General features: G+C 62.4%; 54 protein-coding genes and 1 tRNA gene (1 of these 55 cut by a window edge). 15 read left to right on the forward strand and 40 right to left on the reverse strand.

Features of this window, described 5'->3' with window-relative positions; translation table 11 throughout:
* The first annotated feature begins 156 nt into the window (after positions 1-156).
* The 4 genes from EHW12_RS16210 to EHW12_RS16225 are packed head-to-tail and all read left to right on the forward strand — an operon-like array spanning position 157 to position 4,286.
* Positions 157-1,467 (forward strand): branched-chain amino acid ABC transporter permease, encoded by a 1,311-nt coding sequence (locus EHW12_RS16210; protein WP_223304673.1) that lies wholly within the window; start codon positions 157-159, stop codon positions 1,465-1,467.
* 5 nt (positions 1,468-1,472) lie between these two features.
* The gene (locus tag EHW12_RS16215) at positions 1,473-2,462 is read left to right on the forward strand and encodes a branched-chain amino acid ABC transporter permease (protein ID WP_003944088.1); all 990 of its coding nucleotides are present in this window, start codon (positions 1,473-1,475) and stop codon (positions 2,460-2,462) included.
* On the forward strand, positions 2,455-3,483 hold the full coding sequence (locus EHW12_RS16220; RefSeq protein ID WP_029255470.1) for an ABC transporter ATP-binding protein: 1,029 nt from the start codon (positions 2,455-2,457) through the stop codon (positions 3,481-3,483). The genes EHW12_RS16215 and EHW12_RS16220 overlap by 8 nt, the downstream gene beginning before the upstream one ends.
* Positions 3,480-4,286 carry an ABC transporter ATP-binding protein gene (locus tag EHW12_RS16225; protein WP_007728720.1) on the forward strand — a complete coding sequence of 269 codons (807 nt, stop codon included), beginning with the start codon at positions 3,480-3,482 and terminating at the stop codon, positions 4,284-4,286. Before EHW12_RS16220 ends, EHW12_RS16225 begins: the two co-directional genes overlap by 4 nt.
* A 71-nt stretch (positions 4,287-4,357) precedes the next feature.
* Here EHW12_RS16225 and EHW12_RS16230 read toward each other — a convergent pair whose 3' ends face one another.
* Entirely contained in the window at positions 4,358-5,689 is a 1,332-nt protein-coding gene (locus tag EHW12_RS16230; protein ID WP_003944031.1) for an ABC transporter substrate-binding protein, read from the reverse strand.
* A 208-nt stretch (positions 5,690-5,897) separates the two neighbouring features.
* Positions 5,898-6,515 (reverse strand): ANTAR domain-containing response regulator, encoded by a 618-nt coding sequence (locus EHW12_RS16235; RefSeq protein ID WP_003944029.1) that lies wholly within the window; start codon positions 6,513-6,515, stop codon positions 5,898-5,900.
* Positions 6,516-6,622: 107 nt separating this feature from the next.
* Between EHW12_RS16235 and EHW12_RS16240 the strand changes: the two genes are divergently transcribed.
* Positions 6,623-6,699 (forward strand) — tRNA-Leu (locus EHW12_RS16240).
* 75 nt (positions 6,700-6,774) lie between these two features.
* On the forward strand, positions 6,775-7,407 hold the full coding sequence (locus tag EHW12_RS16245) for a hypothetical protein (RefSeq protein WP_047272259.1): 633 nt from the start codon (positions 6,775-6,777) through the stop codon (positions 7,405-7,407).
* A gap of 111 nt (positions 7,408-7,518) precedes the next feature.
* Here EHW12_RS16245 and EHW12_RS16250 read toward each other — a convergent pair whose 3' ends face one another.
* Positions 7,519-8,490, reverse strand: coding sequence for a tetrahydrofolate dehydrogenase/cyclohydrolase catalytic domain-containing protein (locus EHW12_RS16250; RefSeq protein WP_125051154.1), 972 nt, complete (start codon positions 8,488-8,490; stop codon positions 7,519-7,521).
* 278 nt (positions 8,491-8,768) lie between these two features.
* Between EHW12_RS16250 and EHW12_RS16255 the strand changes: the two genes are divergently transcribed.
* The gene (locus tag EHW12_RS16255; protein ID WP_003944006.1) at positions 8,769-9,272 is read left to right on the forward strand and encodes an SRPBCC domain-containing protein; all 504 of its coding nucleotides are present in this window, start codon (positions 8,769-8,771) and stop codon (positions 9,270-9,272) included.
* A gap of 33 nt (positions 9,273-9,305) precedes the next feature.
* Here EHW12_RS16255 and EHW12_RS16260 read toward each other — a convergent pair whose 3' ends face one another.
* From EHW12_RS16260 to EHW12_RS16315, 12 genes are all read right to left on the reverse strand, one after another.
* Positions 9,306-10,187, reverse strand: a complete 882-nt coding sequence (locus tag EHW12_RS16260; protein ID WP_007728711.1) for an acyl-CoA thioesterase II — start codon at positions 10,185-10,187, stop codon at positions 9,306-9,308.
* Complete coding sequence (gene pyk, locus EHW12_RS16265) at positions 10,188-11,606, reverse strand: pyruvate kinase (RefSeq protein WP_003944038.1); 1,419 nt, start codon at positions 11,604-11,606, stop codon at positions 10,188-10,190.
* Positions 11,607-11,688: 82 nt separating this feature from the next.
* Positions 11,689-13,191: a glutamate synthase subunit beta gene (locus EHW12_RS16270; RefSeq protein WP_125051156.1), complete on the reverse strand. Its 1,503-nt coding sequence runs from the start codon at positions 13,189-13,191 to the stop codon at positions 11,689-11,691.
* Positions 13,184-17,662, reverse strand: coding sequence for a glutamate synthase large subunit (gltB, locus tag EHW12_RS16275; protein ID WP_125051158.1), 4,479 nt, complete (start codon positions 17,660-17,662; stop codon positions 13,184-13,186). The genes EHW12_RS16270 and gltB overlap by 8 nt, the downstream gene beginning before the upstream one ends.
* A 133-nt stretch (positions 17,663-17,795) precedes the next feature.
* Positions 17,796-18,623 (reverse strand): TM2 domain-containing protein, encoded by an 828-nt coding sequence (locus tag EHW12_RS16280; protein ID WP_125052612.1) that lies wholly within the window; start codon positions 18,621-18,623, stop codon positions 17,796-17,798.
* Between the two features lie 126 nt (positions 18,624-18,749).
* Positions 18,750-19,175, reverse strand: a complete 426-nt coding sequence (locus EHW12_RS16285; protein ID WP_125051160.1) for a TM2 domain-containing protein — start codon at positions 19,173-19,175, stop codon at positions 18,750-18,752.
* Entirely contained in the window at positions 19,172-20,245 is a 1,074-nt protein-coding gene (gene lgt, locus EHW12_RS16290) for a prolipoprotein diacylglyceryl transferase (RefSeq protein WP_003944040.1), read from the reverse strand. The genes EHW12_RS16285 and lgt overlap by 4 nt, the downstream gene beginning before the upstream one ends.
* On the reverse strand, positions 20,242-21,045 hold the full coding sequence (trpA, locus tag EHW12_RS16295) for a tryptophan synthase subunit alpha (RefSeq protein ID WP_003944010.1): 804 nt from the start codon (positions 21,043-21,045) through the stop codon (positions 20,242-20,244). The genes lgt and trpA overlap by 4 nt, the downstream gene beginning before the upstream one ends.
* Entirely contained in the window at positions 21,042-22,391 is a 1,350-nt protein-coding gene (gene trpB, locus EHW12_RS16300; RefSeq protein WP_070161397.1) for a tryptophan synthase subunit beta, read from the reverse strand. Before trpB ends, trpA begins: the two co-directional genes overlap by 4 nt.
* A 74-nt stretch (positions 22,392-22,465) precedes the next feature.
* Positions 22,466-23,275: an indole-3-glycerol phosphate synthase TrpC gene (trpC, locus tag EHW12_RS16305; protein WP_003944016.1), complete on the reverse strand. Its 810-nt coding sequence runs from the start codon at positions 23,273-23,275 to the stop codon at positions 22,466-22,468.
* Positions 23,276-23,400: 125 nt separating this feature from the next.
* Positions 23,401-24,105, reverse strand: a complete 705-nt coding sequence (locus tag EHW12_RS16310; protein ID WP_037131248.1) for a TIGR02234 family membrane protein — start codon at positions 24,103-24,105, stop codon at positions 23,401-23,403.
* Positions 24,102-25,688, reverse strand: coding sequence for an anthranilate synthase component I (locus EHW12_RS16315; RefSeq protein ID WP_007728697.1), 1,587 nt, complete (start codon positions 25,686-25,688; stop codon positions 24,102-24,104). Before EHW12_RS16315 ends, EHW12_RS16310 begins: the two co-directional genes overlap by 4 nt.
* A 57-nt stretch (positions 25,689-25,745) precedes the next feature.
* On the opposite strand from EHW12_RS16315, the gene EHW12_RS16320 reads away from it, so the two are divergent.
* Complete coding sequence (locus EHW12_RS16320) at positions 25,746-26,204, forward strand: peroxiredoxin (protein WP_030536758.1); 459 nt, start codon at positions 25,746-25,748, stop codon at positions 26,202-26,204.
* 58 nt (positions 26,205-26,262) lie between these two features.
* Here EHW12_RS16320 and EHW12_RS16325 read toward each other — a convergent pair whose 3' ends face one another.
* Positions 26,263-27,045, reverse strand: a complete 783-nt coding sequence (locus EHW12_RS16325) for a class III extradiol ring-cleavage dioxygenase (RefSeq protein ID WP_125051161.1) — start codon at positions 27,043-27,045, stop codon at positions 26,263-26,265.
* Positions 27,046-27,218: 173 nt separating this feature from the next.
* Here EHW12_RS16325 and EHW12_RS16330 point away from each other — a divergent pair, with 173 nt between their 5' ends.
* Positions 27,219-27,728: a MarR family transcriptional regulator gene (locus EHW12_RS16330; RefSeq protein WP_030536759.1), complete on the forward strand. Its 510-nt coding sequence runs from the start codon at positions 27,219-27,221 to the stop codon at positions 27,726-27,728.
* 28 nt (positions 27,729-27,756) lie between these two features.
* Here EHW12_RS16330 and EHW12_RS16335 read toward each other — a convergent pair whose 3' ends face one another.
* Positions 27,757-29,295 carry an FAD-binding protein gene (locus EHW12_RS16335; RefSeq protein ID WP_125051163.1) on the reverse strand — a complete coding sequence of 513 codons (1,539 nt, stop codon included), beginning with the start codon at positions 29,293-29,295 and terminating at the stop codon, positions 27,757-27,759.
* Between the two features lie 198 nt (positions 29,296-29,493).
* On the opposite strand from EHW12_RS16335, the gene EHW12_RS16340 reads away from it, so the two are divergent.
* Positions 29,494-30,084: a TetR family transcriptional regulator gene (locus EHW12_RS16340; RefSeq protein ID WP_003943994.1), complete on the forward strand. Its 591-nt coding sequence runs from the start codon at positions 29,494-29,496 to the stop codon at positions 30,082-30,084.
* Here EHW12_RS16340 and EHW12_RS16345 read toward each other — a convergent pair.
* The 20 genes from EHW12_RS16345 to EHW12_RS16440 form a co-directional block, all read right to left on the reverse strand.
* Positions 30,081-30,548 carry a hypothetical protein gene (locus tag EHW12_RS16345; RefSeq protein WP_125051165.1) on the reverse strand — a complete coding sequence of 156 codons (468 nt, stop codon included), beginning with the start codon at positions 30,546-30,548 and terminating at the stop codon, positions 30,081-30,083. The two genes, EHW12_RS16340 and EHW12_RS16345, sit on opposite strands and share 4 nt — an antisense overlap.
* On the reverse strand, positions 30,545-31,081 hold the full coding sequence (locus tag EHW12_RS16350) for a hypothetical protein (RefSeq protein WP_223304672.1): 537 nt from the start codon (positions 31,079-31,081) through the stop codon (positions 30,545-30,547). The genes EHW12_RS16345 and EHW12_RS16350 overlap by 4 nt, the downstream gene beginning before the upstream one ends.
* Complete coding sequence (locus EHW12_RS16355) at positions 31,048-32,367, reverse strand: MlaD family protein (RefSeq protein WP_125051167.1); 1,320 nt, start codon at positions 32,365-32,367, stop codon at positions 31,048-31,050. Before EHW12_RS16355 ends, EHW12_RS16350 begins: the two co-directional genes overlap by 34 nt.
* A 240-nt stretch (positions 32,368-32,607) precedes the next feature.
* Positions 32,608-33,567 (reverse strand): MCE family protein, encoded by a 960-nt coding sequence (locus tag EHW12_RS16360; protein WP_241198979.1) that lies wholly within the window; start codon positions 33,565-33,567, stop codon positions 32,608-32,610.
* Positions 33,564-34,826, reverse strand: coding sequence for an MCE family protein (locus EHW12_RS16365; RefSeq protein WP_083059970.1), 1,263 nt, complete (start codon positions 34,824-34,826; stop codon positions 33,564-33,566). Before EHW12_RS16365 ends, EHW12_RS16360 begins: the two co-directional genes overlap by 4 nt.
* Positions 34,826-35,839 (reverse strand): MCE family protein, encoded by a 1,014-nt coding sequence (locus EHW12_RS16370; RefSeq protein ID WP_125051169.1) that lies wholly within the window; start codon positions 35,837-35,839, stop codon positions 34,826-34,828. Before EHW12_RS16370 ends, EHW12_RS16365 begins: the two co-directional genes overlap by 1 nt.
* A 5-nt stretch (positions 35,840-35,844) precedes the next feature.
* Positions 35,845-36,867 carry an MlaD family protein gene (locus EHW12_RS16375; protein ID WP_007728666.1) on the reverse strand — a complete coding sequence of 341 codons (1,023 nt, stop codon included), beginning with the start codon at positions 36,865-36,867 and terminating at the stop codon, positions 35,845-35,847.
* The gene (locus EHW12_RS16380; protein WP_125051171.1) at positions 36,864-38,033 is read right to left on the reverse strand and encodes an MCE family protein; all 1,170 of its coding nucleotides are present in this window, start codon (positions 38,031-38,033) and stop codon (positions 36,864-36,866) included. Before EHW12_RS16380 ends, EHW12_RS16375 begins: the two co-directional genes overlap by 4 nt.
* A 9-nt stretch (positions 38,034-38,042) precedes the next feature.
* Complete coding sequence (locus EHW12_RS16385) at positions 38,043-38,915, reverse strand: ABC transporter permease (protein WP_003944051.1); 873 nt, start codon at positions 38,913-38,915, stop codon at positions 38,043-38,045.
* Positions 38,912-39,625, reverse strand: a complete 714-nt coding sequence (locus EHW12_RS16390; RefSeq protein WP_007728660.1) for an ABC transporter permease — start codon at positions 39,623-39,625, stop codon at positions 38,912-38,914. Before EHW12_RS16390 ends, EHW12_RS16385 begins: the two co-directional genes overlap by 4 nt.
* A gap of 61 nt (positions 39,626-39,686) precedes the next feature.
* Positions 39,687-40,940: a cytochrome P450 gene (locus EHW12_RS16395; protein WP_030536770.1), complete on the reverse strand. Its 1,254-nt coding sequence runs from the start codon at positions 40,938-40,940 to the stop codon at positions 39,687-39,689.
* 53 nt (positions 40,941-40,993) lie between these two features.
* Entirely contained in the window at positions 40,994-42,631 is a 1,638-nt protein-coding gene (locus EHW12_RS16400) for an acyl-CoA synthetase (RefSeq protein WP_125051173.1), read from the reverse strand.
* 26 nt (positions 42,632-42,657) lie between these two features.
* Positions 42,658-43,905, reverse strand: coding sequence for a hypothetical protein (locus EHW12_RS16405; protein ID WP_087503877.1), 1,248 nt, complete (start codon positions 43,903-43,905; stop codon positions 42,658-42,660).
* A 5-nt stretch (positions 43,906-43,910) separates the two neighbouring features.
* Positions 43,911-44,462, reverse strand: a complete 552-nt coding sequence (locus EHW12_RS16410; RefSeq protein ID WP_007728648.1) for a hypothetical protein — start codon at positions 44,460-44,462, stop codon at positions 43,911-43,913.
* A gap of 37 nt (positions 44,463-44,499) precedes the next feature.
* Positions 44,500-44,691 (reverse strand): ferredoxin, encoded by a 192-nt coding sequence (locus EHW12_RS16415; protein ID WP_020907945.1) that lies wholly within the window; start codon positions 44,689-44,691, stop codon positions 44,500-44,502.
* A 2-nt stretch (positions 44,692-44,693) separates the two neighbouring features.
* The gene (locus tag EHW12_RS16420) at positions 44,694-46,088 is read right to left on the reverse strand and encodes a cytochrome P450 (protein WP_007728646.1); all 1,395 of its coding nucleotides are present in this window, start codon (positions 46,086-46,088) and stop codon (positions 44,694-44,696) included.
* Complete coding sequence (locus EHW12_RS16425) at positions 46,085-46,891, reverse strand: SDR family oxidoreductase (RefSeq protein ID WP_003944110.1); 807 nt, start codon at positions 46,889-46,891, stop codon at positions 46,085-46,087. Before EHW12_RS16425 ends, EHW12_RS16420 begins: the two co-directional genes overlap by 4 nt.
* Positions 46,891-48,096 (reverse strand): cytochrome P450, encoded by a 1,206-nt coding sequence (locus EHW12_RS16430; protein WP_003944019.1) that lies wholly within the window; start codon positions 48,094-48,096, stop codon positions 46,891-46,893. The genes EHW12_RS16425 and EHW12_RS16430 overlap by 1 nt, the downstream gene beginning before the upstream one ends.
* Positions 48,093-48,659 (reverse strand): TetR/AcrR family transcriptional regulator, encoded by a 567-nt coding sequence (locus EHW12_RS16435; protein ID WP_024487471.1) that lies wholly within the window; start codon positions 48,657-48,659, stop codon positions 48,093-48,095. The genes EHW12_RS16430 and EHW12_RS16435 overlap by 4 nt, the downstream gene beginning before the upstream one ends.
* A gap of 136 nt (positions 48,660-48,795) precedes the next feature.
* Entirely contained in the window at positions 48,796-49,653 is an 858-nt protein-coding gene (locus EHW12_RS16440; RefSeq protein ID WP_047272231.1) for a mycofactocin-coupled SDR family oxidoreductase, read from the reverse strand.
* 217 nt (positions 49,654-49,870) lie between these two features.
* Here EHW12_RS16440 and EHW12_RS16445 point away from each other — a divergent pair, with 217 nt between their 5' ends.
* From EHW12_RS16445 to EHW12_RS16465, 5 genes are all read left to right on the forward strand, one after another.
* On the forward strand, positions 49,871-51,337 hold the full coding sequence (locus EHW12_RS16445) for an aldehyde dehydrogenase (protein WP_125051175.1): 1,467 nt from the start codon (positions 49,871-49,873) through the stop codon (positions 51,335-51,337).
* A gap of 60 nt (positions 51,338-51,397) precedes the next feature.
* Complete coding sequence (locus tag EHW12_RS16450) at positions 51,398-52,147, forward strand: SDR family oxidoreductase (RefSeq protein ID WP_007728639.1); 750 nt, start codon at positions 51,398-51,400, stop codon at positions 52,145-52,147.
* Entirely contained in the window at positions 52,144-53,079 is a 936-nt protein-coding gene (locus EHW12_RS16455) for an NAD(P)-dependent oxidoreductase (protein ID WP_125051177.1), read from the forward strand. Before EHW12_RS16450 ends, EHW12_RS16455 begins: the two co-directional genes overlap by 4 nt.
* Before the next feature lie 14 nt (positions 53,080-53,093).
* Positions 53,094-53,537 carry a carboxymuconolactone decarboxylase family protein gene (locus tag EHW12_RS16460; protein ID WP_042450544.1) on the forward strand — a complete coding sequence of 148 codons (444 nt, stop codon included), beginning with the start codon at positions 53,094-53,096 and terminating at the stop codon, positions 53,535-53,537.
* 87 nt (positions 53,538-53,624) lie between these two features.
* Positions 53,625-55,091 carry an FAD-dependent oxidoreductase gene (locus tag EHW12_RS16465; RefSeq protein WP_125051179.1) on the forward strand — a complete coding sequence of 489 codons (1,467 nt, stop codon included), beginning with the start codon at positions 53,625-53,627 and terminating at the stop codon, positions 55,089-55,091.
* Between the two features lie 10 nt (positions 55,092-55,101).
* On the opposite strand, the gene EHW12_RS16470 is transcribed toward EHW12_RS16465, so the two are convergent.
* The 3 genes from EHW12_RS16470 to EHW12_RS35265 all read right to left on the reverse strand — a co-directional run.
* Positions 55,102-55,923, reverse strand: coding sequence for a GNAT family N-acetyltransferase (locus tag EHW12_RS16470; protein WP_125051181.1), 822 nt, complete (start codon positions 55,921-55,923; stop codon positions 55,102-55,104).
* A gap of 102 nt (positions 55,924-56,025) precedes the next feature.
* Positions 56,026-57,048, reverse strand: coding sequence for an alpha/beta hydrolase family protein (locus EHW12_RS16475; protein ID WP_003944025.1), 1,023 nt, complete (start codon positions 57,046-57,048; stop codon positions 56,026-56,028).
* An 86-nt stretch (positions 57,049-57,134) separates the two neighbouring features.
* Positions 57,135-57,671, reverse strand: the 3' end of a protein-coding gene (locus EHW12_RS35265) for a non-ribosomal peptide synthetase (RefSeq protein ID WP_241198980.1). 7,725 nt of this gene lie beyond the right edge of the window; 537 of the gene's 8,262 nt are visible here — the last part of the coding sequence; the start codon falls outside the window, past its right edge; the stop codon is at positions 57,135-57,137.

Consider the following 57,671-nt stretch of genomic DNA (forward strand, 5'->3'; position numbering starts at 1 on the left):
GCGAACGGAGCCGTTAGAGTCCGGAAATCGCAGCAGCGAAACAATCCCTCTGCTGCGCGGCACTTTGTCCAGACGCGCTATTCCCGACCCGCTCGGAGGACGTACGTGGCCCCACCCGTAGTGAAACGGCAGACCCTCGCGACACTCAGCCGACTACTGGCCTTTGCATTACTGACGTTCTTCGCATTACTCAGCCTGGCCGGAACTGCTTCGGCTCAGGAACCGACCACTTCCCCTACACCGCCGACCCCGACAGCATCCGCGCCACCGACAGCACCGGTTCCCGACAACGCTGTCCCCGTCAGCGGCAATCTCAACAACGGCGGCACACGCCTCGAGGGCGTCACCGTGCGTGCACTCGATTCTTCCGGCACGGAAGTCGCCACCGGAGAATCGGCATCGAACGGCCGTTGGGAACTGGCCGTGGCACCGGGCACCTACACCTTCGAGATCGTTGCCGACACACTTCCCGACGGGGTCAGTGTGCAAGCCGCTGTCGAACGCGAGGTGGTGGCCGGCCGCGCGAACACCGTGATCTTCTCGTTCGGCGAGGTACGTACCGCCTCGAATGTCAGCTTCGGCGAGAAGCTGATCCGCACGACGGTCGACGGTCTGCGGTTCGGCCTCGTGATCGCGATCGCCGGTGTGGGTTTGAGCCTGATCTACGGCACCACTGGCCTGACCAACTTCGCTCACGGCGAGATGGTGACGTTGGGAGCCGTTGCTGCCTGGGTGATCAACACGTCCTTCGGCGTTCCGCTGATTCCCGCCACGATCCTCGCGATCTTCGTCGGCATCGGCATCGGCCTGCTGACCAACGGAATCGTCTGGAAACCACTGCGTAAGCGCAAGACCGGGTTGATCGCGCAATTGGTGGTCTCGATCGGTCTCGCGATTTCATTGCGCTACTTGATCCTGATCTTCTTCTCCGACCGCGCCGAACCGTTCGACGACTACCAGGGCCAGGTCGAGAAGAACTGGGGCCCGATCGCACTGACCGACGCCAACGCGATAGTCATGATCGTCAGTCTGGTCGTCCTGGTCGGCGTCGCACTGCTTCTGCAGAAGACTCGCATCGGAAAGGCCATGCGTGCCGTCTCCGACAATCGTGACCTCGCCGCTTCGTCCGGTATCAACGTCGAGCGCGTGATCATGTTCGTCTGGGGTCTCGGCGGCGGACTGGCCGCCCTCGGCGGTGTGCTGTTCGGTATCTCCGAGCTCGGCGGACGCGTCCAGTGGGAAATGGGCTTCAAACTGTTGCTGCTCATGTTCGCCGGAATCACCCTCGGTGGTCTGGGAACCGCGTACGGGGCGCTACTCGGCTGCGTCATCGTGGGACTTCTGGTCCAACTCTCGACGCTCATCATCAACCCAGACCTCAAATACATCGGCGGACTTCTCGTCTTGATCGTGATCCTCGTGGTTCGCCCCCAGGGCATCCTCGGATCCAGACAAAGGATCGGGTGACGAATATGGACATCATGGGAGCTTTCCAGGTTTCTTTCGCCCAGCTGATCGGGCCGTCGGCAATCTTCTACGCACTGTTGGCAATCGGGTTGAACCTGCACTTCGGCTACGCCGGACTGCTCAATTTCGGTCAGATCGGTTTTGCCCTTCTCGGCGGCTACGGCGTCGGCATCATGACCGTGACCTACGACCAGCCGCTCTGGCTCGGCATCCTCGTCGGACTCACCGCAGCCGGCCTCCTCGCGCTCGTGCTCGGTATCCCGACGCTGCGTCTGCGCGCCGACTATCTCGCCATCGTGACCATCGCCGCTTCGGAGATCCTGCGTCTGATCTTCCGCTCGACCGCGTCGGATTCGGTGACCGGTTCCACCAATGGCCTGTTCGGTTTCGCAGACCCGTTCACCGCACTGAGCCCCTTCGACTCGGCCAAGCAGTACTCATTTCTCGGCGTGAAGTTCTACGGAGACGACCTCTGGTCGATGGTCGTGGGGTGGACGCTGGTCTTGATCTTGTGCGGATTCGTCTACCTGTTGACGCACAGTCCGTGGGGGCGCGTCCTCAAGGCGGTTCGCGAAGATGAGGACGCAGCGCGATCGTTGGGCAAGAACGTGTTCGTGTACAAGATGCAGGCGCTGGTTCTCGGCGGCGTGATCGGTGGTCTGGCCGGGGTGTTCAACGCTTTGCAGACCAAGTCCATCAACCCGGACTTCTACTCGACCGCGCAGACGTTCTTCGCGTTCGGCGCACTGATTCTGGGCGGGGCGGCAACGGTATTCGGCCCGGTGGTCGGCGCAATGTTGTTCTGGTTCCTCCTCGCCATCCCTGATGCCTTGCTGCGTCAGGCGATCTCCGGCGAGAATCCGCTGCTCTCGCTGACCGAACAACAGGTCGGAGCCACCAGGTATGTCCTGCTCGGATTGATGATTGCTCTCCTGATGGTCTTCAGACCGCAGGGAATACTGGGTAACAAGCGGGAGGTGCAACTCAATGCTTGACGCCGATACCAGAGCACAGATCTTTGCCGACGTTCCTCACCTTCCCGGATCGGCGAAACCCGACCCGGTGTTGGTCGCTGACAACGTCTCGCGGACGTTCGGCGGTCTCAAGGCCGTCGACGTCGATCACCTCGAGATTCAACGAGGGTGCATCACGGGTCTGATCGGTCCAAACGGTGCCGGAAAAACGACGCTCTTCAACCTCCTTACCGGATTCGACCGGCCGGACACCGGTACGTGGTCGATGGACGGTCAATCGCTGGGCCGCATGTATCCCCACCAGGTAGCCAGGAAAGGAGTGGTACGGACGTTCCAGTTGACCAAGGCGCTCTCCAAACTCACCGTGCTGGACAACGTGCGTCTCGGTGCCACCGGCCAACGTGGTGAACGCATTTTTGCATCTCTCGTCCCGTGGATCTGGAAAGGCCAGGAACGCGAGATCACCGAACGCGCCAACGAACTCCTCGCACGATTCAAACTCGACACCAAGGCCGACGACCTCGCCGGTTCACTCTCCGGTGGGCAGCGCAAACTGCTCGAAATGGCTCGCGCACTCATGACTTCGCCCTCGGTGGTGATGCTGGACGAACCGATGGCGGGGGTCAATCCTGCTCTGACGCAAAGCCTGCTCGGACACATCAAGTCATTGCGCGACGACGGAATGACCGTCGTGTTCGTCGAGCACGACATGGACGTAATCCGAGACATCAGCGATTGGGTGGTGGTCATGGCGCAGGGCAGCGTCATCGCCGAATCCACCCCGGACGAACTCTCGTCCAACACAGCCGTCGTCGACGCATATCTGGGCAGCCACCATGACCAGGCCCTCGAGTTCGACGACAACGGAAATCCGGTGGGCGAGACGGCCGTTCTGGCCGCCGCCCTGGCTGAAGCCGAGGTCGAAACCCTCGAGTCGGGCGGGGACCTGTCGGAACCCGACGTCGACAACCTTCCGGCCGATCTCGCCGCGACGCTGGAATCGAGTCCCGAGGAACCGCGCGGAAGGCACGAGAAGCCATGAGCGAGAACCACGCACGTTCACTCACGCCTGCAGAGTTCGCCGCGACGGCCGAGGAGCATCAGCGACTGTCGGCAGGTGCCCTGCTCCGCGCCGACAGCCTCGTCGCGGGCTACATTCCCGGCGTCAACATCCTGCGTGAATGCAACTTCTTCCTGAAGGAAGGGGAAATCGTCGGGATCATCGGACCGAACGGCGCAGGCAAATCGACACTCCTGAAATCACTGTTCGGACTGATACCGGTACGCGAAGGGTCGGTCACCCTACGCGAGGACAACATCACGTCTGCGCCCGCTCACGTCCTCGTTCAGAAGGGAGTCGGGTACGTCCCTCAAACGCAGAACGTCTTTCAGACTCTGACCATCGAAGAAAACCTCGAAATGGGCATTTATCTGCGTCCCAAGGCATTCGCGGAACGATTCGCCTTCGTGAGTGAACTATTCCCTCTTCTGAGTGAACGACGAAAGGTGAAGGCCGGCGCACTCTCGGGTGGCGAACGCCAGATGGTCGCGATGGGCCGGGCCCTGATGATGGATCCGTCGGTGCTGCTGCTCGACGAACCGTCCGCGGGCCTGTCCCCCATGTTCCAGGACGAGGTGTTCATCCGCTGCAAGAAGATCAATGCTGCCGGTGTCTCGGTCATCATGGTCGAGCAGAACGCGCGCCGCTGCCTTCAGATCTGCGACCGCGGTTACGTACTCGATCAGGGTAAGAACGCGTACACCGACACCGGCGCCAATCTGATGAACGACCCCAAAGTGATCGAGCTGTACTTGGGAACGCTTGCCGGAAGCAAAGAGAAGTAGGACAGACACGAGAATGGGCCAGGGTCGCGAGACCCTGGCCCATTCTCGTTGGCTGCTTACCTGCCCACGACTTACTTGCCCACCACCACGAATCCTTCTGTGGTCAGGGTGTTCTCAGGGCCGAACTTGAGCTTTCCGTACGAACCGATGGACGGCTCCCCCGAATCGTTGAAGTCCAACTCACCGGTGATGCCGTCGTAGTCGATGTCGGTTCCCGCCTTCACCAACGGCAGGCACTCGACGTAGGACGTGCACTTGGTGCCGCCTTCGGTGACGCTGTTGATGTTGGCCGCGATGTCGGTACCGGCCGTCGACTTCGCCTGCTCGGCAGCGAGCGCTGAGATCACCACCGCGTCGTATGACTCTCCGGCGTAGTTGAAGTCGATCAGAGAGGGGTTCACAGCCTTCAGACGATCCTGGAAGGCAGCTCCGACGTCCGTCAGGGGCGTCGTTCCCTGCATGGTGTCGAGCAACGGCTTCGCCACGGATTCGCCGAGAGCGTTGCCCATGTTGCCGTCGACGCCGTACATCGCCATTCCGTCCGACGGGCCGATGCCCACTTCGTGCATGCGCGTGATGATCTTCGCCGACTCTTCGAAGCCCACCAGTGCCACTGCATCCGGATTGAAGTTCTTGACTTGATCGACTTCGGAGTTGAACGACTGCGCGTTCGGGTCGTAGATGATCTTCTCGATCTGATCGGAGGGGACACCCGAATCGATCAGATTCTTTTCGATGTTGTCCGCCAGACCCGTCCCGTACGGGTCGTTGAGGGCCATGATCGCTACGCGCTGACCACCGTCGTCCGAAATGAGCTGTGCGACGGCCTGAGCCTGCAGTACGTCCGTCGGAGCGGTGCGGAAGTACATGCCCTTGTCTGGGTAGCAGACGAATTGGTCCGAGGTGTTGGCAGGCGAGAACATCACGACGCCTGCGCTGGCGATCTTGTCGATCACCTTGAGCGAGACCGAAGACGACGCGGCGCCGACGATGACCTGAGTGCCTGCAGCCAATTCGCGGTCGACGGTGGTATTGGCGGTGTCCGTTGTGGTGTCACCCGAATCGCCGGGAATCAGCTGGACCGGTTGGCCGAGAACGCCTCCGGCTGCATTGACGTCGTTGACTCCCAGCTGGGTGCCCGCGACCATCGGCGGCCCGAGGAACGACAAGCTGCCTGTATCGGGAAGAAGCGTGCCGATGCGCAGCGCTTCCGTGGACGGGGTGGCGCCGGCCTTGGCCTGCTCCGGGGTGCAATCAGTCGTGACGGATGTCGTCGCGGCAGAAGCGCCGGACGTAGAGCCACTCGAAGACGAGTCATCCGACTTGTCCGAGCTACAGCCTGCAAGTGCCAGTGATGCCGCGCCGAGAACTGCAGCAGTACGCACAAGTGTTCGTCTAGCCATCCCACGCTCCTAAGATCAGCCGGTGCTCGCGCCACCCGAACTGGCGCTCGCTGTGGGATCAGACGCTAGACCTTGGAACCGTTTCGCGATCCTTCAAGAAAGCCCTGTGACCTGACTGTTATCTGAAGGTGCACAGTGTTTACACGACTGTAGCGCTGCGCGACGTTTCGACGGTCGACGCAGCAACCGGGTAACCCGGACACTTTGCTCAAGCGTCCGGTTCACCGCCCAGAGTTTCCAGTACGACCTGTGCGACCGCCTTCATCGTGGAGCGCCGATCCATCGCGGCGCGCTGAATCCACTTGAACGCCTCAGGTTCGGTGAGCGCTTGGCGAACCATCAGAACACTCTTGGCTCGCTCGATCAGCTTGCGTGCTTCGAGCCGGTCCGAAAGATCAGCGACCTCACGCTCGAGCGCCGTCACCTCGCGGAAACGACTGACCGCCAATTCGACAGCGGGAACGAGGTCACTGATCGAGAACGGCTTGACCAAGTAAGCCATGGCGCCGGCATCGCGTGCGCGCTCGACCAACTCGCGCTGACTGAACGCTGTGAGAATGACAACAGGAGCGATGCGTTTGGCGGCAATCTCCGAAGCGGCGTCGATGCCGTCTCTCCTGGGCATTTTCACGTCCATGATGACCAGATCAGGCTTGAGCGACTCGGCCAACTCCACCGCAACCTGCCCGTCACCGGCCTCACCGACGACGTCGTAGCCCTCTTCGCGGAGCATCTCGACCAGATCCATGCGGATCAACGCCTCGTCTTCAGCGACGACAACACGACGGGGTGCGAGCTGATTGCCTTGCGGCTGCGGCGAATTCATGGCCACCATCCTCCTCCATCGAACCGCCCCGACACGAGACGCGAACGATTAGAGGGTACCGGTGTTTGACATTGAAATCGCATCTTCTAATGTAGTCATCGCAACAAGCCCTCGTATCCCAATTGGCAGAGGAAACGGATTCAAAACCCGTCCAGTGTGAGTTCGAGTCTCACCGAGGGCACCACCTGCCGCAGCTGGCCGCACCGCAAGGTTTCGGCATTCGGCTGTACCCCAGATCGACCGCCGTTAGATTCGATCCATGAACGGTCGTCGCCTGATTGCTCTGCTCGGAGCCATATCTGTTTTCGCGCTGCTCCCCGGATGTCAGACTGACGACCAATCCGACACTGCCGGCGAATCCAACACTGCCGGCGAATCTTCCACCCAGACCGTCCTCGATGCTGCAACACAGACAGGCGCCCTTCAGGTCGGCACTCCCCCGATCGATGCCCCACCAACCGAGATCTCCATGCCTCCCCCGTTCCCGAACGACACGGAGGTCCCTTCACCGACTCCGCGCGTCGATGTGACCGAGATCGACGTGATCGATCACGATGGTTTCACCCGCATCACCTATCGCTTCGACGGAAGCGGATCTGTGTTCTGGAAAACCGAATACGTCAGTGAAGCAATCCGAGCGGGTGACAGCACAGTCGTGGACGTCGGAAGTCGATCGATACTTCAAGTCGACCTGATGGGAGTCCAATCGGATTCGTCGCTCAACTCCGTATCTCACGAGGGCGAAAACATCACGCGCATAGACAGTGCAGCCAGGAACAGTGCGATCCTGCAGTCGTTTGTCGGCACGGTCGACATCCGTCCGGCATACACCGTATCGACATCCGATTCACCGTCCCAGTTGACGATCGACATCCCCAAGGCAGACAGCTGACTGTCGAATACCCAATTGCGCGCTCAGCTCAGCCATTCCAGCGCAGCGGTGCTCGACGCGGTAATTCGGTTATCGCGGGGCGGATGAATACTCCGTCTCGAAACCGAGGTCTCACAATCGATCCGAGGCGATTGCGGGGTCCGGTTCAACACGACTGTCATGATTCTCACTGCATGCCCGAACTTCCGCTGCTCGAACTGCTGCTGCCAGTGTTTGTTCCAGCAGGACTGCCACCGTCATGGGGCCGACGCCACCCGGCACCGGTGTGATCGCACCGGCATGTGGGAGCGCAGCGGCGTACTCCACATCTCCGACGTTGCCCTCGTTGTACCCCGCATCGATCACCACTGCCCCAGGCTTGATCCACGTCCCTTTGATCAGTTCCGGAACACCGACGGCCGCGATGACGACGTCTGCCGAGGCGACGTGTGCGGCCAGGTCGACGGTGCGCGAATGGCAGTATGTCACCGTTGCGCCTCGACGCAGGAGGAGCATTCCCATAGGCAATCCGAGTATCGGGCTTCGGCCGACCACGACGGCATGCTTTCCGGAGAGTTCGACGCCTGTGGCGTCGAGGAGGCGCAGGATGCCACTCGGTGTACATGATTCGAATCCCCCACCGGTCAACGCCATTGCCGCGAACGCTGCCGAGGTAACGCCGTCAACGTCTTTGTCGGCCGAGATGGCATCGAACGCGGCCCGTTCGTCGATGTGGCCTGGCACCGGGTGTTGCAGCAGTATGCCGTCGATCGAAGGGTCCGCCGACAACGCTCTCAGCACGTCGACCAGTTCTTCGGTGGTTGTACTCACCGGGAGTTCGACCGTCCGCGACGTCATTCCGACGGCGACAGATCGTTTGGCCTTCATCTGTACATACGCCTTCGAGGCCGGGTCCGCTCCCACGATGACGGCGGCCAGGCAAGGAACGTGCCCCGCCTCATCACGAAACTGCCTGGTGCGCACTGACAGGTCCGCGAGCGCAGCATCGGCAATTGCGCGTCCGTCGATTATTCGAGCGGGCGCGGTCTGGGTCGACAGATTCTTGGTCGAGACGTTTTCGGTAGGCCGATTCTCGGTAGACATGGATCCCCCTTCACACAAGATGTGTGAAGCACCCAGGCGGTCGATGCCTCGCGATGTGCACTCCCCGGTGGTAATCCCCACCCGCGCCAGTCGTGCGTGGTCAGCGTACCGCGCGTTTGTCTCACTGCCACGAAACGCATCCAGAACGCCGCTCTCAAAACGAGACAAATCGACATAACCTATCAATAGGTAACGATCTGACCTGCAGTTATTCCATCCTAAGCAATTAGATGGCACGATGGGGGCAACCGCACGGGCACCAAGCATTGGAGGCACCGATGGACAACGGCAAGATAAACCTGACCTATGACGGTCGGGTGTCACTGAGCTTCCAACTGGCAATTCCGCACGCACCGGACAAGGTCTGGAAAGTGATAACGGAACGCGAGTACCTCGACGCCTGGTTCCCGGCGGACGTCGATTTCAACCTCACTCCCGGCGCGGATCTGCTGTTCAAGGTGACCCCGGAACAAGTCGAGCGATTCGGACTGCCAGCAGATCACGTGACGCGCGGGACGGTCATCAGCGTCCACCCGCACCGAATTCTCGAATTCCTCTGGGACGCAGATACTCTGCATTGGGAACTGGCACCGGACGGCACCGGCGGTTGCTGGCTGACCCTCACCCACACGATGGAAGACGAAGAGTCCGCGTACGCCCACGCTGCCGGCTGGCACGCGGGCTTGGAAGTTGTTGCGGCCCAACTCGATGGACGCGAAGTCGACTGGTCTCCGTGGGACCGCGCCGACGAACTCTCACCGCAATATCGCAAGTCTGCTTGATTCTGGGCCCGAGTTCAGTCTCGGGCCCGCATCTCATTCCCCTTTGCGCGGGAAATGCCTGATCAGTCCTTCTTGGACCACCGTCGCCAACAGCAGTCCTTCCACCGAGAAGTACCGTCCGGTTGCCAGACCGCGCGAACCTGCGGCGACCGGCGATTCGGTGGCGTACAGAACCCAGTCGGTGAACCGGAACGGGCGATGGAACCAGATCGAATGATTGACCGTCGCCGCGACGATACGATCATGACCCCAGGACAAACCATGAGTGGTCAGAATCGAATCGAGCACGGTGGTGTCGGACGAATATGCCAGCGTCGCAGCGTGAATGAGCGAATCGTCCGGCAGATCACCGTCGGGGCGCATCCATACCCGATTGTGGTTGAGTTTCTCGCCGGTGCCCTTGAGGATCCACGCCGGATCGTTGGCGTACCGCATGTCGATCGGCTTGAGCGCCGCACTGAAATGCGGCAGTTTTTCCTCGTACCCCACCAGATGATCGCCGATGGGAGGCAACGACTCCGGAAGTGGAACATCCGGGATCTCGACAGCATGGTCGAGCCCCTTGCCGGAGTCCTGGAACGCCGCGAGCATCACGAACAATTCGTTCTCACCCTGATAGGCAGTCACCTGACGGTTGGCGAACGCCCGCCCGTCGCGATGACGATCCACCCGATACTCGATGGGCGCCTTGACATCTCCGCCGCGAATGAAATGGGCATTCACCGCATGGATGGGGCGATCACCGTCGACGGTCCGCCCGGCGGCCATCAGTGCCTGAGACACCAACTGACCGCCGAACGTCCGCGAACCTACCTGTTTCGGGTGGTATCCACGGAACGCGTCTTCACCGATCTGCTCCAGATCCAACAGACCGAGGAGAGTACCGAGGTCGGTGGACGCGTTCGCGTGGGTCACTCAGTGGTCCTCTTCGCCGATACGGTGGACGTGAATGAGGTTGGTGGAACCGACAGTTCCCGGAGGGGATCCGGCAACGATGACCACGAGGTCGCCCTTGACGTACCGCCCGAGGGAGAGCAACGCACTGTCCACCTGACGCACCATCTCGTCGGTGGTGGCCACCGCATCGACCAGGAACGTCTCGGTTCCCCACGTCAGCGTCAGCTGACTGCGCACCGCGGGCAGCGGTGTGAAGGCGAGCAACGGCAGCGGCGTGTGCAGACGAGCCAGTCGACGCACCGTGTCACCGGACTGAGTGAACGCAACCAAGGCCTTGGCGTCGAGACGTTCGCCGATGTCGCGTGCTGCGTACGAGATGACTCCGCGCTTGGTGCGCGGGACATGGGTCAACGGTGGGACACGGGTTGATTCGTTCTCGACGGCCTCGACGATGCGGGCCATGGTGCGAACGGTTTCCATGACGTACTTGCCCACCGAAGTCTCGCCCGAGAGCATGACTGCGTCGGCGCCGTCGAGAACGGCGTTGGCGACATCGGATGCCTCTGCGCGAGTGGGACGTGAGTTCTCGATCATCGACTCGAGCATCTGCGTCGCGACGATGACCGGCTTCGCGTTCTCACGAGCAATCTGGATTGCGCGCTTCTGAACGAGCGGGACCTGCTCGAGCGGCAACTCGACACCGAGGTCACCGCGGGCGACCATGACGGCGTCGAACGCGAGCACGATGGCTTCGAGATTGTCGATGGCCTCGGGCTTCTCGAGCTTCGCGATGACGGGAACGCGGCGCCCGACTCGATCCATGATGGCGTGAACCAATTCGACGTCCGCCGGTGAGCGAACGAAGGAGAGTGCAATGAAGTCGACACCCAGCTTGAGAGCGAACTCGAGGTCGGCGATGTCCTTGCCCGACAGGGCTGGAACGGAGACGTTCATACCGGGCAGTGAGAGGCCCTTGTTGTTGCTGACCGGACCGCCTTCGGTGACCCGACAGACGACGTCGTTGCCGTCGATGGACGTGACGACCAGGCCGACCTTTCCGTCGTCGACCAGCAGTCGATCGCCGGCCTTGGCGTCGCGCGCCAATTCCTTGTACGTGGTCCCGACGCGATCGTGCGTTCCCTCGACGTCGTCGACGGTGATACGAACCTCTTCACCGTTGGCCCAGGTGGTCCGCTCGTCCTTGAATCGGCCGAGGCGAATCTTGGGCCCCTGAAGGTCGGCGAGAACACCGACGGCCTTTCCGGTGGCGTCCGACGCGGCGCGGACGCGAATGTAGTTTTCTTCGTGATCGGCATGCTCGCCGTGGCTGAAGTTGAGGCGCGCCACGTCCATGCCGCTCTCCACGAGCTCACGGATGCGGTCGCCAGAAGCTGTCGCAGGTCCAAGTGTGCATACAATTTTTGTCCGTCGGTTCACGGCTCGAGCCTAGTCGCTACCCCACCGCACTTCTATCCGGCATTTGCGACCTGCACTTTCTGTACTTACTCGATTCAGTTGGTCAGCTCACGAACAGCGGAAATGCCTTTGGAGGAACCGGAGCCGGAAGCGCCGACTCGCCTGTGAGAAACATGTCGACGGCACGTGCGGCCGACCGTCCCTCGGCAATCGCCCACACGACCAGCGACGCCCCGCGATGCGCGTCGCCGCAGACGAATACGCCGGGTGTCCGGGTCTGCCACCCGACATCACACTCGATTCTGCCGAGTGGATCGGTGCCGACATCAAGGTCGGTGAGCAGCGGGGCGGTTTCGACGCCGTCGAAACCCAGAGCGAGCAGGACCATCTCGCACACCAGATCCGTCGTGTCGCCGGTCTCCACCAGGGTCCGTTGTCCGTCCTTCGCTCGTGACACGGCTACCGGAACCATCCGGATTGCGCGGACCGCACCCCCACCGTCGTCGAGAAATTCCTGCGCCGCCCATCGGAATCGTTTGTCACTGCCCTCCTCGTCCGCCGGCGAGGTGCGCAGGACCCGCGGCCACAACGGCCATGGGTCGCGATCTCGATCGCGGCGTGCCGGAGGTGGGACGTGGTAATCCAATTCCGTCACCGAGAGCGCACCCTGGCGATGCACCGTGCCGAGGCAGTCGGCGGCCGTGTCGCCGCCACCGATGATCACGACGTTCTTACCTCGCGCCGAGATGCTCGACGCACCGTCACCCTCGCATTCGCGGTTGGCCGCACGCAGGTACGTCATCGCACGATGGATTCCGCGAAGACTACGACCCGGTACGTCGGTGTCTCTGGCACGATCAGCCCCGACCGCCAGGACTACCGCCTCGAATTCCGTCGAGAGGTCGTGCGCGCTCACGTTCACTCCGACGGCGCAGTCGGTGACGAACCTGGTCCCCTCGGCGGTCAGTTGGTCCAGCCGCCGGTTGATGAGGGCCTTGGGCAACTTGAATTCCGGAATTCCGTAGCGAAGCAGTCCCCCGATCCGATCGCTCCGCTCGAACACCGTGACACTGTGTCCGGCTCGTGTCAGTTGTTGAGCCGCGGCCAGTCCCGCCGGTCCCGAACCGACAACCGCAACACAGTTTCCGCTGTGAACTACCGGTGCCTGCGGCCCCAACCAACCCGACTCCCAGGCGTTGTCGACGATTGCCTGTTCGATGCGCTTGATGGTGACACCCCCCGACGTGTGCTCGCCGTCGAGTGCGAGAACGCACGCCGTTTCGCACGGTGCGGGGCACAGATGTCCGGTGAACTCGGGGAAATTGTTGGTGGAATGCAGATTCTCCGAGGCTTCGGACCACCGTCCACGCCGAACCAGGTCGTTCCATTCCGGAATGAGATTGCCGAGCGGACACCCCACATCGGCCGAATGGCAGTACGGCACAGCGCAGTCCATGCAACGCGAGGCCTGTGCAGATACGTCTCGATTTCGCACGACGGGATCCAGCGACTCGTTTACCGACGCCCAGTCGCCGACACGCACATCGGGCGGTCTGGTCGGTGCGTCGGATCGTTTCACGTTGAGGAACCCGCGTGGGTCAGGCATGAGCCGGCTCCACCAGTTGGTTCTCTTCCACGACCTTCTGATAATCGACAGGCAAGACTTTGGTGAATCTCGGACTCTGTCCGCCCCAGTCGTCGAGTAGTTTTGCCGCCACCGGCGAACCGGTAGCGGCCAAATGCGCGCCGAGAATGTCGACCAGCTGACGACAGTCTTCCGCCGAGGGCTGCTCCAGAACGACCATGTCGCGGTTGACCTTTTCTGCCTTCACGTCGAGTACGAAGGCAAGTCCGCCGGACATTCCCGCAGCAAGGTTCCTACCGGTTGGGCCGATGATGACGACGCGACCCCCGGTCATGTACTCGCACGCATGGTCGCCGACGCCTTCCACCACAGCGACCGCACCCGAGTTGCGCACCGCGAATCGTTCCCCGACACGCCCCCGGGCATAGAGCGCACCGCTCGTAGCGCCGTACAGCAGCGTATTGCCGGCAATCACCTGCTCCTCGGCCACGAAGGGTGCGTCCTCACTCGGCCGAAGCACAATTCGTCCACCCGAGAGCCCCTTTCCCACGTAATCGTTTGCATCGCCGACAACGACCAGCGAGATGCCCGGTGGCAGGAACGCACCGAGTGACTGGCCTGCCGTTCCACTGAGCACGACGTCGATGGTGCCTTGAGGTAGCCCGACGGCGCCGTAGCGTCTGGTCACCTCAGCGCCCAGCCTCGTTCCCACCGCTCGATCCGTATTGTGTACTGGCAGTTCGATATGCACGGGTCGAGCGTCCTCGAGCGAGTTCGCAGCCAACTCGATCAGGGTGCGTTCGAGTTCGCTCGAAACAGGTACATACGGTTGGTAGGCCGCGCCGGCCGGCGTGGCCGGAACGTCGAAGAGTGGTGAGAGATCCAACGTCCGACTCTTCCAATGCGCCACCGCCGGAGACATTTCCAATACGTCTGCGTGCCCCAGCGCATCGTCGATACTTCGAAACCCCAGTTCTGCCAACAAACGTCGTACCTCGGCGGCGATGAAGCGAAAGAAGTTCTCGACGTACTCGGGCCGGCCGGTGAATCGCTCACGCAGTTCGGGATTCTGCGTCGCTACTCCGACGGGGCAGGTGTCGAGATGACATACCCGCATCATGACGCACCCGGCCGCGATGAGTGGCGCCGTGGAAAACCCGTACTCCTGCGCCCCCAGCAACGCGGCGACGACGACGTCCCGCGCCGTGCGCAAACCCCCATCACACTGGACGACGATCCGATCGCGTAACCCGTTGAGCACCAGAGTCTGCTGAGTTTCGGCCAGCCCGATCTCCCAGGGCGTACCAGCGTGGTGGATGGACGAGAGTGCCGCCGCCCCCGTCCCGCCGTCGTGACCGGAGATCAGCACCACGTCGGCGTGCGCTTTGGCCACACCTGCCGCAACAGTCCCGATTCCGACTGCGCTGACCAACTTCACGTGTATCCGCGCACGATCGTTTGCGCATCTGAGGTCGTAGATCAATTGGGCGAGATCCTCGATCGAATAGATGTCGTGGTGCGGGGGCGGAGAAATGAGCCCGACTCCAGGTGTCGAGTACCGGGTTTCCGCGATCCACGGGTACACCTTGGACCCCGGAAGCTGCCCTCCTTCACCGGGCTTGGCGCCCTGGGCCATCTTGATCTGAATGTCGGTGGCATTGACCAGGTAATCGCTGGTCACCCCGAAGCGACCACTCGCGACCTGCTTGACTGCGCTTCGACGCTTGTTGTCACGCAACCGCTCCGGTGACTCTCCGCCCTCACCGGTGTTCGAACGTCCGCCGAGAGCATTCATCGCAACCGCCATCGTCTCGTGCGCCTCGGCAGAGAGGGAGCCGTAGCTCATCGCACCGGTGTTGAATCGAGCGAGAATCATCTCGACGGGTTCGACCTGATCGAGGGGAATCAGCTGACGAAACTCACGCCGAAATCGAAACAATCCCCGAAGTGTTCCGCCCTGCGCGCTCAGTCGATCGACTTCATCGCTGTAGCGACGAAACATCTCACTTCGCCCCGTCCGGGTCGCATGCTGAAGGAAGAACACGGACTCGGGTGTGAACACATGCAATTCACCACCGCGGCGATACCGGAACTCTCCACTGCTGCTCAACTGACGATGCTGCACGGTACGATACGTGGCCGCGTGACGCATCAGAACTTCTCGCGCGACTTCGGTGATACCGATCCCGCCGATCCGGCTCCGTGTGTTGCAGAAGTATTCGTCGACCAACTCTCGACCCAAGCCCACGGCCTCGAATACCTGTGCGCCCGTGTAGGAGTGAACCGTAGCGATTCCCATCTTCGACATCACTTTGCGCACGCCGGAATTTGCCGCTTTCAGATAGTTGTCCGATGCCTTTTCCGAATTTATCCCGGGAAGTTCGTCTTGCTCGCTGAGTGCTTCTACCGATTCGAGAGCAAGATACGGGTGGACAGCCGCCGCACCGTAGCCGATCAGCAGCGCGATGTGATGAACTTCGCGCGCGTCACCCGACTCGACGACGAGGGAAACCTTGGTCCGCAGGCCATGACGAACCAGATCGTGGTGCACGGCTGATACTGCGAGCAATGACGGAATGGGAGCCTGCTCAGGGCCTGATCCACGGTCGGAGATCACCAGAATCTCGATACCGGCTGCGGCGGCTGTTCGGGCGGACTCACGAAGCCTCTCGACGCCTTCGGCGAGACTGCCTCTCGGATCGAAACCTCCCCGTAGGACAGCGCTTCTCGGAGTTCTTGCGCCGCATAGTTCGGCGACCTTCGCCATCTTCACCGGTCCGATCACCGGTTTATCGAGAACAATCCTTCGGCACGACAGCGCCGACGCTTCGAACAAGTTCTGCTCAGCGCCGAGGGTGACACCAAGCGTTGTGACGACTTCCTCGCGAATCGCGTCCAAAGGCGGGTTGGTCACCTGAGCAAAGAGCTGAATAAAGTAGTCGTACAACAGCTTCGGCCGATCCGAAAGAACGGCGAGAGGCGTGTCGACACCCATCGATCCCAACGGCTCCGATCCTGAGCTTGCCATCGGGACAAGAATGTCCCGCAGGTCCTCGGCGTGGTATCCGAAGAGCAACTGCCGTTGCAACAGCGGAGCCGGATCGCCTCGGGCAGGCGCAGTCTCGGGGATTTCCTCGAGGTCGACCAATCCCCCGTCGACCCAGTCCCGGTAGGGGGCTGTGCTCGCGAGTTCGGACTTGATCTCCGCATCGGAAACGATCCGATGGCGAGCGGTGTCCACGAGAAACATGCGTCCCGGTTCGAGGCGCCCCTTCTCCAACACCTCGGACGTGGGAGCGTCGAACACACCGCTCTCACTGGCCAACACGATACGGTCGTTCTTCATCCGCCACCATCGCCCTGGGCGAAGACCGTTGCGATCCAACACGGCCCCGACAACAATGCCGTCGCTGAACGTCACGGACGCCGGACCGTCCCACGGTTCCATCAGACAACCGTGAAATTGGTAGAAGGCCTTTATCTCGTCGGGCATCGAAGAATCGTTCTCCCAGGCTCCGGGAATCATCATCGCGATGGCGTGTTGCACACTGCGGCCCCCGAGCGTCAAAAGCTCCAGTACTTCGTCGAACGACGAAGAGTCGGATCCTCCCGGGGTGCAGATCGGAAACAGGCGATCGATGTCCCCACCTAAAAGTGTGCTCCGCAGCATCGGCTCGCGAGCGCGCATCCAATTCCTGTTTCCCACAATCGTATTGATCTCGCCGTTGTGGGCGATGCAGCGATACGGCTGAGCGAGTGGCCACGACGGAAATGTGTTCGTGGAGTATCGACTGTGCACTACTGCCAACGCAGTTCGCATTCGGTCGTCGCGTAGGTCGGTGAAGTAACCGGGTAACTGCGTCGGCGTCAGCATGCCCTTGTACACGATGGTTCGGGCGGACAACGAGGGGAAATACACTGCAGTGTCGCCACAGTGAATCCGCTCGGCTTGTCTCCTGAGGGCAAAGACTCGTCGGTCCAAGGCAATTCCGCCCACACTACGATCTCGTGACTCGGCGCACGTCACAAAACACTGACTGATGTACGGAGCGCACTGCGCGGCAACGGTTCCGACGCAGTCTCGGTCGACCGGCACCTCTCGCCACCCGATAATCTGCAGTCCTTCTGCCGCTGCGTACCGGTGTATCCGAACTACCGCGCGCCGACGTGCTTCCTGATCCACCGGGAGAAAGCAGTTTCCGGCCGCGTAGGTGTTCTCACCCATCGCGTTGGGTGGTGGAAGCTCGAACTCGGTCACCGCGTCGAAGAACTCCGTCGGCAGCTGAATCAGAATGCCCGCGCCGTCTCCGCTGTTGGATTCGCGCCCAACTGCGCCGCGATGGGAGAGATTGCCCAGGACCGCGAGCGCATCGTCGACAACGGAATGCAGGTGGCGTCCAGAGGTGTCTGCTACCACGGCTACACCACACGAATCGGTTTCCTGATCGGGGTCGTACAGGCCTCGAGGTTCAGGTATTCGAGAAAACGGCACTCGGCGACCTCCACGCGGACATGCAGCCGACGAGCGCTAGTTTATCAGCCCATAACCGCAGGTCGCGAGAGCAAAACGGTGACCCCCTGACAACGAGGCATCAGGGGGTCACACTTGCCGACGGTCGTTTCGATCAGCTACGCAAAGGGCGGTTGTACTGATCGCGCACACTGCCGGTCAACATCATGATTCCGTCGATGAGCGGCCAGATGCCACCGATTCCACACGTCAACCAAGTGACCGCGATCTGTGCGACAGCCATGCCGGGCTGGTTGAGATAAAAACGTCCTGCACCGAATCCGCCGAGCAGAATGCCCAGCAATCCGGCAGTCGTCTTCGACTTGTCCGAGAACGGTTCACCCGTCAGCGGATCACGGCCATAAGGCGCGGATGCATCAACCAAACCGTAGCCGGGTTGGACGTACCCCTGAGCTTGTGGGTACCCCTGAGGCTGACCGTAACCCGGCTGTGAGTATCCCGGCTGGGGGTATCCCTGCGGCGGAGCCGCGTAGGGATTCGGAGTCTGATCTGCCGGTGCACCGTAGACGGGACCGTCCGTCGGGGTTTGGGTCGGCCTCGAGTAGTCCGGCGCCGGATAATCGGTCGCCGGATAGTTCTGAGCGGCGTAGCTTTCCTGCGACGTGTACGGCGCTGTGGGCTGATTCGGGGTGGAATCAGAATCGGCAGCGGGAAACGCTGTGGTCGATTCGGTTCCGGTCGGCGGCGGGTAGATGGGGTGGTTTCCCCACCCCGGACCGTTTCCGACTCCCGAATAAGTGTCCCAGCCTGGACCGGTGCCGGTGGTCTCCGTCGACGGCGTCTTTTCGGTGGGTGCCGAGGTTTCCGTCAACGACGCATCCGCCGTCGCGTCGTAGTCGAACGGCGACCCGAACTGCGGTGGAACCGGCGGCTGTGATCCAGACGAGTCCCCCGACTCGGAAGGTTCCGGATTCTTGTTCAAGTTAGGCAACGTACTTTCCTTCGATTCGACGACGGTACGTAATAGCTTTTGTTATCGGACTTCGAGAAGGTTCGACCTTCTCGAGGCCAGTCCCCCACACATGTTTCCTCGGTTCGCGCTCGCGACTCATCCTCGCAATGGCCGGCGAGCACCGTCCCGCGCATTGCCCGAAAGTATCACGATGCCGTCGATGAACGCCCAGATCCAGATTCCGATCGCAAATGGAATTCCGATGAGGAACGCCGACATGAACAGCGCGAAGAACATGCCGAGCAGTTGGCACAATCCGATGCCGACACTTCCGATATAGAGGCGCCCGACTCCACAGATTCCGAAGAAGCCCAGCAAGATCTGCAACAGTCCAGCCGTGGCCTTCGACTTGTCGGAATACGGTTCCCCGGTTACCGGGTGCCGACCGTACGGGGCGTAGGGATCTCCAAACCCGTACATCGATGGAGGCGGCAATGGCTGCTGATATCCGTACGGATTGGGCGCGCCGTAGACCGGTCCCTGATCCTCGGGGAATCCCCCCTGCGAATAGGGACCTGTCACGGCTTGTCTTTCTTCGACAGCTTCACCGCGTCCGACGACTCATCCGACGCTGCCGTGGAGTCGCTTGCCTCACTGGAAGCGGATTCAGCAGCATCGGATTCAGAATCTTCAGCGTCGGCGCCTTTCGCGTCGGCCTTCGCCGAATCAGTTTCGGTAACTGGCGCCGCGACTCCTGCTTCGCCGGCAGCTACCGCAGCGACGTAGTCCTTCGACTTCAAATCAGCCGGATCCTCACGCCCCTTCTTCGCCAGGAAGAAGTAGGCCAGTGCGGCGAAGAACACGATCCCCGAAGTGAATGTGTTGACTCGAATGCCGGCGATCTCGTAGGCGAAATCGTCGCGCATCAGTTCGACGACGAACCGGCCCAGGCAATAGCCCGCGACGTACAGAGCAAACAGGCGTCCGTGGCCGATCTTGAATCGGCGGTCGACGAGGACCAGCAGGATCACGATCAGGACGTTCCACACAGCTTCGTAGAGGAAAGTCGGGTGAACGACCCGAATGACTTCTCCGTTGGAGACACCTGCCAGTTGATCGAGCTGGCCGGAAGAGTTCACACGCTCGAAGATCTCGAGGCCCCACGGGACGGTGGTCTCGCGACCGTACAACTCCTGGTTGAAGTAGTTGCCGATACGACCGATGGCCTGCGCGAGCAAGATTCCGGGCGCAATCGCATCACCGAGCGCGGACACCGGAATGCCGCGTCGACGGCAGCCGATCCACGCACCGATGCCGCCGAGGAACACTGCTCCCCAGATTCCGAGGCCTCCCTGCCACACCTTGAGTGCGTCGAGTGGCTGACCGTTCTCGCCGAAATAAGCGGGCCAGTCGGTCAAAACGTGGTAGAGCCTGCCACCGATCAGACCGAAGGGAACGGCCCAGATCGCGATGTCGAGAACGGTCCCCTTCTCGCCGCCGCGGGCGACCCAACGACGATCTCCCCACACGATCGCGACGATGATGCCGAGGATGATGAAGAGCGCGTAGGCGCGAAGCGCCACCGGTCCGACGTACCAGACGCCTTGGGGCGGGCTGGGGATATAGGCCAGCAGGTCCACAGTTGAGGTCACGACGCCACGGTAGCCGAGCGGACGCCCTCGGCGAGTTCTTCGGTGAGCGAGCGAACCGCTCCCAGGCCGTTCTCGACCGCGGAGACCAGAGCCGAGCCGACGATGACGGCATCGGCGTATGCCGCGATTTCGGCAGCCTGTGCGCCGGAGCGAACTCCCAATCCGACGCCGACGGGAATGTCGGAATGCGCGCGGATCCGTGCGGTCAGTTCCGGAGCCATCGAAGACACAGCGTCGCGAGCGCCGGTGACACCCATTGTCGAGGCCGCGTAGATGAATCCACTACTCGCATCGAGTGTCATCGCGAGCCGTTCTTCCGTCGAGGACGGGGCGACAAGGAAGATCCGGTCGAGGTGGTGCTCCTCGGATGCTTCCATCCAGGCGCCGGCTTCTTCCGGAATGAGGTTGGGGGTGATGAGTCCGAGCCCGCCGGCGGAAGCGAGGTCTCGTGCGAACTTGTCGACGCCGTACTGCAGTACCGGGTTCCAGTAGGTCATCACGACGGCCTTGCCGCCGACCGAACTGATCTGCTCGATCACGGTGAAGATGTCGCGAAGGCGAACGCCGTTGGTGAGTGCGGTTTCGGCTGCACGCTGGATGGTCGGACCGTCCATGACCGGATCGGAATACGCGACACCGACTTCGATGATGTCGCAGCCACCGTCGACCATCGCCTTGAACACGTCGATCGATTCGGGAACGGTCGGATAACCGGCAGGCAGGTAACCGACGAGGGCGGCACGTTTGTCAGCCTTGCACGCGGCAAAGGTGGGTGCGAGGCGTGATGGTCGTTCGCTCACTTGTCCGAGCCTTCCGTGTTGTCGTTCTCGTCTGCTGCATCATCCGGAGCGGCTGCCTGACCTGAGGCGCCGTCGAAAAGACCGAACCAGCTTGCGGCGGTGTCCATGTCCTTGTCACCGCGACCGGAGAGATTGACGACGATGATCGCGCCCTCACCGAGTTCTTTGCCAAGTCGGAGTGCGCCGGCGACGGCGTGGGCCGATTCGATGGCCGGGATGATGCCCTCGCGGCGCGAGAGCAGCAGCAGCGCATCCATGGCTTCACTGTCGGTGACGGGTTCGTAGGTCGCACGCCCGATATCGCTCAGGTAAGCGTGCTCGGGTCCGACGCCCGGGTAGTCCAGACCAGCAGAGATCGAGTGCGATTCGATGGTCTGACCGTCTTCGTCCTGGAGCAGGTAGGAGTAGGCACCCTGAAATGCACCAGGGGTACCGCCGGCGAACGTTGCTGCATGCCTTCCGGTTTCGACACCGTCGCCGGCTGCTTCGTAGCCAACCAGCCGTACCGACAGATCGTCGATGAACGGGTGGAAGATTCCGATTGCGTTGGAGCCGCCTCCGACGCAGGCTGTGACTGCATCGGGCAGGCGGCCGGTCAGTGCCTGAACCTGGACGCGTGTTTCGAGGCCGACCACTCGCTGGAAGTCCCGAACGATGGTGGGGAACGGGTGCGGGCCTGCCGCGGTACCAAAGCAGTAATAGGTGTTGTCCGCGTGGGAAACCCAGTCGCGCAAGGCTTCGTTGATCGCGTCCTTGAGCGTGCGCGAACCGGTCTCGACCGAGACGACCTCCGCGCCGAGCAGGCGCATGCGTGCGACGTTCAGTGCTTGCCGTTCGGTGTCGACAGCACCCATGTAGATGACGCACTCGAGACCGAGCAGTGCACAGGCGGTGGCCGATGCCACACCGTGCTGGCCCGCTCCGGTCTCGGCGATGATGCGGGTCTTGCCCATACGCTTTGCCAGCAGAACCTGACCGAGAACGTTGTTGATCTTGTGAGAACCGGTGTGGTTCAGATCTTCACGCTTGAGAAGGATGCGCGCACCGCCGGCGAACTCGCTCATTCGCGTTGCCTCGAAAATCGGCGACGGACGCCCGGTGTAATCGCGCTGCAAGCGATCGAGTTCGTTCAAGAACGTGTCGTCCGCTCGAGCCTTTTCGTACTCCGCAGTGACTTCCTCGATAACCGCCATGAGGGCTTCCGGCACATGCCGTCCGCCGTAGACGCCGAAATGGCCTCCGGCATCGGGATCGTGGGAGCGCTCGGTGAGTCCCGCGCTGGCCGGCGGCAGATTGCCGCCCTTGAATATTGCACCGGAGCCTGGTTCCTGAGTACGTGAAGTCACCCCACCAGTCTGCCCCAACGGTGTCGCTGGTCACCGCCCGGGTGCATCAAAGCACGCCGGGCGGGTGCAGCGATTTATCGAGACGGTTTGGGGCAGGACGGGTGCGCACCTGCATTGACCAGATCTGCGACGGCCTTGCGAGGGTCGCCGCTGGTCACGAGGCCTTCACCGACGAGCACTGCGTCGGCGCCCGCCCCGGCGTACGCCAACAGATCGGCAGTTCCGCGAACACCGGACTCGGCAATCTTGATCGTCTCGGTCGGAAGACCGGGAGCGATGCGACCGAAGGTGTTCTTGTCCACCTCGAGAGTCTTGAGATTGCGGGCGTTCACACCGATCACCTTGGCGCCGGCTTCGAGCGCGCGGTTGGCTTCTTCCTCCGTGTGCACCTCGACGAGGGCAGTCATTCCCAGAGATTCGGTGCGATCGATCAACGAGGCGAGCGCCTGCTGCTCGAGTGCCGCCACGATCAGCAAGATGACGTCGGCGCCGTGAGCGCGAGCCTCGTGAATCTGGTACGGCCCCACGATGAAGTCCTTGCGCAGCACCGGAATGGTGACCGCTTTACGGACTGCGTCGAGGTCGGCCAACGAGCCGTGAAAACGGCGCTCTTCGGTGAGAACACTGATGATGCGTGCGCCACCGGCTTGGTAAGCCGCGGCAAGCTCTGCGGGATCGGCAATGTCGGCCAGCGCACCCTTTGACGGGCTCGCTCGCTTGACCTCGGCGATGACGCCGATGCTCGATTCCAGAAGTGCTGCTGCAGCATCGAGTGCAGGCGGTGCAGCGGCCGCAGCAGCCTTGACTGCAGCGAAGTCGAGTACGGCTTCGCGGGCGGCGACATCAGCGCGCACCCCGTCGAGAATCGAGTCGAGTACGGTCATCGTGGCCCGAATCCTTTCTGGGCAAGAGCCCGATGTGAGATACGTCATCAGGGTGGTCTCAGCCTAGTGGGACGAAATTTTGCTACTCCGTCGGGGTACCCACGCAGGTGAGGGTTCAGTCTTACTCAGTGGGACGACCCCGGTTTCGCGCCGTTGTCTCCCCCAACTCCGTCGTCCCCGTCAGTCGCTGTCGGGTCCTCTCCGGCGTCGAGCGCATCCCACAACATCCGTTGTGTCACAGGCTCGTCCGATGCAGGTTTGTCTCCCTGACCGAGCTTGGCTGCGGCCTCGCGGCGCGCGGCAGGGTTGTCGTATTTCGACGACAACCCGCCTCGCACTGGAGGTTTGCGCATCAGAAGTACTGCCGCGCCGAGCGCCGCCACCGCTCCGAGCAACGCAAGCAAGGCAGGCAGTACCGAAACAGTTGTCGAGAGATCTTCCGGGTGACCGGACAACTCGGCCAAGTCCACCGCTCGGTCCGCAGAGGCTCCGGACACCAACAACTGCACTGCCGGAACCGCTACCGCGACGGCGACGAGGGCAACCAACAGTCCGACTACCCGAAGTGCCCAACCTCGCACCGCAAACGACGCCGCGATCGCCGCCAGAAGCGCGAGCGCGAGCGGAGTCATCGCCGCCGCCCAGGTGCTGCCGTCGAGATCCGTCGTCCTCTCCAGCGTCTTGCCGTCGCTCGAGGTCAGATGAACCCACGTCATTCGTGAGCTGCCCCACAGAGCTGCTGCCGACAACGCCAGCAGAAGCGTTCTCGGCACGGCGGTGCCACGAGACGCGCTTGTAGGCTCCGCTGCACTCGACTCGTTCTCACTCACTGATCGTCACCTCCGATGGTGCGCAGGGTGTGCGCCGACGCAATCGCGCTCAGCACTGCCATCGCCTTGTTGCGGGCCTCGGTGTCCTCGTAGACCGGATCCGAGTCGGCGACGACGCCGGCGCCCGCCTGGACGTATCCGATCCCGTCCTTGATCAATGCCGTTCGGATCGCGATCGCGGTGTCGGCGTCGCCGGCGAAGTCGAGGTAGCCGACGATGCCGCCGTAGATACCGCGCCTGGTCGGTTCCAGTTCTTCGATCAGCTGCATCGCACGGACCTTGGGCGCCCCCGAGAGGGTTCCAGCGGGGAAGCATGCGGTGACGGCGTCGAGAGCGTGCTTTCCCTCGGCCAGATGTCCGGTGACCGTCGATACGAGATGCATCACGTGGCTGTACCGCTCGATGTGCCGGTAGTCGTGCACCTTCACAGTGCCCGGGCGACAGACACGACCCAGATCGTTTCGCCCCAGATCGACGAGCATGAGGTGCTCGGAGTTTTCCTTCTCGTCGGCGAGGAGATCTTTCTCGAGCAGGATGTCGTCCTCCTCTGTGGCACCGCGCCATCTGGTTCCAGCGATCGGGTGTGTTGTCGCGACGCCCTCGGCGACGGTTACCAGAGCCTCAGGGCTCGAACCGACGATCGAAAACGCCGTCTCTCCATCACCGTTCGGCACGTTGAGCAGATACATGTACGGGCTGGGGTTCGACGCTCGCAGCATCCGGTACACGTCGATCGGTGCTGCAGTGCAATCGATCTCGAATCGCTGCGAGAGAACTACCTGGAATGCCTCGCCCGCTTCGATGTCGCCGATCAACTTTTCGACATCGACACCGAAGCTCTCGGTGGTGCGCTGACGACGGTAGTTCGGAGTCGCTTTCGAAAATGTCGACACCGTCGATTTCGCCGGCGCCGCGAGAGCACGAGTCATCGCGTCCAACCTGGCGACTGCGTCGTCGTACGCCGTGTCGACGCGCTCGTCCGTGCCGTCCCAGTTGACGGCATTGGCGATGAGGGTGATCGCCCCTTCGTGGTGATCGACTGCGGCGATGTCGGCGGCAAGCAGCATGACCATTTCGGGGATCTGCAGGTCGTCGACCGCGGAGTCACCCAATCTCTCGAGGCGCCGCACCGCGTCGTAGCCGAGGAATCCGACCATTCCGCCGGTCAGCGGGGGCAGGTCGGGCAGCCGCTCCGAACGAAGCAGCTCGAGGGTGGCACCGAGCGCGTCGATCGGGTCGCCGCCGGCCGGAGCGCCGGCCGGAACGTTGCCGTACCAGGCCGCCTCTCCGTCCACGACGGTCAGTGCAGCCGGACTCCCGACGCCGATGAACGACCACCGCGACCACGAACGACCGTTCTCGGCCGACTCGAGCAAGAAGGTGCCGGGACGATTGCCGGCCAACTTCTCGTACGCCGAGAGCGGAGTTTCGGAGTCCGCCAACACTTTCCGAGTGACCGGAACGACCCGGTGCTCAGCTGCGAGGGCTCGGAACTGCTCCCGGGTCGTGGTGGAATCGGACGCGTCACCGACGATCGCGGTGTCGGACGACCGTGCGGACATGGAGGTGGGCTCGCCGTGCATGGCTCCATCATCCCAGGCTCCCCCATGTGGCCGTCGTGCGCGGGTAACCTCGGCCGAATGAAACCAGGCCAACTCGCTCCCGATTTCTCACTGCCCGACCAGGACGGGACTCCGCGCTCGCTGACGAGCCTGCTCGAGAACGGACCCTTGGTCCTCTTCTTCTACCCGGCAGCCTCGACGCCGGTGTGCACCGCCGAGGCGTGCCACTTCCGTGACCTCGGCAGCGAATTCGCCGCGGTGGGCGCTTCGCGAGCGGGCATCAGCACCGATACGGTCGAAGCTCAGTCCACCTTTGCCACCGCACAATCCTTCGACTACCCCCTACTCGCCGACACCGAGGGCAAGGTAGCCGAACAGTTCGGCGTCAAGCGCGGACTCCTGGGCAAGTTGGCTCCGGTCAAACGCTCGACCTTCGTGATCGACACCGACCGCACCGTCCTCAAAGTCATCTCGAGTGAACTACGCGCCAACACCCACGGCGACCAGGCGCTCGAGTTCCTTCGCAATCGAAGCTGACTCACCTGGGCGACCTGATTCTCTGCGCAACCTGACTTCTCTGCGCGATTTGAAATCTCTAGGCGACCTGAATCGAGCGCTTCGCAAGCCCCATCCAGAATCCGTCGATCACCTGGGTGGGCACCTGTTCCGGATCGGACGACGCACCGAGCGTGACGAACAACGGGGCGAAGTGCTCGATGGTCGGATGCGCGTACGGCATCCCGGGAGCTTGAGCGCGGAAGTCGATCAAGGAATCGACGTCACCGGCAGCGAACCTCTCCCCTGCCCACGCGTCGAATTCCGCCGACCATCCCGGGGCCTGCGCCTCCGGTGACGGATCGCGCAGGAACGGTAGCCCGTGCGTGGTGAATCCGGATCCCACGATCAGTACACCTTGCTCACGGAGTGGCCGTAGGCGCTGTCCGAGATGGAGCAAACGCTCGGGATCGAGGGTGGGCAGCGAAATTTGCAGTACCGGGATGTCTGCGTCCGGGTACATCACCGTGAGCGGCACGTAGGCACCGTGATCCAGGCCTCGATTCGGCTGCTGAACCACGCGTTCGTTGTCCGGCATCAACGCGGCAACCTGGGCGGCGAGTTCCGGAGCGCCGGGAGAGTTGTACTTCGCGCGGTAGAACCTCTCGGGAAAACCACCGAAGTCGTAGATGAGCGGGGTGCCCATGGTCGTCGATCCGATCGTCAGCGGTGCTGATTCCCAGTGCGCCGATACGACGAGGATTGCCGTCGGCCGCGGAAGATCGCCGGCCCACGCCCCCAACTGGTCAACCCACAACGCGCTGTCCACCAGCGGCGGAGCACCGTGGCTGAGATACAGCGCAGGCATGGTTGTGGTGGACATACGGACTCCTCGGGATAGACATTCGTCGTAAGTTGAAGGTTCAACCTAATATAGAACTCAACACTTGCGTCCCGCAACTATTCCCGCAGGATTCTTCTGGACATGCGTCTGAGACGCTGTACACAAGCACGCTCCGTGCACGAAGAATGCTCGACCCGAAGGAGAAGTCACCGATGAGTGAACCGACCGCGCAGCCCGACGCGCAGTCTCAGACGAAGTGGCTCACAGCCGAGCAGCAAGAAGCATGGCTGACACTGATCGCTCTCGTGACACGGTTGCCTGCCGCACTCGACACTCAACTACAACGCGATTCGGCACTCACACACTTCGAATACTTCGTACTCGCGGCACTCTCGGACGCCCCCGACCACAAGCTCCAGTTGTCGGTACTGGCCCAGCGCGCGAACGCGTCCCTGTCCCGCCTCTCGCACGTGATCACGAAGATGGAGAAGGCCGGCTGGGTGAAACGGGAAGTCATTCGTGGCAGCCGCGGCTCCAACGCAGTGCTCACCGACGAGGGAATGGCAAAGGTTGTCGCGGCCGCACCGCCGCACGTCGCCTCAGTTCAAGGTCTCCTCTTCGAGGGCCTCGACGATCGCCAGGTCGCCCAGCTTTCGTCGTTGGGTACAGCAATGCTCACCCAACTGGACAAGGGAATCGCCGCCGGACTCGGCAAGGCCTGACCACATCCCCGAGACGAGCGACTGATGATCAAGACGGCAGCTTCGCGAGGTCGAGTGCAGCCAAGTGACTGAACAGCATGCTCGCTCCGATCGGGTTTCCACCGCCGGGGTACGTAGTCCCGCTGGCCGCTGCCATCGTGTTCCCCGCCGCGTACAACCCGGCAATCGCCGTACCGTCGGCTTTGAGCACCCTCCCGGTCGCGTCGGTGCGTAGACCACCTTTGGTCCCGAGGTCGGAGATGCCGAACGCGGCAGCGTGAAACGGCCCTTGATCGATCGGTACGAGCGGCGAAGCCCCCTCGGAGAAGGCGCGGTCGTACGCAGTGTCTCCTCGACCGAAGTCCGTGTCGACGCCAGTCGCCGCAAACGCGTTGAATCGCTTCACGGTCTCCACCAGTTCCGCTGCGGGAACATCGATCTGGGCAGCGAGGTCTTCGAGTGTCTGTGCACTCTTCCACAACCCCGCATCCACATACTGCTCCGCCTGCGCCATGGGTACGTTGGGCGCCTTCACCGGCGGCACTGCGCCTTCTCTGTTGTCGTAGATCATCCAGTACGGCGTGGTTACTTTCCCTGTCCGCATGTGTTCGATGACGGCGCGACCCAAGCGGTCGTACGGCGCTGATTCGTTGACGAATCGGCGACCGTCGTCGTCCACGAAGATTCCGCCGGTGAACCACAGCGCAAACGCGGAGCGGCCATCCGGATGGGTCAGTCCCGGCGACCACCAGGCCTCTCCCATGAGGTCGGTGTCGGCGCCCGCGGCGATGGCCGCCTGGTGTGCCTTCCCGAGGTTGCCGGGGCAACCCATCGTGTCGAGAGCGGATCCGGGGACACCGAATTCGGCCCGCAAGGTCTCGTTCTGCTCGAATCCACCGGCGGCGAGGATCACTCCTCTGCGTGCCTGAATGGTTCGACGCCGACCATCTCGGTCGACGACGGCTCCGACCACCACTCCGTCCTCGACAACCAGTTCCTCGAGAGTGGTCTTCAGGTGCATGGTGGCGTTCGGGAGTTCCGCAAGAGCCAACAGGAATCGACCGATCAACGACTGGCCGCCGACGAGGTACTTCGGCAACTCCTCCCCCAGCCGTTCTGTCGCCAGCGGCGGACGAAGCGAATCACGAAGCGCACCCAGCTTGTTCGCGTTCATCGGCTTGGGAACAATGTGCCGTCCGCTCGCTCGAGCCTTGGGCTCTTCACCGAAGTAGTCGGGCCACGGCAGTATCTGGAACTCGAAGTTCGAGTCCTCCTCGAGGTAGTCGATCAACCCGGCGCCACCTCGAACGTAGGCTTCCTGAACGTCGGCGGGTGTACGATCACCCACCACTGATCGGTAGTACTCCAGCGCATCCTCGATGGTGTCGACGTCCCCGCCCCGACGAAGAACGGCGTTGCACGGGAACCACATTCCGCCGCCGCCCGAGTACGCCGTTGTTCCGCCGTACTTGTCGGTTGCTTCGATCGCAATGACGTCGAGGCCTTCGCGGGCTGCCGTGTACGCGCCGGTGAGTCCGCCGCCTGATCCCACAGCGAGTACGTCGCACGTCTCGTCCCACCTCGTCATCGTCAGCCTCTCTGATTCTGGGCACAGTTTCCGAACATGTTCTAGAAATCGTTCTAACACATGGACTTAGCGATCGCGGGGGTTCGAAATTCTGTCCCACCGAGCGGGAGCGAGACGTGACACCGAGCGGGGAGCGAGAACGAGCAGCGATAGCGCACACTTTGCTCGCACGGGCCTGATCCCGTAGTGTCTGGACACATGTCTGGTAAGACCAAGTTCGAGTCCACTCGTCGACGGCTCACACAGCAGCAAGCCGAAACCGTCGATCGATTGACCGCGGCAGCGATCACGGTCCTGCGCGACAAAGGGTTTGCCGATCTGACTGTGCGAATGGTGGCAGCGGAAGCCGGTGTCGCCGCAGCCACGGCATACACCTACTTTTCGTCCAAGAGTCACCTTGTGGCAGAACTGTTCTGGCGCCGACTCGACGCGGTACCTCACGAGCCCTCCCCCGAGGCGGAACGAGAAGCGCAGGTCTGCTCGGTCCTTCGAAGCGTCGCACTCCTCGTTTCCGACGAACCGGAGCTGGCCGCGGCCGTGACCACGGCGATGATGGGCAACGATCCCGACGTCGAACACCTTCGGGGACGTATCGGCAAGAACATCCGCGAGCGACTCATCGAGGCACTGGGTCCGTCGTACGATCCCGACGTACTCGAAGCACTCGAAATCTCCTGGTCCGGAGCGCTTGTCCGAGCCGGCATGGGATACGAGTCGTATTCGCAGATCGCAGATCGTCTCGAAGTCACTGCCAGGCTGATCATGGCGGGTCGCGACAACCTCCACTAGACCGGAGTCATGGCACTCACCAACCATGTTCCCTCGACTCGATCGAGTGTCACCTCGACTCGGCTCGACGTCGACGCTGGTGCCGGCCGCGCGATACTCGTCGTGATCTGATCGACGAACAGGAGCAATTCCGCTCGGTCTGCAGCAGCGGAGAGCACTCCCACGTCGACTACTCGCGCCTTCGTGCTGATTCCTTGCTCCTTCGACTGGGGTGCAACGGTTTTCGATCCGAATTCAGCGAAGCGGTCCTGAAATGTTCCACTTGCGCCCTCGGCAGCATGTGCAAGATCCTCGTCCACCGTGTCGCTGTTGTAGCTCAAGAGATTCTCGACGAGCATCGGCGCCACACCGATCACCTCGACACGTGCGGTTTCAGCGGCTGCCGAACGTTGGTGACTCCAGAGCAGAGTCCCGCCGGCTCCCACCAAGATCAGCGCTGCAAACGCCAAGACCACGCGCTTCACGGGACGAACTCCACACTCGACATCAGTACCCGACCGTCGACCTCCTCGACACCGACGCGAAGACGGTAGGTTCGCGCCGAAGATTCTCCCGCCGAATTGCCGACCTGAGCCGATGCCGCGATCAGCACCACCCCCGAGGTTCCGGATTCCGATGCCAAGGCTGCGGTGTCGACACGACCGTCGGAATCGACGGCAAAATCACGGATCGATGCGACGAACGCAGATTCACCGGACTTCAGTTCGTCTGCAAAAGTTCCCGTACTCAGCGACTTCAGCGCCGCGAGATCCTCGTCGAGCGTGGCAGAGTGAACGTCGATCAGAGCAAGGGTTCCTGCGACAGCACCGTCGACGAACCCTTGACGCTGGGACTCTCGCGCGCGGTCCGATCGAACTGCCAGAGCACCGAAGACGACAACGACGCTCAGAGCCACGAGTGCAATCCAGACCAGGGCAAGGAGTACACCGCGCTTCCCTCCGACCGGATCCAGCACCTCGCCCCTCAGCGATTCGTCGGCATCAGCAACTGTTGCCACGGCTCACCCTCCCCCGAATCGGAAGCAGCAGGAGCCAATTCCGTGTGTTGATAGTCGACTCCGTCTGGCCCCGTGTACAACTCGCCGGGCGCATTGGTTCCCGAGGGGACGTACGGATCTGGGCTCCGACAGATCTCCGGGCTCGGTGCTCGTTTACCCGGTACCTCCATACAGGGAATGTTCCGGGATCCACGAACTGCGAAGACCGAGTTCTGCGGAACTTTGCAGTACAAGTCGGCCGGGGTGTCCGGGACACTCATCTCGGTCGGGTCTCGTCGCTGATCGGCCGGAAGGTAGCCGGTCGAGCAGGCCGCAGGGTCCTGCGCTTGGAGGTGGAAGTTGACATTCGCGGCGCCGTCCACCTGCCCGCGTTGGACAACGGTTTCCTGTGCCGCGACCAGTGGCGGCAAGATGACGAGCACCTGCTCCAACCCGGCGTTGTACGTCAAAGCCACCTGAGCGGTGCTGGTGAAATTGGCAAGCAGCACAGGCAAAGTGGGTTTGAGGCCTTGAAACAGCAGGTCGGCTTCAGTCGCGAAGCCCGGTCCGGTCTCGAGGATCTTGCGCACGGACCCGTCGGCGACCTCCAACTGTCCACTGAGTTGAGCGACACTGGACGCCCACTGGCGAATCTGATCGCCCGTCACCACCTGTGTCTGAAGGAGCGGATCCAACTGCTGTACGAGCGTCGTGGCCGGGGTTGTGGCAGCAGACATCTGATCGACGAACGAGGTGGTCGAATCCAGCAGACGAGCCAGGTCCTCTCCCCTGCCACCGAATGCTGCCGCGGACTCGTCGATCACCGACCGCAACTTGTCCTGCGGTACCGATGCGAGCATCGCCTGCGCCTGATCGAGGACCGGTCCGATCTCGGTCGGGATCGTGACAGCGTCGGGGCCGATCACGTCTCCGTCGGCCAGAAAGGGTCCGTCCGCGGTTCTCGGTTGCATGTCGACGTATTGCTCGCCGATGGCCGACACACTTCGCACCGCTACTGCGAGCCCGCTGGAGGGAACGGGAACCGCACTCTCCAAAGATAATTCGGCGCGTACCACTCCCGGAGATAGACGCACCGATCTGACCTGACCGATGGTGTCGCCGCGATAGGTCACGTTCGCGTTCCGATACAGGCCACCGGCGTCCGGCAGTTCGACTGTCACCGAGTAGCGCCCGATTCCGAGCATGGTCGGAACTCTCAGGTACGAGATAGCCGCTGCGCTCATGCCTATCACCGCCAGGATCGCGAAGATCGTCAATTGCCTTCGCACCAGCTTCGTGAGAATCATCGTCCACCGTCCTGGGCGGTCCGCCCTGTGCTACTTGGGTCGGTCCGCCCGGTGTCACTTGGGGCGGCCCGCCCGGTGTCACTTGGGGCGGCCCGCCCGGTGTCACTTGGGCGGACCGCCCGGTACCCAGAGGCGCGGTCAAAGGATCGACCAGTATTCCGTTCTCCACCGGAGTTTGCGGCGCCCCGAACGGAGTGCCGAAACCGAGCCCCGACTGCAGACGATTACTCGTGAGGTCGATCAGCGCCCACAAATTGGTGTAATCACCGCGCATTCCGTCGTCGATGGTCGTCTGGGGAAGGGGAAGGTACTCAGATTGCCCAAATTGTTGATCAGGTCCGGTCCTGTTTCGACCACCTTCTGCAGCGTCGATTCCAAGGAGCTCAAATTGGCTTTCAGATCGTCGCGGGTCCGGTCGACCAGATCGGTCCCGACGTCCCCGAACCTGCCGACCGCATCGAGGGCGGTGGTCAGGTCGACGCGTTGGGCGCTCAGTTCCGCCAAGGCCGGATCAAGGGTCTCCAACGCCTCACCGAGAACGTCTCGCTGAGCCGTGATCTCGCCGGCGAAGACGTCGAGATTCTCCATGGTCGTGACCATCGCATCACGTTGGCGGTCGAGTGTTTCGGTCACGGTATCCATCTGACTCAGCAGGTCGCGAGCCGCGTCGGTCCGTCCGCCGAGCGCCGTGTTCAGCTCCGTGGTGATGCTGTGAATCTGAGCGAGCCCGCCGCCGTTGAGGACCAATGACAGTGCCGTCAACGCTTCCTCGGTGGTGGGATAGACACTGGCCGATGCAAGGGGAATCACGGATCCTTCCGACAACCGCCCTTCCGGCGCCACCTCGGTGGGCGGCGCGAGCGCGACGTGTTTGGATCCGAGCAGACTGGTTTGGCCGATCTTGGCAGTCGCGTTGGCGGGCAGCGACACCGAGCCGTCGAGCGCAACCGTCACCCGTGCGTGCCAGTTGTCGGTCTCGATCGCACTGATACTTCCGACTGTCACGTCGTTGACCATGACCGGAGAGTTGGGACTGATCGACGTGACGTCCGGCATCTCGATCACGACCGAGAAACTTCCCTCACCGCGGCCGGCCGCGCCCGGCAGCGACACCGAATTCAGCCCGCTCCATTGACAACCCGTCAGAACGAGCACGGCGCTCGCCGCCACACACACTGTTCCCCACCGGCGGCCAGTCATCGTGATCCTGTCGACGGCATGAGCAAGCCGGTCAGATCAGACGCCACCGGTACCGTCGGAAAGCCCAAGGCGCCAGTCGGTTCCAGATCAGGCTCGCTGTACACCAGTTGGTCCGGAAGAGCGCCGAGCGCCCGGGTCGGATTGATGCTCAGGTCCGGGTAGTTGGCCTTGATCGTGTTGAGCAACGGGCCGAGGTATTCGATGCACAAATCCGCGCCCTTCTTCGAGGTGTCGTTGGCCAGGCCGGCGATTCCGCCGCAGATCAAGTCGATCGGGTTGCCGACGTTCTGGAATGCGGGCACACCCACCATCGCTCCTTGGGCCGGCCGGTAGACGTTGTAGTAGTTCGACAACGCTGTCGGAGCCAGATGCAGTACCTTCTCGAGGCCTGCGCGCTTGTCGACCAGTACCTGGGACACGTCGGCCAACTTCGCGATCTGCTCCGTCAAGCCGGTTCGGTTCTGTTCGACGAACCGCTGTACGTCGACGACGGCGGCGTCCAGATCGGCGAGAGCCGGAGCCAATTGCGTCCGGCTCTCGGCGAGCACACTCGAGACATTTGCCAGTCGTCCTTGGAACTGAACGATCTGTTCGTCGCTTGCGGCGAGTGCGGTCGTGAAGGTCTGCAGGCCGCGGATGGTGCCGAACAGATCGGCTCCGCCTTCGTCGAGTGTGCTCATAGCCTCCGAGAGTTCGGTCACCGAGCGCCCCAGCGCTTCCCCGTTGCCGGCCAGTGCGGATCCGGCACCGTCGAGGAAGTTGGCGGCGGGACCGCGATCGTCCCCGACGGGACCCAAAGCATCGGCAGCCCGGCCCAGCTGTTCCTTGATCTGGTCCCACTCGACCGGGACGGCCGTTCTGTCGAGTGGGATCTCCGCACCGTCATTCAGTGCGTCGGCGCCGTCCGTCACCGCCGGCGTCAACTGCACGAAGCGGGCCGAGACCAGCGACTGGGCAACGATCACCGCTTTCGCGTCCTCGGCGACGGGAACCTCGCGCGCCAATTTCAGTTCGACGCGCATTCGATCTCCCTGTGGGGCGATCGCGGTGACGCGGCCGACGTCGACTCCCACGACACGAACGTCGTCACCGACATACAGACCGGTCGTCGAGGTGAAGTAGGCCGTCACGTTGTAGTAGCGCAGATGTTGCACCGCAAGGTATCCCGACACGACGACGATCGCCGCACCGATGACGCTTCCACCAACGGCGGCGATTCGACGCCAGTTCACCGGTTTGCGAACTCGTAAGGCACCCATCATCGAACCTCCGGAATCGGTAGCGGCGCAGGTGGTAGCCCGAACAACGCGTTGATCAACGGTTGGGTGTATTGCGCCGGCACCAGGTTCTGAACGTAGGCGTAGTAGAAGGGGCCGCTGGCCACGGTGTCACCGAGCGTGCCCACGTACGTACCGAGACCGTCGATTCCCTGAGAAAGGTTGTCCTTGTTGTTCTGCAGAATTCCGACAACCGTGTCGAGTTTGCCGAGGACCGGCTGCAATTGCGCCTCGTTGTCGTGGACGAGTCCGCTCAGCTGGGTCGACAACGCCGAGATGTTCGTGATCACTTCCCCCAGCGCCGCCTGTCGCCGATCCAGTTCTCCCAACAAGGCGTTGCCGTCGACGAGTAGCGCGTTGACCTGTGGTCCACGCTCGGCCAGCGTCCCGGCGACGTCGTTTGCATCGGACAGCAAGGTGCGCAACATGTCGTCGCGTCTATTGACGCTGTCGGAGATCCGTGCGACACCGTCCAGCGCCGGCCTCAGGTTCGGCGCACTGTCGGACATCACCTGCCCCACTGCGTCGAGCGATTCGGAGAGTTGGTCGAGATCGATGTCCTCGACCGTCGTGGTGAGGTCACCGAGCACGTCGGGCAGCGAGTACGCCGATCTTGTTCGCTCGACCGGGATCTCGCCGCCGACCGCGATCCTTCCCGGACCGTCCAGATCGAGCGATACCGCTCGCTTGCCGAGCAACGACATCGTGGTGACGGCCGCCGATGTGCTTTCTCCCAAACCGATCGAGCCTTCCAGTGTGAAATCCACGCGCGCGAGTCCGTGCTCGACCTCGATCCGATCCACCGTTCCGATCTTCACTCCGGCGGCGTTGACTTCGTCTCCCGGCGCGAGACCGCTGGCGTCGGCGAACACCGCGCTGTACCCGACACCCGATTTCAGGAACTGCAGATTCTGATACTGGAGCGATGCCAATACGACGGCGGCCCTGACGACCAATCCCACGACCCCCACGCGTACGGCCTGGCTCTGTGCCATCTCTCTCATCGTGGTGCGCACCTTCCGGTCGTCTGATCCACCAGGTCGACAGTGAGCGGCGTACCGTCGGCACCGTCGACCTTCAGTGCGATTCCGCACAGATAGAAGTTGAAGAACGACCCGTACGAGCCGACTCGGATCAGCTGCTTGTAGTTCGAGGGCATGGACGCGAGAATCCGATCGAGCTCACTCTGTTGCTCGATCAGCGGATTCAGGCTTGCGTCCAGCTTCGACAGGTTTCCCGCGATGTCCGGGCGAACTCCGGCGAGGAGATCGGCGAAGGTGCCTGATGCGGTGTTCACACTCTCGACGGCAGTCCCGATCATCTCCCGGTCCGCCGCGAGCCCGCTGACCAGCTGTTGTAGGTGATCGAGAGTGTCACTGAACTGACCACCGCGGCTGCGCAATTCGCTGAGCACACCGTCGAGGTTGCCGATCACTCGACCGATCAGTTGGTCGCGGTCTGCGAGAGTGTTCGTAATCGATCCGGTGTGCGCCAGCACCGATGCCACAGTTCCGGACTGGCCTTGAAACACCTCGAGCAAGGACATCGACAACGCGTTGACCTGCTCCGGGTCCAGGGCTTGAAACAGCGGCTTGAAACCACCGAGTAGCGCATCGAGGTCGAGTGCCGGTGCGGTGCGATCGACGGGGATGCTCTCGCCCTCCGGTTGCGGTTCCGCGATCCCCGGATCGTCGAGCAATTCGAGGTATCGATTACCCACCAGATCCTGATATCGAACAGCGGCTCTGGTCGATACGGTCACGGTGTCACCCGTATCCACACTGAAACTCACGTGGGCACGGTGATTCCCACCGAATTCGACGGAGCCGACAGAACCGACCGGCACACCGGCGATGCGCACCTTGTCGCCGGCTCTGAGCCCGGAGGCGTTGACGAACTCCGCCGAGTACGACCTCGCGTCGCCACCTCGCATCTGGCCGAACACGAGGATCAGCCCGGCGTTGACGAGGATCATCACCAGAACAAAAATTCCGAACTTGACGGTGTACCCACGAACTTTCATCGGATCTCCGTCCCGAACAGGTAGCTCATCAGATCCGGGACCGTGTTCATCGGTTGCCCACCATTCGGCTGACGCTCGGGCGCAAACGGATTCACCCCGGTGTCGGTCACCAGGTACGGAGCATTGACGTTCGGGTCGCGCAGTGGAAGGCCCATACACTGCGGGCCACCTGTTGCCGCGACCTTCGGGAGGTCGTCGGGATATCGGTACGGTTCGGTTCCGGCGATCAGACCGATCGACATCTTGATTCCTGGTTGTCCGTTGTAGGCGCCGTCGCCGATCTTCTTGCTCTCCTGCAGTCCGTGGAACATGCAGGGAATCACCGGGGAATATTCCTCGAGCAGTGCGGTGGTCGGCCGCAGTAACGACAGAACGGTGTCGATACCGTCGGCGTTTTCTCCCAGTACATCTTCTCCGGTGCGGGCGACCCCGATCACGTTGAGCAAGAGGAGATCAAGATTCTGCTGCTCGTCGAGAACAGTGGTTCCCGTCGTCGTGAGCGAGTCGAGTGTGTCCATCAAGTCGAGAACAGCGTCGCGGTAGGTCTGTGTGACGGCTGGTAAATCCGTCAACACATGATCGAGAGCCTCACGTGCAGTGTTGAATTCGAGCAAGGAGGAATCTGCTTGTTCGAGTGCGACCCCGAGCCGTTCGCCGCGTCCTTGCAGAGCAGTCGAGAGGGCACCCAATGTCGAATCGAGTTTGCCCGGGTCCACCGTCCGGAGCACGGCGGTGAGTTTCTCGAACACCGTGTTCAGCTCGACAGTAACCCGGGATGCGTCGATCGTCGCCCCGGCGGCAAGTCGCGCGCTGCTCGGCTGCTCCGGCGAGGACAGGCTGACGAACTTCGCGCCGAAGGCCGTGTTCGACGTGATCGCCACATCCACGTTTGACGGAATCGACTCGAGCGCTTCGGGATCGATCGACAACGACAGTTGTGCGGTGGCGTCGTCAGTCGGCGTGATGGACTCCACCGAGCCCACGGTCACCCCGGCCATCTTCACCCGCGCGCCCGGATCCATCACGAGCCCCGCGCGCTCCGCGATCACCGTGATCGGGACGCGAGCGACAAACACCTGGTTGAAAGACGCGACCGACAACGCGATGACCCCGACGATCGCCGCAGCCAAGCCCAGAGCAGCCAACTTGTAGCCGTATCTGTGCACGCAGTCCCCCTAACCGGACAGATTGAAGTTGCCGGAACCGCCGTAGAGCGCGAGTGAGACGAGCAGGGTCACCGCCACGACGCAGATCAGCGAGAGCCGAACCCCGCGGCCCACTGCAGTTCCCACGCCCGACGGTCCCCCGGACGCGTTGTATCCGTAGTACGTGTGGATCAGCATCACCAGTAGTGCCATCACGAGCACTTGAACGAAGGACCATGCGACATCGACCGGATCGAGGAACGTCGTGAAGTAGTGGTCGTAAAGACCGGAGGACTGACCGAACAGCACGACCGTGGTGAATCGTCCGGCCAGAAATGATCCCACGAGCGCCAGTGAGTACAGCGGCAAGATCGCGATCATCCCTGCGGTGACGCGGGTGCTGACGACGTACGGGACCGAACTGATCGCCATCGATTCGAGGGCATCGATTTCCTCACTGATGCGCATGGCACCGATCTGCGCGGTCGAACCTGCGCCGATCGTGGCCGACAGGCCGATTCCCGCGATGACCGGCGCAGCGATACGAACATTGATGAAGGCGGAGAAGAATCCGGTGAGCGCTTCGACTCCGATATTTCCCAGTGAGCTGAAACCTTGGATCGCAATGGTGCCGCCCGAGGCGAGAGTCAGAAATCCTACGACCGCAACCGTGCCGCCGATCACTGCCAAAGCTCCGGTGCCCATGCTGATCTCGGCTACCAGCCTCAACACTTCTTTCGGGTGTTTGCGAATTGCCCACGGGATGTGAGCGATGGCGCGCGCGAAGAAGACAGCTTGTCGCCCGACGTCGTCGATCGAGCGTGACGTTCGAGCCACCCGCGCCCGCGTGCGTCCGAACTTGCCGATTTGTGCCAGCGAATCCGACAGCGTCACCTCGATCACCCCGCCGTCAATCGGATGCCGACCGCGGTGACGATGGTGTTGACGACGAACAACGCCATGAATGCGTACACCACCGTTTCGTTGACGGCCTCCCCCACGCCTTTCGGCCCACCCCGTACCGACAGTCCGCGATAGCAGGCCACCAATCCCGCCAGCATCCCGAACAGTGCAGCTTTGACCATCGACAACGCCACCTCGGGCAGGCCGGTCAGCAACGTGATTCCCTCGACGAAGGCGCCAGGGTTCACGCCCTGGAGAAACACCGAGAAGGCGTAACCGCCGGCGATGCCGATGACGCAGACGAGTCCGTTGAGCAGCAAAGCCACCACGGTCGACGCGACCACCCGAGGAATCACCAGCCGAGTGATCGGATCGATCCCGAGCACCTCCATGGCGTCGATCTCTTCACGAATCGTTCTCGATCCCAGATCGGCGGCGATGGCTGTCGCGCCCGCACCTGCCACGATCAGCACCGTCACCACCGGACCGACCTGAGTCACGGCGCCGAGCGCGGCCCCGGCGCCGCTGAGGTCGGCGGCACCGATCTCGCGGAGAAGGATGTTGAGGGTGAAACTCACCAGGACCGTGAACGGCACGGCCACCAATACGGTCGGCACGATCGACACCCGGGCGATCATCCAACTCTGCTCGAGAAACTCCTGCACCTGAAAGCGGGTGCGGAACAAGCCCACTGCGACATCGGCGCCCATCCGGTAGAACTGGCCGAGTTCGCGCATCGGGCCCGCAAGTGCAACTCTTCCGCTGTACACGTCAATGCCCCGAAGGACATGACGTGGAGTTGCCGTAGTCGACCTTGAATTCCTTGATCCCGTTGAGCCAACCGGACGAGAGCCTGCTCGGATCGCCGAGCTTGCTGATGTCGGGCATGTGATCGGCGATCTTGCCGAAGATCAGATCGACCTCCATTCTGGCCAGGTTGGCGCCGACGCAGTAGTGCGGCCCGGTTCCTCCGAACGCGAGGTGCGGGTTCGGGTCTCGGGTGATGTCGAAGACGTCGGGGTTCCCGAAGACGGTTTCGTCGAAGTTCGCCGAGCCGTAGAGCAGTACGACACGCTGCCCCTTCGCAATCGCAGTGCCGGCAATCTGTGTGTCCACCACTGCTGTTCGTTGCATCGACGTCAGTGGCGAAGCCCAGCGGATGATCTCGTCCGCGGCGGTGCGCGGACGCTCGCGCTTGTACAGTTCCCACTGATCCGGATGCTCGAGAAATGCCATCATGCCGAGGGTCGTTGCGTTTCGCGTCGTTTCGTTGCCCGCGACAGCCAACATGATGACGAAGAAACCGAACTGTTCCGGGGTGAGTTTCTGCCCGTCGATGTCGGCATGCACCAAGCGCGAGATGATGTCGTCGAGCGGTTCCTCCCGCCTCGCCTCAGCCAGTTGATAGGCGTATCCCAATATCTGCGCCGACGCCATCCGAGACTCGCCGGCGAGTGACTCGTCGTCGTATCCCGTCATCTGATTCGACCATTCGTACAGCTGACGGCGCCCGTCCTGCGGTACACCGATCAGCTCCGAGATCGCCTGCATGGGTAACTCGCTGGCGACCTGGCTGACAAAATCACCGCTACCTTCCGCCACGGCAGCCGACGCTATGTCTTCTGCCCGCGCTTCCAACCCGGCCCGCATCGCTTCCACCGACCGCGGAGTGAACAAGCGTGCCACCAACTTGCGCAACTGTGTGTGCTCAGGGGCGTCCTTGTTGATGAGGACGTGTTTCGTCGCCTCCAACTCCTCCGCCGAGATGTTGTCTTCATGCCGCGGAATGCAGCCGTTGACGTTGCTCGAGAACTCCTCGCTGCGCAACGAGACGTCGCGGACGTCTGCGTGGCGGGAGACAACCCAACAACCACCGTCGTGAAATCCGCCGGTACCCGGTTCCTGGGCGTTCCACCAGACCGGAGCGCATCGTCGTAGTTCGGCGAACTCGGCAAGCGGGACGCGCTCGCCGTACAGATGTGGGTCGGTCACGTCGAACCCGTCGGGAAGGTCGATCTCAGGCATTGCAGATGCTCCTTTACGGATGGGTGCCGGGTGCCGGGTGTTGCGTGTGAGCGCTAGTCGATCCGGTGGACCGGGTCGCTGTTCTGTGAGAACTCCTTGGCCCAGCGGTAGTCCGGCTTGCCGCTCGGCGCTCGAACGACCTCGTCGGCGGTCCAGAAGGAACGCGGAATCTTGTAGCCGGCGAGGTGACTGCGGGCGTGCTTCTCGATGGATTCGAAATCCGGTTCCACACCGTCGCGGATGCGAAGCACTGCCGCCACCCGATTGCCCCACCGCTCGTCCGGAACACCGATCACTGTCGCGTCGTAGATGTCGGGATGGGCCTTCACCACTGCTTCGACTTCTTCCACGAAGACCTTCTCGCCGCCGGTGTTGACCACCATGTTTCCCCGTCCGAGGAGGGTGACCGAGCCGTCGTCCTCGATCCGCGCCCGGTCTCCGGTCACCACTGCCCGTGCGCCGTTCACCTCGCGGAATATCTCGGCCGACTTCACCGGGTCCTTGTAGTAGCCGAGTGGAACGTTTCCGAGTTTCGCCAGCCATCCTTCGGCGCCCGAGCCCGGCTCCAACACTCGGTTGTCGTCGTCGACGACGACCGTGAATCTGTTGGCACCCACTTTGGGTCCGCCACGCTGCTCGAGCCCTTTGGTTGCGAATCCGATTCCGCCGAAGCCTGTTTCGGACGATCCAACCGAATCGGAGATCATCAGATTCGGAAAGACGTCGAAGAACGCATCTTTGACCGATCCGGAGAAGAGCGCAGCGCCAGAGGCGAGCACAGCCAGGCTCGACGCATCCGGTTGCAATTCGTGATGGGCTTCGACCAGTGGACGGCCCATGGCGTCGCCGGTGATGACCATGACCTGCGGCCGATACTCGGCGACGACTTTCCAGACCTGTGCCGCATCGAACTTCGGTTCGAAGATGACGGTGTTTCCGGAGAACAGAGCGTTGAACGTCGGCATCAGTGCCGAGGTGTGGATCAGCGGTGGAAGCATGCACCACCGCATCGGTTCGGCTGCCGCGGCGCCACCGCGCGACTGCTGGTACTCGTCGGCGATCGGCTCACCCGAATAGAAGTCGTAACCGCCGGCCAATACGCGCCAGATGTCTTCCTGCCGCCAGACGACGCCTTTCGGTCGTCCGGTTGTTCCGCCGGTGTAGAGAACGTAGACGTCATCGCCGGAACGCTCGGGAAATGCATGTTCACCTGTGCGAAGCGAGGATTGGTTGCCGAGCGCATCCTCGTACGCCACTGCCCCCGGAATCGACGGTTCGTTCCCGAGAGCGAGTTCGTCCGCCGCCTCGATCACGTACTTGACCCGCGGCGTGGCCACCAAGGCCTCGGCGACCCGCTCAGCGAAACCACGATGGAAAACCAACGCCGTGAGATCCGCGTTCTCGTACAGATAAACCAATTCGTCGCTCGTGTAGCGGTAGTTCACCGTGATGGGAACGCCGCGGATCTTGAAGACCGCGAGGACAGCAACCATCGCCTCGATCGAGTTGTGCAGCTGAATACCGATGTGCGAACCGACACCCAACCCGACGGACTGGAAGTAATGCGCCAATCGGTTGGCCCGCTCGTCGAGCTCACGGTATGTCACCTCCTCGCCGGAAACGATCAGCGCGAGGCGATCGGGCATCACATCGACGGAATGCTCGAACAGGTCTGCAAACGTGTACGCCATAGGTTGAGTCCTTCGGGTTCGGCCGGTCAGACGACGAAGAGAGGCAAAGGGATTCCGCGATCTTCGAATACGAATGCCGCGCCGGTACTGACCTTCGTGATGGCGACTTCGACGCATTCCGGAGCGGGAGCTTCGGTGATGTCGACGGCCAGAAGAAGCCCCGCGGCATCTTCGGCCACCACTCTCACGGTGAAGTGCGGATTCACGCCGCGGACCAAAGCTTGGAGAGGATCGAGGTGCTCGCTGCCGAGCAAGGTCGGCCAACCGCCGTCGCGGTCGACAAGAGCTTCTCGCGAGATCCGCAGCTCCAGAGCACCGCCGTCCTGTCGAATCTCGCTCTCCACATACTGCTTCGGATTCAGCAAGGGATGCACGGACAGGACCAATGCCAACGATTCCAGCGTCGAAGGAAGCCCGAGCGCATCTCGAATACGCTGTGCCGCAACTCCCGCGATTCCGGTCAATTGCTTTCGCGTGATCTCGCGAGCCTTGTCTTCGTCGGCACGGCGGCGAACCGCTGCCAGAAAGCCCAACGCCAACAGATGATGCTGCACGCAGATCTCCTCTGCGATACGAACCAAGGCTGATCGCGAGAAGTCGGAAAACCTCAGGTCGGACAACAACGGACCCGAGTAGTCCGCCCTACCGTCCCCACCGTGATCGATCGGGCTCAGCTCGACCGTCACCGCGGCGGTGCGTCCGATCTGCTCGGTGTGCGCGGTCATCACGGGAGGCGTGTGCGACGGGTCGATGGACACGGTCCAGGCGCAGTGCGGATGTCGGTCCGCGGGCCTGCGCGGTGGTCGGTGAATCGGCCGGATCTGGGCGCGCGGGTTGGTCGCGATGGCCGTTGCATCGAAAGTCGGATCCTCGATGTCGTGACACATCGAGGTCACGAACTCATCGCCCAACGGCTCGACGTCCATGAGTGCTCCGCAATGATCGAGCCAGAATTCACCGTGCAGCGGATCGTCGACCCGGTATCGAAAGTCCATGAACTGTGGCGGAGCGCCGATGTCGAGTTGTAAACCTTTGAAGATCGTCACGACGTCGTCACCCTCGTATCCGAGAGCCTTCTGCATGCGGCGGGTGTACCAGGGGCTGGCCGACTCCCACTCCTCGACGGCCACCTGTGCCATACCCTCGCGTCCGAATTCGACGATCAGATGCGCCATGCCCGATCGGTCGATCAGCTGCCCGCACAGGAGCAACTCGGGCACCAGCACGGCAAGGTCGCGCTGCGAGAGTGCCTCGAAGGAATCGCGCACCGACATCGGACTCACCACAGCGAAACCGGCGCGGTGCCCACCGGATACCAGCCCGGCAGCGGGTCGCCCGAGATCGATCGCTGGATCCGCCCCTGCATCCCCTTCGAGAGAGCATTGTTGCCGATCATCTCCATGAACAATGCCGACACGTTCCCGAAGTCGAAGAAGTCACGCTGCCAGGACCATTGGAAATCCCCGCCGTAGCGGAACCAACTACCACCGATACCGTAGACGGAGTAGTTGCTACCGTCCTCGCGCTTGGCATCGGAAATCTGCTTCCACAAGCCGATCACGTTTCCGCTACGGTCGTCGATCACAAAGTCTTGATACGGATACTCCCAGCCTTCGAGGCCCTTCATCTCGAGACCGAGCGCGACTTCGCGAATCTCCTCGCGCCCCACCGCCATGAAATCCTGCTTGGGGCCGTAGTTCCACCCGTACGTGGCGTCCTCGGTATACATGTCCGCCAACGGTTTCCAATCGCCGGCGGCTTCGGCCTTTTTGTTCGCCTCGATCCAGCGTTGGACCATCTCGTCGAGCTCTGCGCGGTCGAAACCCGTCATCTGAACTTCCTCCCTCGAGCACATGAATTCGCTGCAATCAATCGACAATTCTCAGGGCGCCGGTCGGGCAGTACCTGACCGCCATCTCGGCTTCACCGCGGAGCGACTCGGGTGGGTCCGAGTCCAGAAGACTGACCTTCCCCCGCTTCGGGACGACAAAGATCTCCGGTGCCTCCAGCTCGCATGCCGCATGGCCTTGGCACAGGTCGAGGTCGACTTCGACGTGCATGATCACCCCTCACGCCCGGGACGTGTTCGGCGCCGGTACCTCACCGCGCACGGCTGCTGCAACTGGACGACCATCTTGCTGTGGTCGTTTCGGTAGGATTCCGACGGCTGCGCCATCTCGAACTCGAAGTCCCGCAGCAGGATCGAGAAGATCGCTTTGAGCTGCATCTGGGCGAACGCAGCGCCGACGCAGCGATGCCGGCCGGCTCCGAACGGAATCCACGTCCAGCGGTTGACGATGTCCTCTTGATTCGGGTCGATGTACCTCCCGGGATCGAAGGTGTCCGGCCGGGGAAAGTCCTCGGCGATTCGATTGGAGATCGCGGGTGTCGCGGCGACAAGATGGCCCTCTCGGATCTCGAAGCCGCCCACTTCGAAATCTCCACGTGCCACCCGCAACAGGATGATCAACGGCGGATGCAGTCGAAGGGTTTCCTTGACCACAGCCTCCAGAACCGGAATCTGGCGCAGGGCATGAAAACTGATATCGGCGCCGTCGGAGTACAGATTGTCGAGTTCGTCGACGACGTCCGTCATGGTGTCGGGATGCCGCAACATCTCGATCAACGACCACGCTGCCGTGCCGGAAGTCGTGTGGTGGCCGGCGAACATCATCGAGATGAAGATGCCGGTGATCTCGTCGGCACTGAACCGGAGGTCGCCGTTCTCGTCCTTGACCGAGACCAACACGTCCAACATGTCGCGGTCATCCTTGCCCTGCGGAGGATTCGCGATGCGCCCGTTCATGATGTCCTGTACCAGAGCGACCAACGCCAACCGGGCCTCGTCGCGGCGGCGGAAACTCTCGATCGGCGCGTACGGATCCACGAAAGCCAATGCATCCGTTCCCTGTTCGAGCTCGTGATACAGCTTGGCGAAGCTATCATCCAGTTCGTCGCGGAACTTCTTGCCGATCAGGCACGCCGACGAGGTGTAGATGGTCAGCTCGGCGAAGAAGTCGAGCAGATCGATCTCGCCTTCGTCTCCCCACTGCGCGACCATCGCCTCGACTTCGCGGCCGATCGTGGCGGCGTGCCCGCGCATCTGTTCGCCGCGCAGAGCCGAGTTGTGCAGCATCTCTTTACGCCGCTCCGGGCTGGCGTCGAAGACGACGCCTTCACCGAATATCGGCTTCATGAAGGGGTAAGCCGCTTGTTGGTCGAGATCCTCGTCGGTGGAGCGGAAGAAGAACTCGTTTGCCTCGGCTCCGGACAGCAAGATCACTGTGCGGTCGGCAAGTTGAAAGGCGCCGACGTCACCACATTCCTCACGCACCCGGCGCATGAGCGCTATCGGGTCGGTTCGCAGTTCCTCGAGATGCCCGTGCGGGAGATCCCCGCCGGACACCCGCGGCGGCTCTGGCAGTGTTCGCGACGTCTCTTGCACTCCGTGCGTCATGTCGTCTCCTGTGAGTTCGCAGTGGGAAGTTTGTCCAGTGGCGCCTCGGGCTGAACTTCGACGAGCACGATGTGTGCTCCTCGCGGCGCCGACACAACGGCGACGATGGCATTGGCGATGTCCGAGGCGCGCAGAAAGTAACCATGGCGGGCGAACCCCCACTTGCTCCACGATTCCCCGACCGGTCCGATGATCTCCGGCGTCGTGTCCATCCCCATGCCGGTCAGTGTCGGCCCGGGTCGCACGATCGACGCGCGAATGCCTGTTCCCTCGAGCTCCATTCGCATCTGACGCCCCATTGCCTCGAGCCCGGCCTTCGCTGCGTCGTACGCACCCATGAGTGGACGCTGGCGCTCGGCACAATCCGAGCCGATCAGTACGAAGTCACCGCGCTGTCGTTGCCTCATACCGGGGAGAACACGATGCGCCAATCGCTGCGCACCGACGAGGTGAACTTGGATCTGCCGTAGAAACGCCTCAGGATTCATCTCGTCCGCAGCCCCGAATTCGAGGTCTCCGGCACCGGAGACGACGATTTCCGCGGGGCCGTGGACTGCCTCTGCGGCCGAGACGAACCCGTCGACCGAATCACCGTCCGTGACGTCGAGGAAGTGGGCGAACGCTTCACCACCGTTGCTGCGGATCTTCTCGGCGATGGCTTCGCATTCGGCGACTCGACGCGCACCGAGTGCAACCGGATGCCCGAGTTCGGCCAGGGCATACGCGGTGGCTGTGCCGATTCCCGACGACGCACCACTGATCAGTGCCGGCCGGCGAACAGGATTGGGTTCGAAACGAGGCATCAGCGCACCTGCACTTTCACCGGCAGGGCCGCAAAGCCCCGGACATTTGTCGAATGAACACGCTCGATTCCGGACTCGACGACTTCGTAGTCGCTGACCCGACGCCCGAACTCCGCCAGGGCGATCTTGGCTTCGAGCTTGGCAAGGTGGGCACCGAGGCAGAAGTGCACGCCACCACCGAAACTCGCGAGTTTTCCCGACGAACTCCGGCCGATCTGGAAGCTGTCGGCATCGTCGAAGACGTCGGCGTCTCGGTTGGCCGATCCGATCAGGAGCAGGACCTTCTCCCCCGCTGGAATGGTGCGCCCGTGGTATTCGAGGTCGACAACCGAAGTCCGAGCCACGATCTGACTCGACGTGTCGTAGCGAAGAGTCTCTTCCACCCATTCCGAGGCTCGTTCGGGATCGTCGAGGACCGGTGCGATCTGCTCCCGGTGGTGCGAACCCCAGTACAGAGCGTTTCCGAGAAGCTTGGTCGTGGTCTCGTTTCCGGCCACGACCATCAGAAACATGAATCCGAGGATCTCCTGGTCCGAAAGCTTGTCTCCGTCGATCTCGGCGTCGAGCAAGGCCGAGGTCAGATCGTCCGTCCGCGATCGGCGACGCTGCGCGATCATCTCCTTGTAGTAGCCCATCAAACTGATCGAAGCCTCCACCGCAGGTTGCGGCACGTCGAGAACACCCGCCTCTCGATGCACCACCAGATCCGCCTTGCGCCGCAGTTCGGCTCGGTCGGGTTCGGGGACACCCATGAGTTCGGAGATGACGTCCATCGGCAGCTTTCCCGCCACCTCCGTAATCCAGTCGAACTCCCCCGCGCCCAGCGCGGGTATCAGATGTTGCTTCGTCAGTTCGAGTATCCGGCCGTCGAGCTCCGCAACACGCCGCGGTGTGAATCCGCGAGAAACCAACTGGCGCAACCGCATATGGCGGGGATCATCCATAGCGAGAAACGACATCACATAATGCGCGTGTGGACCGTATGCAGCGGGGTCGAGTGATACTCCGTTTGCGCTCGACAGACGCTTGTTGTCCTTGAATCCGTCGACCACGTCCGCATATCGCGACAATGCCCAAAATCCCACGTCCGGATTGTGATACAGGGGTGATTCTTCGCGCAGACGCTTGTACGTCGGATACGGATCGTCGTGAAAGTGGTAGTCGTACGGATTGAAGACCACCGGATCGATCAAAGCTTCTGTCATGATTTCTCCAGGATCAGTAGAGCTGAGGCCTCGAGGCGTCCAGCGATTTGCGCGTAGGTTCCGTAGCCGATCCCTGCCCGCAGAAGCGCCCCGGCATAAAGCATTTCGAGCGCTTCCAACACTTCGGGTTCGCCATTCGGATCCAACGCCGAGGCGAGTCGTTGATGGATCTCGAGCCCGATCCGGCCGCGAAGATGTTCCACTTCAGGGTCGGATCCGAGCAGTGCATTGGTCACGGCGGCCGATACCTCCGGTTCGTCCGCGAGAAGCAGCGCGATATTTCGAAGTACAGACAGCACGTGCGCGGTGCGATCCAACCCTGAGCCATCAGGCGCCGACGAGTTCTGAAGTCTTCGCCAGAAAACCTCTGCGACGAGATGCTCCTTGGACGCGAAATACGTGTAGGCGGTCGCAGTTCCTACACCCGCTTCGGCCGCAACCGAACGGACAGTCAGCCCGGAAAACTCTTGTTTGCGTAGAACTTTCACTGTTGCTTCGGCAAGCCTGGCCACAGTTTCCGCTTGTTTGCCCGTGAGGCGCCTGCGAGTGGATTCGTAGACAATCGATCCCCCGCCACTTGAATCGCCCCGTTTGCTGGACACGTGTCTGGACGTTACTACAGCGTCCTGTCCAGGGCAACGAAATGGGGAAACTTGGAAAATTCACCACGAACAGGCAGCAGCGACGCGAAAAGTTCTACTACAGACCGATCTTCATCCCGGCACCAGCGTCCACGCGCAGTTGCTGGCCGGTGACGAATCGCGACTCGTCCGAGGACAGGTACACGACTGCATGCGAGATGTCCGCGGGTTCGACCCACGGGATCGGCATCGCCTGCATGAACGGGAACGTCACAGCCGCATCCTCGGCGGTCGGATTCTCGAGGTCGGGACGGAACGTCCGGTACATCGGCATGCTCTGCAACATGTCGGTGTTCACATTGGTCGGATGAATCGCGTTGACGCGAATGGAACTCGGCCCGAGGGTCAGCGCCAACGAACTGGTGTAGGCCTGAATCAGCTTCTTGGCCAGGCCGTATCCGTCGCCACCCGGACCCTGGAGCGCCTGTTGCCCGTTGAATCCGGTCTGCGGCACCAGACCGGCAACAGAGCCGATCGCGATGATCGAACCCCCTTCGCCGAGGTATTCCATCGACGCGTGCACTGTATTGACGACACCGAGAAAGTTCACATCGAAGGCGTCGACGAAACCGGCGGTCGACACGTGTTTGCCCAGCGGACAGATACCGGCGTTCGCCACGACGACATGCAATCCGCCCAACTGCCCTACCGCCTCGGCAAGTGCTGTTTCGAGTCCGGCGCGATCACGGACGTCGACACGCGCCGTCACCACCTGCTGCCCGGCCTCCTTTACCAGGCGAGCGGTTTCCTCCAGATCGGCTGGACTGGCGAGCGGGTATTCGTTGCTGGCGATGTCTGCGCACAGATCGAAGGCGATGATGTGCGCGCCCTCCTGCGCGAGACGGACGGCGTGACTGCGCCCCTGACCTCGAGCAGCGCCGGTCACCAACACCACTTTTCCGTCAACTCTGTTCATTTCGACCTCTCTCCTGTGGATGTGAAGACGTGGTTGTGAATGTGCGGTGAACCGTAGCGGCGCCGCACCGGACACGAGGCGCTTTTCGTCGAAGCAGATCCGAGACCCTCTCGAGACCGCTGGGCTCTCGAAATCTCTTATGCCCCAAAAACCATTGCCTCAACCACAAGTGTGAACTAGAGTCCAGACACATGTCCAGAAAGAGAGGGTTTGCGCTATGACGCTTCGACCCGCAGACAGTTCTGCACTTCTCGTCGACGGGAAACTGGTTCCCGGATCCGGCGGGACCTTCGAAGTTTTCAACCCGGCGACCGAGGAACTGATCGGCCGTGCGGCCGAAGGCACCGCCGCGGACATGGACGCGGCCATCGCCGCTGCGCGCCGTGCGTTCGACGACACCGAATGGGCACGCGATCACGGGTTTCGCGCTCGCTGCCTGCGCCAACTGTGCGATGCACTCCAGTCCCACATCGAGGAGTTGCGTGAGATCACCGTCGCCGAGGTCGGCGCACCGGTCATGCTGACGAGCGGTCCGCAACTCGAAGGCCCGATCGAAGATCTTCGCTACTGGGCCGATCTGATCGAAACCTATTCGTGGGAACAAGATCTCGGGCACGCGTCACCCATGGGGATTCCGACCCATCGCCGACTGCTCAAGGAAGCCGTCGGCGTCGTCGGCGCAATCACACCGTGGAACTTTCCGCACCAGATCAATTTCGCCAAGCTCGGTCCCGCCCTCGCAGCCGGCAACACCATCGTTCTCAAACCCGCGCCGGACACGCCCTGGTGCGCCGCGCTGGTCGCCAAGGTGATTGCAGAAGAGACCGAGATCCCGGCCGGCGTAGTCAACGTCGTGACGTCGACGGATCACTCCCTAGGCGCGCAGCTGTGCAGCGATCCGCGCGTCGATCTCGTGTCCTTCACCGGTTCCACCGCCACCGGACGCACAGTGATGGCCACGGCCGCGCAAACTCTCAAGAAGGTCTTCCTCGAACTCGGGGGTAAGTCCGCATTCATCGTCCTCGACGATGCGGACATCAAAGGTGCATGCTCGGTTGCCGCGTTCTCCGTCTGCGTTCATGCCGGTCAGGGATGCGCGCTCAGTACCAGACTTCTGGTGCCGCGCGCTCGGTACGACGATGCTCTGGCCGTGGCATCTGCCGCGATGGCGGGTATCCGAGCCGGCGACCCCAGCGCGCGCGGAACGGTGTGTGGCCCGGTCATCTCGGCGCGCCAGCGCGCCAGGGTGGAGAGCTACCTCACCCTCGCGGTCGAAGAGGGCGGCACGATCGTGACGGGTGGGGGCCGTCCCGACGATCGCGAGAGGGGTTTCTTCGTCGAACCCACTCTCATTGCCGGGCTGGACAACTCGTCTCGCGTAGCGCAGGAGGAGATTTTCGGGCCCGTCCTCGTGATCCTTCCGTACGACAACGACGACGACGCTATCCGGATTGCCAACGATTCCCCCTACGGCCTGTCCGGGTCGGTGTGGGGCACCGATCCCGATCGCGTCGCGCACGTCGTTGCCGGTGTCAGAACCGGAACGCTGAGCGTCAACGGTGGCGTCTGGTATTCGGCCGACGCACCGTTCGGCGGCTACAAACAATCCGGGATCGGCCGCGAAATGGGCCTCGCGGGTTTCGAGGAATACCTCGAAACCAAGCTCGTCGCTTCACCTTCCTGACATTCCACACCCTCACCCCACACCCTCACCACAGAATGATCACCACGAAAGTAGGTCGACATGGGACGTTTCGACGGTCGCACCGCGATAGTCACCGGAGCAGCGCAGGGTATCGGAGAGGCGTATGCCCGCGCTCTGGCCGCGGAGGGGGCCAACGTGGTCGTGGCGGACCTCAATCGCGAACTCGGTGAAGCTGTCGCCAAGCAGATCACGGCAGACGGTGGAAGTGCCGTGTTCAAGGACGTCGACGTCGCCGACGGGGAGTCGACTGCGGCACTTGCCGACTTCACGATCGAGCAGTTCGGCAGCATCGAGCATCTGGTGAACAACGCTGCCATCTACGGCGGAATGAAGATCGATTCCCTGTTGACGGTGGACTGGGACTACTACCGAAAGTTCATGAGCGTCAACATGGACGGCGCATTGCACGTGTGCCGGGCGGTCGTACCTCATATGCGAGCGAAGGGCGGTTCGATCGTCAACCAGTCCTCCACAGCAGCCTGGCTGTACTCGAACTACTACGGACTCGCGAAAGCCGGTGTCAACAGCCTGACACAACAACTCGCGACCGAACTCGGCTGGTCGAACATCCGGATCAACGCCATCGCTCCCGGTCCCATCGACACGGAGGCGACTCGAACCGTCACCCCCGGCAACATCGTCAAGGACATGGTGAAGCGAATCCCGTTGCAGCGCATGGGAACGCCGGAGGATCTCGTCGGCATGTGCCTGTTCCTTCTCTCCGACGACGCAGGCTGGGTGACCGGGCAGATCTTCAACGTCGACGGAGGCCAGGTGTACCGGTCATGACGCAATCGGCGCCGAAAGCCAGCGCTTCGAAAACCAGACTGGGATACATCGGCCTAGGCAACATGGGCGCGCCGATGGCGCAGCGCCTCCTGGACTGGCCGGGCGGACTGGTGGTGTGTGATGCCCGCGCAGAAGCGCTCGAACCGTTCACCGCTGCGGGCGCGAGCGCAGCATCGACGCCCGCCGACGTTGCAGCGAAGGCGAGCATCATCTCCGTCACGGTGCTCGACGACGCGCAGGTACGCGAGGTTGTGTGCGGGCCGCACGGGATTCTGTCGACCGCACAGCCAGGCACTGTCGTCGCGATTCACTCCACTATCTCGGACACCACGGCGGTGGAACTCGCTGACAGCTGTCAACAGCGTGGTGTTCTGCTGGTCGACGCGCCGATCAGTGGCGGTGCCGGCGGCGCAGCGCAGGGCAGGCTGGCAGTGATGATCGGCGGCTCCGACGAGGCGTTCGGAGCCGTCCGCGAGCCCTTCGGATCCTGGGCCGAGCTGGTGGTTCACGCCGGTGACGTCGGCGCGGGAACGCGAATGAAGCTCGCACGCAACCTTCTTCACTTCGTCTCGTTCACCGCCACGACCGAGGCCGCGCGACTCGCCGAAGCAGCAGGACTCGATCTCCGCACGCTCGGAAAGGTCGTCAGGCACACCGATGCGATCACTGGTGGCGCGGGCGCGATCATGCTCCGCGACACCACCGCACCGGTCTCGGAGGACGACCCGTGGTTCTCGATACTGCGGCATGTTCGCAATCTCGGGGAGAAGGACTTGGCCTTGGCCATCAACCTCGGTGATCGGCTGAATCTCGACCTGCCGCTCGCGCACCTTGCGCTCGCCGGACTCGGTGCCGGTCTGGGCGTCGGGAATGACAGCGAAGTCAGGCCGGCCGAACCTTCAACGGCATCTACTACTCGGGAGCACGCATGACCGACACCACTCACATGACCGATGCCGGTGGAACCGACGAAAGCCGCATCTCCGAGGCCCGTGCTCGTGGCGTCGCGAAGATGAACGAGGTGTACGGCTGGGAGCTTCCCGCCGACGTTCCCGGCGACTTCTTCGCGGTCACCGCCGACCACCTCTTTGCCGACATCTGGACGCGACCGGGACTGTCGGTACGTGATCGACGACTACTCCTGATCGGTGCCATCACCGCCCAGGGGCAGAACGATGTGGCGAAGATCCAGATCAACGCTGCTCTCCACAACGAGGAGTTGACCGAGCAGCAGTTCGAAGAGGCCGCAATCTTCCTGTGCCACTACGTCGGCTGGCCGCTGGCCACCGGGCTCAACAATGCGCTGATCGCCGTGAAGGCCGACAGACGTAAAGCCGCGCGCGCCAAGGAGAAGGCCGCGGCCGATTCCGCGAAAACGGACACCGACTGACTTTCGGTCGAGATACTGCCATCAGGGCATCGATCACGCCCACCGATTCCCCCACCAACCAACCAGAAGAACGAAGGATCCGAATCCATGGCCGAGGCCAGCTCAATCCGTCCGCAGTCCTCCGCAAACATCGAGCAGTGGCACTTCGAGGCTGACGTCGTCGTCGCCGGCTACGGCATTGCCGGAGTGAGTGCTTCGATCGAGGCCGCGCGAGCGGGCGCCGACGTGTTGGTGCTCGAGCGCACGAGCGGCTGGGGCGGCGCTGCGGCGCTGGCAGGCGGATTCATCTATCTGGGCGGCGGGACCCCGTTGCAGCAGGCACTCGGGTTCGAGGACTCCCCCGCCAACATGAAATCGTTCATGATGGCCGCACTCGGTCCCGGCGCCGACGAGGAGAAGATCACTGACTACTGCGAAGGCAGCGTCGAGCACTACAACTGGCTCGTCGACAACGGTGTGCCGTTCAAGGAGAGTTTCTACGGCCAACCCGGCTGGGAAACACCCTTCGACGACGGACTCATGTATTCCGGCGGCGAGAACTCGGCACCGTTCAACACGATCGCGACACCGGCCCCTCGCGGGCACGTTCCACAGATGAGCGGCAAGCGCACCGGGGAGAAGGGCGGTGGTTTCATGTTGATGAAGCCACTGATCGAGACGGCCGAAAGCCTCGGCGTACGAGCAGAATACGACATGCGAGTCCAGCGCCTGGTCGTCGACGGAGATCGAGTGGTCGGCATCATCGCCAAGCAGTACGGCAAGGAAGTGGCAGTTCGAGCACGCACGGGTGTCGTTCTGGCGACGGGAAGCTTCGCCTACAACGAAGCGATGATCCAGTCGTACGCCCCACGGCTGATCGGGCGCCCCGGTGCGGCTATCGAAGAGCACGACGGAAAGTCCATCCAGATGGCGCAGGCTCTCGGGGCCGACCTCGCGCACATGGACGCCACCGAGGTCGCATTCTTCGGCGACCCCCAGTTGATGATCCGCGGCATTCTCGTCAACGGACGCGGCCAGCGCTACGTCAACGAGGACACGTACCCGGGAAGAATCGGCCAGGAGACGCTGCTGCGCAACGAGAATCAGGCCTACCTGATCATCAACGAAGCTTCCTACGAAGAGGGCTGCGCCGCCGACAGTTCCACACCGTTCTTCAGATTCCAGCCCAAGTGGGTGGCCGAGACCGTCGAGGAACTCGAATCCGACATGGGTCTGCCGGAAGGCACCCTCCAGTCGACCGTCGAGGTCTACAACCGCCACGCCGCCCGTGGTGAGGACCCGGTATTGGGAAAGAAGAAGGAGTGGGTCAAGCCGATCGGCTCACCCGTCGCTGCGCTCGATCTTCGCAATTTCACCGCCGGATTCACGCTCGGCGGTCTGCGCACGTCGATCAACTCGGAGGTCATGCACGTCTCCGGCGAACCGATCCCGGGTCTGTTTGCCGCTGGACGATGCACCGCCGGTGTCTGCGCTGGCGGGTATGCCTCCGGAACGTCCCTCGGAGACGGCAGTTTCTACGGGCGACGCGCCGGAGTCAGCGCTGCCAAGGGCTGAGCGTCTCTTCTCAGATGTCAGCGTCCTCGCTGCGACGTTCGAGGAACAACGTGTCACGCCACCGCCCACCCAGTTGAGCGATACGCGACCGAGTGCCGACGACTCGGAATCCGACGGCCTGATGCAAGGCGACGCTTGCCCGGTTCTCCGGGAAAATCGACGACTGCACTGTCCAGATCTCACTGGCGTCGGCGGCTTGCACCTGTCGGCGAAGCAGCAGCTTGCCCACGCCGCGCCCGCGAGCGCCGCTACCGATGTAGATGGAGTTCTCGGCGACCCCGCGGTAGCAGTCTCGCGAGGACACCGGGCTGAGGCTCGCCCAGCCTTCGACGCGGCCGTCGATCTCGGCCACCCATCGATGATCGGGTAACCATTGCGCGTCGAGCTTCTCGGCGGATGGCACCGAGGTGGTGAACGTCGCGGTTCCGGTGTCGATTCCTTCGCGGTAGATCGAGCGGACGGCATCCCAGTCGCCGGATTCCATGCGGCGCACCACCACGTCATCGGGAAGAACTCCCAGTGTGTCTTCGACCGGACCACGAGCAGCCACGACGGCGGCCGCTGCCATCAGATCGGAGTATGCCGTTCCGGCAACACTGACAACCGAAGTGCCTTCACGCACCGAAGCCTCGACAAAACCGACCTCGATCAAGGCCTCGAGGTGGGCACTCAACGCCGACGGCTCGAGTGATGCGGCGTGTGCAATCGTCTCGACGTCGATCGGACCGCCGGCAGCAAGTCGGAGCACTCGCAGCCGCGTCGGATCACCCAGGCACACAAACCTGCGCGCAAGTACGTCGGTGTCGAGGGGAGCGAGTGTTTCTGAACTCATGAGGCGACTATAACGCCGCTGACCTGCAGTTCGGTCGGCTAGGTTCGGCAAGAGTGTCCCGGAGTGAGAAACAACTCAGCCACCGACCCCAGGGTTCGCCGGCTAACGCGCACCGATCGACGCGGCAATCATCGACCACGAGTTGTGAAGATCGTCCTGCCAGTAACCCCAAGAGTGAGTGCCAGTTGCCCGGAAATCATAGGTGGCCGGGATGCCCAAGGAGTCGAGCCGCTCGGCCAAACGCTGGGTGCACTGGTTCGTCCCGGCCTCGATGACTCCACCCACGATCACCTGGTTCGCCAGAACGCCGAGGTCGCCGTTGACCATCGGTCCGCCCAGATTCTCGTGTGGGCCGGGCAGGCCCGATCCATTGCTGATGTAGAGGTCGACCCCCCGCAATCTCTCGGCGTTGACCACAGGATCGTTGGCTACCCAGCCCGGACCGCCGGGAGGACCCCACATGTTGTCCACGTTGCCGCCGCGGAATCCGACCACGAATCTCACGTAGTCCTGACCGGGTTGAGTACTCGTCTCGGCACACCCGCTGAAAGCACCGACGGCACGGTAAACGGATGGCGCCGCCTCGGCCAGGCTCAGAACCGAGGTACCTGCCATCGACAATCCGGCAACGGCATTCGTACCCGTAGTCCCGAGCGTGGCATCGACGATCGGTGGCAACTCCTGGGTGAGAAATGTGGTCCACTTGTTCAGTCCGAGAACAGGATCGGGCTTCTCCCAGTCGGTGTAGTAGCTGTAGGCACCGCCGATCGGGTTGACGACGTTGACGTTCTTGTCGCCGAAGAAGTCGACGACGTCTGTCCGTGTCTGCCACGTCGCCGTGTCCTCGCCTCCGCCGGCGCCATTGAGTAGATAGAGGGTCGGCCGGGGCGCACTCGTGTCTGCCGGCCGAATCACCTCGAGCGGAATCACCTTGTCCATCGCAGCCGAGTAGACGTACATAGTCAGCTGACGGGCGTTGATCTCCTCGACGTGATCGAGAGCTGAACCGCCTGAAGGGGATGTCGGGGCCGGGTCAGCCGAGGCCAACGCTGCTTCGCCGAACAGTCCCGTCCACGCGACGAGTGCGACGACAAGCATTGCCCGAGTACGTCCGATTCTTCTCATTGCCGCTCCTCGTGCTCGATTGCGGTGCCCGGCAACAGCTCGGTGGCGCTCGCTTCGCGGGCGTGCGGCTTGGTGGCTTGAAGTTGTCATGCCCGTTCGGGGTATCCGGAAAACATCGAGAGCACCCGGGCGAGCTCCGGTCCGATGACCGCCATGGCCGGAGGTTCGATCATCTCGTTGTGTTCGCAGCGCACGGGCACCTCCACGATCCGGCCCGTCACGAGTGGGCTCCATTCCTGCGGCGACCTGTCGCGCGGAATTGTGTCGTCTTCTCCGGATGCCAGGAAGATCAGCAGATCTCCTTCGTAGACCTGGGGAACGAACTGGTGCGTGATTCTCTGTGAAGTCTCGTACCCTCGGGCAATCCGTTCGAGGTCCCGACCGTCGACTCCCGTCTCGGGCCCGAGCCTCCGGGCCAACACGGCCGCCGCCTCGTCGAAGGTCAGATCTCGGTCGGTCTGGGGTTCGAGGCCGAGTCCTCGCAGTAGGTCTCGGACGTCGAGTTCGGCTGACGCAGGGGCATCGCCGTTGTCGGGGTAGCTGTCCATCATCGCCAGTGTGGCGACGTCGCGGCCGGACGATTGCAATTCGACGGCCATGGCGTGCGCGATGACTCCGCCGAG

The organism is Rhodococcus sp. NJ-530 (assembly GCF_003860625.1).
Lineage (GTDB): Bacteria > Actinomycetota > Actinomycetes > Mycobacteriales > Mycobacteriaceae > Rhodococcus_F > Rhodococcus_F qingshengii.

What these genes read in the sequence shown, in the direction of transcription:
- EHW12_RS16215 (WP_003944088.1), top strand. Translation starts at nt 1,473, where the DNA reads ATGGACATCATGGGAGCTTTCCAGGTTTCTTTCGCCCAGCTGATCGGG.
- EHW12_RS16220 (WP_029255470.1), top strand. Translation starts at nt 2,455, where the DNA reads ATGCTTGACGCCGATACCAGAGCACAGATCTTTGCCGACGTTCCTCAC.
- EHW12_RS16225 (WP_007728720.1), top strand. Translation starts at nt 3,480, where the DNA reads ATGAGCGAGAACCACGCACGTTCACTCACGCCTGCAGAGTTCGCCGCG.
- EHW12_RS16230 (WP_003944031.1), bottom strand. Translation starts at nt 5,689, where the DNA reads ATGGCTAGACGAACACTTGTGCGTACTGCTGCAGTTCTCGGCGCGGCA.
- EHW12_RS16235 (WP_003944029.1), bottom strand. Translation starts at nt 6,515, where the DNA reads ATGAATTCGCCGCAGCCGCAAGGCAATCAGCTCGCACCCCGTCGTGTT.
- EHW12_RS16245 (WP_047272259.1), top strand. Translation starts at nt 6,775, where the DNA reads ATGAACGGTCGTCGCCTGATTGCTCTGCTCGGAGCCATATCTGTTTTC.
- EHW12_RS16250 (WP_125051154.1), bottom strand. Translation starts at nt 8,490, where the DNA reads ATGTCTACCGAGAATCGGCCTACCGAAAACGTCTCGACCAAGAATCTG.
- EHW12_RS16255 (WP_003944006.1), top strand. Translation starts at nt 8,769, where the DNA reads ATGGACAACGGCAAGATAAACCTGACCTATGACGGTCGGGTGTCACTG.
- EHW12_RS16270 (WP_125051156.1), bottom strand. Translation starts at nt 13,191, where the DNA reads ATGCCTGACCCACGCGGGTTCCTCAACGTGAAACGATCCGACGCACCG.
- trpC (WP_003944016.1), bottom strand. Translation starts at nt 23,275, where the DNA reads ATGACCGTACTCGACTCGATTCTCGACGGGGTGCGCGCTGATGTCGCC.
- EHW12_RS16315 (WP_007728697.1), bottom strand. Translation starts at nt 25,688, where the DNA reads ATGCACGGCGAGCCCACCTCCATGTCCGCACGGTCGTCCGACACCGCG.
- EHW12_RS16320 (WP_030536758.1), top strand. Translation starts at nt 25,746, where the DNA reads ATGAAACCAGGCCAACTCGCTCCCGATTTCTCACTGCCCGACCAGGAC.
- EHW12_RS16325 (WP_125051161.1), bottom strand. Translation starts at nt 27,045, where the DNA reads ATGTCCACCACAACCATGCCTGCGCTGTATCTCAGCCACGGTGCTCCG.
- EHW12_RS16330 (WP_030536759.1), top strand. Translation starts at nt 27,219, where the DNA reads ATGAGTGAACCGACCGCGCAGCCCGACGCGCAGTCTCAGACGAAGTGG.
- EHW12_RS16335 (WP_125051163.1), bottom strand. Translation starts at nt 29,295, where the DNA reads ATGACGAGGTGGGACGAGACGTGCGACGTACTCGCTGTGGGATCAGGC.
- EHW12_RS16340 (WP_003943994.1), top strand. Translation starts at nt 29,494, where the DNA reads ATGTCTGGTAAGACCAAGTTCGAGTCCACTCGTCGACGGCTCACACAG.
- EHW12_RS16355 (WP_125051167.1), bottom strand. Translation starts at nt 32,367, where the DNA reads ATGATTCTCACGAAGCTGGTGCGAAGGCAATTGACGATCTTCGCGATC.
- EHW12_RS16360 (WP_241198979.1), bottom strand. Translation starts at nt 33,567, where the DNA reads ATGACTGGCCGCCGGTGGGGAACAGTGTGTGTGGCGGCGAGCGCCGTG.
- EHW12_RS16365 (WP_083059970.1), bottom strand. Translation starts at nt 34,826, where the DNA reads ATGGGTGCCTTACGAGTTCGCAAACCGGTGAACTGGCGTCGAATCGCC.
- EHW12_RS16370 (WP_125051169.1), bottom strand. Translation starts at nt 35,839, where the DNA reads ATGGCACAGAGCCAGGCCGTACGCGTGGGGGTCGTGGGATTGGTCGTC.
- EHW12_RS16375 (WP_007728666.1), bottom strand. Translation starts at nt 36,867, where the DNA reads ATGAAAGTTCGTGGGTACACCGTCAAGTTCGGAATTTTTGTTCTGGTG.
- EHW12_RS16390 (WP_007728660.1), bottom strand. Translation starts at nt 39,625, where the DNA reads ATGGGCGCCGATGTCGCAGTGGGCTTGTTCCGCACCCGCTTTCAGGTG.
- EHW12_RS16395 (WP_030536770.1), bottom strand. Translation starts at nt 40,940, where the DNA reads ATGCCTGAGATCGACCTTCCCGACGGGTTCGACGTGACCGACCCACAT.
- EHW12_RS16400 (WP_125051173.1), bottom strand. Translation starts at nt 42,631, where the DNA reads ATGGCGTACACGTTTGCAGACCTGTTCGAGCATTCCGTCGATGTGATG.
- EHW12_RS16405 (WP_087503877.1), bottom strand. Translation starts at nt 43,905, where the DNA reads ATGTCGGTGCGCGATTCCTTCGAGGCACTCTCGCAGCGCGACCTTGCC.
- EHW12_RS16410 (WP_007728648.1), bottom strand. Translation starts at nt 44,462, where the DNA reads ATGACGGGTTTCGACCGCGCAGAGCTCGACGAGATGGTCCAACGCTGG.
- EHW12_RS16415 (WP_020907945.1), bottom strand. Translation starts at nt 44,691, where the DNA reads ATGCACGTCGAAGTCGACCTCGACCTGTGCCAAGGCCATGCGGCATGC.
- EHW12_RS16420 (WP_007728646.1), bottom strand. Translation starts at nt 46,088, where the DNA reads ATGACGCACGGAGTGCAAGAGACGTCGCGAACACTGCCAGAGCCGCCG.
- EHW12_RS16425 (WP_003944110.1), bottom strand. Translation starts at nt 46,891, where the DNA reads ATGCCTCGTTTCGAACCCAATCCTGTTCGCCGGCCGGCACTGATCAGT.
- EHW12_RS16430 (WP_003944019.1), bottom strand. Translation starts at nt 48,096, where the DNA reads ATGACAGAAGCTTTGATCGATCCGGTGGTCTTCAATCCGTACGACTAC.
- EHW12_RS16440 (WP_047272231.1), bottom strand. Translation starts at nt 49,653, where the DNA reads ATGAACAGAGTTGACGGAAAAGTGGTGTTGGTGACCGGCGCTGCTCGA.
- EHW12_RS16445 (WP_125051175.1), top strand. Translation starts at nt 49,871, where the DNA reads ATGACGCTTCGACCCGCAGACAGTTCTGCACTTCTCGTCGACGGGAAA.
- EHW12_RS16450 (WP_007728639.1), top strand. Translation starts at nt 51,398, where the DNA reads ATGGGACGTTTCGACGGTCGCACCGCGATAGTCACCGGAGCAGCGCAG.
- EHW12_RS16455 (WP_125051177.1), top strand. Translation starts at nt 52,144, where the DNA reads ATGACGCAATCGGCGCCGAAAGCCAGCGCTTCGAAAACCAGACTGGGA.
- EHW12_RS16460 (WP_042450544.1), top strand. Translation starts at nt 53,094, where the DNA reads ATGACCGATGCCGGTGGAACCGACGAAAGCCGCATCTCCGAGGCCCGT.
- EHW12_RS16465 (WP_125051179.1), top strand. Translation starts at nt 53,625, where the DNA reads ATGGCCGAGGCCAGCTCAATCCGTCCGCAGTCCTCCGCAAACATCGAG.
- EHW12_RS16470 (WP_125051181.1), bottom strand. Translation starts at nt 55,923, where the DNA reads ATGAGTTCAGAAACACTCGCTCCCCTCGACACCGACGTACTTGCGCGC.
- EHW12_RS16475 (WP_003944025.1), bottom strand. Translation starts at nt 57,048, where the DNA reads ATGAGAAGAATCGGACGTACTCGGGCAATGCTTGTCGTCGCACTCGTC.